The sequence below is a fragment of the Arthrobacter ramosus genome, assembly GCF_039535095.1.
GTDB classification, from domain to species: domain Bacteria; phylum Actinomycetota; class Actinomycetes; order Actinomycetales; family Micrococcaceae; genus Arthrobacter; species Arthrobacter ramosus.
The window spans coordinates 3553789-3611459 of sequence record NZ_BAAAWN010000001.1 but is presented as its reverse complement, the minus strand read 5'-3'; the positions used below and the strand labels follow the sequence as shown (position 1 = coordinate 3611459).

Here is a 57671-nt window from a genome sequence, read left to right as displayed (position 1 = left end):
AGCAACCCAGGGCGCCGAAAGCGTGCTGAGGGAGCGCTACGCGCGGGGCGAAATCGACGAGACCGAGTACCGCCAGCGCTTGGAAGTGCTGCGGGCACATCCGACGAAGTGAGGAACCGACGGATTCTGCTGGATCATTCGTCTGGATAAACCATCAGGCCTTGGAATCACGCGGTTCCAAGGCCTGAGGTGCGGAATGATCCAGCAGAATGTCGCGCGAGGGCCCCAGGAGGTTATTCCAGAAAATTGCGGAATACCTCTTTCACGTATTCCTTGGCTCTACTAGTCTGCTGGGGTGCACAATGAAGCCACCCGCCCTTTCTCCACGTCAGCCAGCTTCCAGATGAACCCACCCGCAGTCATCACAGCCGAAAACCTCACCAAGAGCTACGGCGAGCTCATCGCCGTCGACGGTATCTCGTTCGAGGTTCCGGCGGGGGAGTCCTTCGGCCTGCTTGGGCCGAACGGCGCCGGCAAATCGACCACCATGAAAATGATCGGCGGAGTCTCCCAGCGCACGTCCGGGAAGCTCAGCATCATGGGCCTGGACCCGGAAACCCATGGGCCGGAAGTCCGTGCGCACCTCGGGGTGGTGCCGCAGCAGGACAACCTGGACGAGGAACTGAAGGTCCGCGAAAACCTGATTGTCTATGGCCGCTACTTCGGCCTGCCCTTGAGCTATTTGCGTCCCAAGGCCGACGAACTGCTCGAGTTCGCCCAACTGACAGACAAAGCCAAGTCCAGGGTCGATGCCCTCTCGGGCGGCATGAAACGGCGTCTGACGATTGCGCGCTCGCTCATCAACGAGCCCAAGATCCTGCTCCTGGACGAACCGACTACGGGACTGGACCCGCAGGCCCGCCACATCCTTTGGGACCGGCTGTTCAGGCTCAAGGAACAAGGCGTCACGCTGATCCTCACCACGCACTACATGGACGAGGCCGAGCAGCTTTGTGACCGGCTGATCGTGGTGGACAAGGGCAGGATCATGGCCGAAGGCTCGCCGGCCAGCCTGATCCGCGAGTATTCCACGCGCGAGGTGCTGGAACTCCGCTTCGGTTCGGAACGCAACGCCACCATTGGCGTCGAACTCGCGGGCATCGGCGAACGCGTCGAGACGCTTCCGGACCGGGTGCTCATCTACGCGAACGACGGCGAATCGGCCCTGGAGCAAGTCTCCGCACGTCGGCTCCGTCCCCTGACCTCGCTCGTGCGGCGTTCTTCGCTCGAGGACGTCTTCCTCCGGCTGACCGGGCGGAGCCTCGTTGATTAGCGCCCACTCGCCTGCCGTTTCGGCCACCCGGGCGAAGCGCTGGGGATCCTTCTTCTACGCCGAGCAGGTCCTGCGTGTGATGCGCGGCTACGGCTGGTCCGTCTTCCTGTACAGCGTGGGGCAGCCGGTGGCCTATTTGTTCGCCATGGGCATCGGGCTGGCGAGCCTGGTGGATGCGAACAGCGCCGCGGTGTTCGGTGGCGTGAACTACTTGACCTTCATTGCGCCGGCACTGTTGGTCTCATCCGCGGTCATGACGGCGTCGGGGGACTTTTCGTACCCGATCATGGACGGCTTCAAATGGCGCCGCGTGTTCTATGGCCCGCACGCCTCCCCGCTCGTACCGCAGCAGATCGCCGCGGGCCACATCATGGCCAGTGCCTTGAAGTTCCTCGTGCAATCAGTGGTGTACTTCGCCATCGTGGCCATGTTCGGTGCCTCGCCGAGTCCGTGGGGCTGGGTGTCGGCGATAGTTGCCACGGTGGCCGGTTTGTCCTTCGGGTTGCCGCTCATGGCCTATGCCTCGAGCATCACCAAAGACTCCGGCCAGTTCGCGTTGGTGCAGCGATTCATCGTGGTGCCGCTGTTCCTGTTTTCGGGCACCTTCTTCCCGCTGGACTCGCTGCCGCTTGGAGTGCGCTGGATCGGTTGGATCTCCCCGGTGTGGCACGGAACTCAGCTGGGCCGCGTCTTCACCTATGGACTCGAGGAGAATCCCTTGTTGACCCTGACCCACATCGTGTTCCTTGTGGGCGCAGCCGCTGCAGGTTGGACGCTGACGCGGCGCCAGTTCGTCAGGAGGATGGGGGCATGAGCGTTCTTACCGGAGGCCATAGCGCCACTGACGCTGCCCGTGAACGTACCTTCGGCCCGCTGTACTCCCGCAACGCGCTTGCTGTTGTATCCCGGGGCCTCATGGCAGCGAAAAGCAGCACCTGGTTGATCCTTGTATCCGGGTTCTTCGAGCCGGTGCTGTACCTGATTTCCATGGGCGTGGGACTCGGCCCGATTGTGGGTACCGTGGCGGGACCGGGCGGCCAGGAAATCAGTTATGCGGCCTACATCGCGCCCGCGCTCCTGGCCGTGTCCGCCATGAACGGCGCCGTCTATGACTCCACCTGGAACGTCTTCTTCAAGATGAACTTCGCCAAGCTGTACCAGGGAATGCTCTACACCTCCCTTGGACCATTGGACGTAGCCATCGGGGAGATCTTCCTGGCCCTGCTGCGCGGACTCCTGTATGCCACGGGGTTCACGGCCGTCATGGCAGTCATGGGACTCATCACCACGCCATGGGCCATCCTTGTCATCCCGGCCTCAGTACTGATCGCTTTTGGCTTTGCGAGTTTCGGCATGGGCATCACCAGCTTCATGAAGACTTTCCAACAGATGGACTGGATCAACTTCTTCATGCTGCCCATGTTCCTTTTCAGCGCCACCTTCTACCCGCTGAGCGTCTATCCGCAATACATCCAGTGGCTCATCCAAGCGATGCCGTTGTGGCACGGCGTGGAACTCCTGCGGCAGATCAGCATTGGTTCCTTCAGCCCGGCCACGGCAGTCCATATCGCCTACTACCTCGTGATGATCGCCCTCGGCATCACGCTCACTACCGGAAGGTTGCGCAAGCTCTTCCTGAAATAGCCGGGCAGGCTGTTCGCCGGGGGTGGAAGCGAGCGGTTCGCCGCGCGGAGTTTGCGACAATGGGTGCATGCGATCCCTCGGCGACTCCCCGTCATCTGTCCCCTCGTCCGCTTCCGCCAAGAGCCCGTTCAAGGGCTTCCGCATCGGTGGACTGGGCATGACGGTGGTGCTCATAGCTTTCCTGGTGGCCGTGATCTTCGCGGCCAACCAGAACGACGTCGTCGGCTGGATCGTTGCTGTTGTCTCCTTCGGCTGGCTCGCGCTCGCCGCTTTCGTGGTCTTCAGCATCCAGAAGGCCGCCAAGCGGGCCGGTGAAAAACTGACTGAAGCCCAGAACGCCTTCAACGCGGCAACCGGCCGGGCGCCGTCGTCGTCGAGCGCCGACCACGGTGGCACACGGGTGGTCTCGGAACGGAACGAAGCGGATGAAATCCGGGACCTCAAACTGGACCACTCTTTCAAGATTGTCCAGGTGCAAGTACGCGTGGTGGAGGACGAACGCGCCAAGGGCGACGCCGCCGATCAGGACACCATCGCTCGTGCCTTGGAGACCATCGCCATCACGTCGAGCAATGCCCGGGACATGATCAAGTCCTCCGGCGGCGGAGACGAGCCCGTCTCGGGCACCATCATCGACTAGAGTAGGCGGGGTGAGCTCGGCATTGAAGAAGGACTTCCTTCGCATCGCAACGGTCAACGTCAACGGCATTCGCGCCGCCTACAAGAAGGGCATGGCGGAGTGGCTGGAACCGCGCGACGTCGACATCCTGTGTCTGCAGGAAGTCCGCGCGCCCGATGAGGTGGTTCAGCAACTCATCGGCGAAGGCTGGTACATTCTGCACGCCGAAGCCGAGGCAAAGGGACGCGCCGGCGTTGCGATTGCCTCCCGGCAGGAACCCGTTGCCACCCGCGTGGGTATCGGCGACGACTACTTCGCCACCACTGGGCGCTGGGTCGAGGCAGATTACGTCGTTCGGGACGGCGGCGGCAAGGACGCTACCCTGACGGTCGTCAGCGCTTACGTGCACTCCGGCGAAGTGGACACGCCCAAGCAGGTGGACAAGTACCGCTTCCTGGACGTCATGACCACGAGGCTTCCGGAACTTGCCAAGCACAGTGAGCATGCCCTGGTAGTCGGCGACCTCAACGTGGGCCACACCGAGCTCGACATCAAGAATTGGAAGGGAAACACCAAGCGTGCCGGTTTCCTTCCTGAGGAGCGCGCGTACTTCGACCGCTTCTTCGGCGACGAGATCGGATGGAGGGATGTCCACAGGGGCCTGGCAGGAAATGTCGATGGCCCCTACACCTGGTGGTCCCAGCGCGGTAAGGCCTTTGACACTGACACAGGCTGGCGCATCGACTACCACATGGCCACTCCTGGACTCGCGGCAGCCGCACTTTCGGCCGTCGTTGACCGGGCGCCGTCGTGGGACACCCGTTTCTCCGACCACGCACCGCTGGTAGTCGACTACCAGCTCTAAGCTTTCGAAAGTTTTCCTCATGACCAGTTCCACCACGACAGAACCCGCTGCAGCTGCAGCCAAGGCAACATCCACCAAACTGGCCGCCGGGGCAAAGCACCGCGTGCTGTCCGGCATGCAGCCCTCCGCTGACTCCCTCCACCTGGGCAACTACCTCGGTGCCTTGGTCAACTGGGTCCGCATGCAGGACGAGTATGACGCCATCTTCTTCATCCCGGATCTGCATGCCATTACGGTGCCGCAGGATCCCGCTGAGCTGGCCCGCCGGACACGTGTCACCGCTGCGCAGTACATCGCCGGCGGCGTAGACGTGGACAAGTGCACCCTGTTCGTCCAGTCCCAGGTTCCTGAGCACGCCCAGCTGGCGTGGGTCCTGGGCTGCATCACCGGCTTCGGCGAGGCCTCGCGCATGATCCAGTTCAAGGACAAGTCGCTGCAGCACGGTTCCGACCACGCGAGCGTCGGGCTCTTCACGTACCCGATCCTGCAGGCCGCCGACATCCTGCTGTACCAGCCACACGGGGTACCCGTAGGCGAAGACCAGCGGCAGCACATTGAACTCAGCCGCGACCTCGCCCAGCGTTTCAACAGCCGCTACGGCGAGACGTTCCAGGTGCCGCAGGCCTTCATCCAGAAGGAAACGGCCAAGATCTACGATCTCCAGAACCCCACGGCCAAGATGTCCAAGTCCGCGGAGTCGCCGGCCGGCCTGATCAACCTGCTGGATGACCCGAAGATCACGGCCAAACGCATTAAGTCGGCAGTCACGGACACCGAGACGGAAATCCGTTTCGACCGTGAGGCAAAGCCCGGGGTGTCCAACCTGCTGAGCATCTACTCGTCCATCAGCGGCCAGCCCGTGGAGAAGATCGTAGCGGACTACGAAGGCAAGATGTACGGCCACCTGAAGGTCGACCTCGCTGAACTCGTTGCAGCCCATCTCGGCCCGATCCGCGACCGCGCCAACGAGTTGCTGGCCGATCCGGCCGAGCTCGACCGGCTCCTCGCCCAAGGGGCGGACAAAGCCCGCGAGATCGCCTCGGCCACTCTGGCCGACGTCTACGCCAAGGTGGGCTTCCTGCCTTACGGCGGAGCACAAGGAATCCGCTAAAGCCATGTGCGCAGCTGGCAAGCTCAGCGTCCAGGTCGGCTCCCTTTCAAGGGGAGCCGGCCGGGCCACTGATGCCCGCCTGGACACGGGCGCACACCAGTCTGGCAGCGCGTGCGGGGACAGCCTCTGCGTGGGGGTCATCCTGGGTTTCCCTCAGGAAGTCGCCCAGGAACTCCAGAAATGGCGCGCTTCCTTCGGTGATCCCATGGCGGACGTGATCCCGGCCCACATCACCCTCGTGACCACCACGCCTGCCCAGGACTGGGAAGCCACCCTCGAGCATGTTCGCGACATCGCCCGTCGACAGACACCGTTCAAGATCACGATTTCCGGCACGGGCTCCTTCCGGCCGGTATCCCCGGTGGTGTTCCTGAAGGTCGAAGACGGTTTCGAGGAGTGTGTGGGCCTGCACGAACAACTGCAGACCGGCCCCCTGGAACGCGATCTTCCTTTCCCCTACCACCCGCACGTGACGGTAGCCCACGACGTCGCTCCCGAAAGCTTGGACGAGGCCGAAACGGTGCTCAAGAACTACAGCGCCACCTTCCCTGTGGTTAGCATGGGACTTTACGAGCACGACGACAACGGCATTTGGCAGCTACGGGAAGAGCTCGACTTTGGCGGCGACGCAGACCAATCACGGAAAAGCACAGCACAACGACCGGCAGCAGGCGGAGAGGCCACCACTGCCGACTGAAGGGGCGCAGCTGAAGCTGCAGCTCATTCACCGTCAGGTCGAATGGGGCAAAGCCCGGCGCTCAGGCAATAGAGGCGCCACAATACCGGCGTTCATCAACCTGGCCCTCGCCCGGCTGAGCAACTTCCGGCCGATGCGCGCCTTCAACCTCTACAACCTGCGCCATGGTCCGCTGTTGAGCGCCGGCATAGGCTTCACCATGTTCTTCTCAATCACAGGCCTGCTGGCCACGGGATTCGCCGTGACCGGCTTGGTCCTCAACGGGCAGCCCCAACTGGTTGATTCAATCGTCTCGAGCGTGGCCACGGCGGCCCCGGGACTCCTGAAAACCAGCGGAGGCAACGGCCTGGTGGACCCGCATGATCTCCTGAATCCCACGGGCCTCGGCTGGACGGCTGCCATCGCCGCCGTCGTCACGGTATTTACCGCGCTCGGCTGGATCGCGGGGATCCGGGAGGGTCTTCGCGGAGTCTCCGGGCTGGAGCCCGTGCAAGAGAACCCACTGCTCATGAAAGCCCGCGACGCCGGTACCCTCCTGCTGCTCGGCGCAGCCTTGGTGGTCAGCGCCGGTGTTTCGCTGGTGTTCGGGACAGCGGCCGGATGGATCATCGAACGGCTCGGGTTGTCCGACGCCGTGGCCGGCCCCGTCACCTGGCTCGTTCGCACTGCCGTTCCACTGGTCCTCAACTGGGCGACGGCGGTCATCATGTTCCGCTTTGCAGGCCGCCTGAAACTTCGCCGCCAAGCGTTCCTGGAAGGAACAGTGCTGGCCGGTATCGGGACCACCATCCTCCAGATCTTCAGCACGGAGTTGCTGGCGAATGCCGGACGGAATCCCATCCTGGCCTCATTCGCCATCATCATCGGGCTTCTCGTCTGGTTCAACCTGGTCAGCCAGGTCTATTTGATCTCCGCGGCTTGGGCGGCCATCAGGGAAGCGGACACGGGCGCCCACGAGCATCCCAAGCCGGCCCTCGGATCACGGCACCCTTCGCCCCATTCTTTCCCGGCGAAAGCATTCCCTGAGAAAGCCAAGTAAGGCCTAGTCGCCGAAGTACTGCCCGGCCCAGGCCGAGATGATCCCTGCAACCCGGGCGGCTTGTCCTTTGCCTGTCAACAGGTGGTCGCTGCCTTCGAGCGAAATGAAGCTGCGCGGGTGCCGTGCCGTTTGGAAGATCTCGCTGGCATTGTCGATGCCCACAGTGTTGTCTGTGGGGGAGTGAAGCACCAGGAGAGGTCGGTGCAGGGTACGGATGCAGTCCCTGAGGTCGGCCTGCTCCACGTCTTCCACAAAGTGCCGGCGAACCTCCATGCGCCTGCCGCCCAGGTTGACCTCTGCGCTGCCTTCGCTGAGAATCGTGCTGACTTCGGCGTCGAACATGTGCTCCACGTGCCTGGGCTCGTACGGGGCGCCGACAGTCGCAACGGCCCGAACCTCGGGGAGGCTGAGGGCGGCAGCCAACACAGCCGCCCCGCCGAAGGAGTGGCCCACGAGCAGGGAGATTTCCTTGCCATCGGCACGCATGAACTCGGCAGCGCGGATGGTGTCTGCCACTTTCACGCTGAACGATCCTGCGGACCATTCGCCGGCGGAGTCGCCCAGTCCAAGGTTGTCGAAGCGAAGCATACCGACGCCGAGATCCGCCAAGCCCTTGCAGATACGCGAGGCGGACGGGCTGTCCTTGCCGAGGGTCAAACCATGGGAGAACACACCCCAGCCCCGGACCGGGCCCTCAGGAACGTCCACGATCCCTGCCAAGAGATCTCCGGTGCTGCCTTCGAAGCTGATCTTCACGGATTTGGACACCCTGTCTGCCTTTCGTTTTGCGGGTTGCCCGGATTTCCCGAGCGACTCTTAAACAACGACGACGGCGGACCCCGCCAAGGGGACGCCGTCGTCGTCGTAATCTAAATTTTGGACTAGATCTTGCGTGCCAGGATGGCCTGCTTGACCTCGGCGATGGCCTGGGTCACCTGGATGCCACGCGGGCAAGCCTCCGAGCAGTTGAAGGTGGTGCGGCAGCGCCACACGCCTTCCTTGTCGTTGAGGATTTCCAAGCGCATGTCACCGGCATCGTCGCGGGAATCGAAGATGAAGCGGTGCGCGTTCACGATGGCGGCCGGGCCGAAGTACTGACCGTCCGTCCAGAACACCGGGCAGGACGACGTGCAGGCAGCGCACAGGATGCACTTGGTGGTGTCGTCGAACCGTTCACGGTCCTCGACCGACTGCAGGCGTTCCTTGGTGGGCTCGTGGCCCTTGTTGATCAGGAACGGCATGACCTCGCGGAAGGACTGGAAGAACGGCTCCATGTCCACGATCAGGTCCTTCTCCACCGGGAGGCCCTTGATCGGCTCAACGGTGATGGGCTTGGAGGTGTCCAGGTCCTTCAGCAGGGTCTTGCATGCGAGGCGGTTTCGGCCGTTGATGCGCATGGCGTCGGAGCCACAAACGCCGTGTGCACAGGAACGGCGGAAGGACAGCGAGCCATCGATTTCCCACTTGATCTTGTGCAGGGCGTCCAGCACGCGGTCGGTGCCGTACATCGTCAGCTGGTGGTCTTCCCATACGGGCTCTTCCGAGACCTCGGGGTTGTAGCGTCGCACTCGCAGCGTGATGTTGAAGGTGGGAATTTCCCCGCCTCCACCAATGTGCGCGGGCAGCTCGATCTTGGATGCTGGCTCAGCAAGTTCAGCAGACATCTTAGTACTTCCTCACCATCGGCTCGTAGCGCGTAAAGACAACAGGCTTGGTGCCGAGTCGGATGCCCGCGATTGCTTCCGCAGATCCGTCCGCTGGGGCGTGCTCATCCTTATACGCCATGGAGTGCTTCATGAATTTTTCGTCGTCGCGCTCCGGGAAGTCCTCCCGGAAGTGGCCTCCACGCGACTCCTCGCGGTGCAGGGCAGCAACTGTCATGACTTTGGCCAGTTCCAGCAGGAAGCCCAGTTCCACCGCTTCGAGCAGGTCAAGGTTGAAACGCTTTCCCTTGTCCTGGACGCTGATGCGCTGGTAGCGCTCTTCGAGGGACGCGATGTCCGTGAGCACCTGGTTCAGGGTGTCCGCAGTACGGAACACCTGCATGTTGGCATCCATGGTGTCCTGCAGTTCCTTGCGGATCGCGGCAACCCTTTCGCCGCCATCGGAAGTGCGGACGTGGTTCAGCAGATCCAACGTGTATGCCTCCGGGTCTTCCGGGAGCTCCACGAAGTCAGCAGTCTTGGCGTATTCGGCGGCGGCAATGCCCGCACGCTTGCCAAAGACGTTGATGTCCAGCAGCGAGTTGGTACCCAAACGGTTGGAGCCGTGGACGGAGACACAAGCAACTTCGCCGGCCGCGTACAGGCCCGGCACGATGGTGTCGTTGTCCTGCAGGACCTCGGTGGTGATGTTGGTGGGGATGCCGCCCATGGCGTAGTGCGCCGTCGGGAAGACCGGAACCGGTTCCGTGTACGGCTCGACACCGAGGTAAGTGCGTGCGAATTCGGTGATGTCCGGAAGCTTCGCGTCAATGTGGGCCGGTTCAAGGTGCGTCAGGTCGAGGAGGACGTAGTCCTTGTTCGGGCCGCAGCCGCGTCCCTCACGGACTTCGTTTGCCATGGAACGGGCCACGATGTCGCGGGGAGCGAGGTCCTTGATGGTCGGGGCATAGCGTTCCATGAAGCGCTCACCCTCGGAGTTGCGAAGGATCGCACCCTCGCCGCGAGCGGCTTCCGAGAGGAGGATGCCCAAGCCTGCGAGACCGGTCGGGTGGAACTGGAAGAATTCCATGTCCTCCAGCGGGATTCCGCGGCGGAAGGCGATACCCATGCCGTCACCGGTCAGGGTGTGGGCGTTGGAGGTGGTCTTGAAGACCTTGCCTGCGCCGCCCGAGGCGAACACCACCGACTTGGCCTGGAAAACGTGCAATTCGCCGGAGGCGAGGTCGTAGGACACGACGCCGGCAACGCGCTTCTGCTTGTACGGCGTTCCGTCTTCGCGGACGGCGTCTTCCTCAACGGTGAGCAGGTCCAGGACGTAGTACTCGTTGTAGAACTCAACGTTGTGCTTGACGCAGTTTTGGTACAGCGTCTGAAGGATCATGTGGCCGGTGCGGTCTGCTGCATAGCAGGCGCGGCGGACCGGAGCCTTGCCGTGGTCACGGGTGTGGCCACCGAAACGGCGCTGGTCAATGCGGCCTTCGGGCGTGCGGTTGAACGGCAAGCCCATCTTCTCCAGGTCCAGCACGGCGTCGATGGCTTCCTTCGCCATGACCTCGGCTGCATCCTGGTCAACCAGGTAGTCGCCACCCTTGATGGTGTCGAATGTGTGCCACTCCCAGTTGTCCTCTTCGACGTTGGCCAGGGCTGCACACATGCCGCCCTGGGCTGCGCCGGTGTGGGAACGGGTGGGGTAGAGCTTGGTCAGTACTGCGGTGCGTGCGCGCTGACCGGATTCGATCGCGGCGCGCATGCCGGCGCCGCCGGCACCGACAATAACGACGTCGTACTTATGGACCTGCATACCAGATGCTCTTTCTCTCTAAGTCAGATGGTCGGCGGAGCCTGCTCCGCGTATTGTGCACAGCCGGACTAGCCGGTGGTGCAGCGGAGCGCTACGGCGCCGGGCAGAACCCGCCGGGCAGCTGAACGCCGTTGGCGACGGGGCACGGGTTGAACGTGAAGATCACCAGTGTGCCGAGAACGACGATGACGACCGTAGCCGCGTAAAGGACCACCTTGAGCCAGAGGCGGGTGGCGTCCTTCTCGGCGTAGTCGTTGATGATGGTGCGGACGCCGTTGGTGCCGTGCAGCATGGCGAGCCACAGCATGGCCAGGTCCCAGAACTGCCAGAACGGGTCGGCCCACTTGCCGGCCACGAAGCCGAAGTCGATGCCGTGGATGCCCTCGCCCACCATGAGGTTCACGAAGAGGTGGCCGAAGATCAGCACTACGAGCACGACGCCGGAGAGCCGCATGAACAGCCACGCGAACATCTCGAAGTTCCCCTTGGAACCGGTGCCGCGACGGTACTGCGGAGAAATTTTTCCACTACCACTACGGGGTGTCTGAATGTCAGTACTCATGGCTTAGTGGCCTCCCAGCGCGAGGGACAAGTGGCGGATGGCGAAGGCCCCGAAGACAACCAGCCACAATGCCAGGACGGTCCACAGCATCTGGCGCTGGTACTTTGCGCCCTTCTTCCAGAAGTCAATGGCGATGACGCGCAGGCCATTGAAGGCGTGGAAAACGATCGCTGCGACGAGGCCCGTCTCGCCCAGGGCCATGAGGGGGTTCTTGTAGGCGCCGATAACGGCGGTGTAGGCCTCCGGGGACACACGCACCAATGAGGTGTCCAGGACATGGACCAACAAGAAGAAAAAGATCACAACACCGGTAATGCGATGTCCAACCCAGGACCACATGCCTTCACGGCCGCGGTACAAGGTGCCAGCTGGTTTTGTCGGCACTGAATAAACCTTCCTGCAACACAGCGGCGCTTGCACGGGATCCATGCGGGGGGAACGCCAGCCGCGAGAGCACTCGTAGCTCAGCCTAAATCTAGGCTTCGCTCACAGCTTATTCAATTTAGGCGCCCCTTCTTGTAACGAGAGTGCGGGTGTTCGCCTGAATTCCGGCCTTTTCACGGCGAGGGTGAGACGAAGACCACAAAGTGGGACTTGCGCGGGTGTCCGATAAGGTGTTGCGGTGAGTATAGAAAACGCTGCAAGCCTCGAATCGCCATTGCGCCACTTCCACGCGGTTATTCCGGCAGGCGGAGTAGGCACGCGCCTATGGCCGCTTTCGCGTGCTGCTGCGCCCAAATTCCTGCATGACCTCACGGGTTCGGGAAGCACCCTTCTGCGCGCTACGTACGACCGTCTCGAGCCATTGGCCGGCAACCGCGTGCTGGTGGTTACGGGTGTGGCGCACCGGGTTGCTGTCTGCCGCCAGCTTCCCGAAGTGGGCGACGACGAATTGGTCCTCGAAAGCGAACCGAAGGACTCGGGTGCCGCGATCGGTCTCGCCGCCGCCATCCTTTACCGTCGCGACCCGGACACCATCATGGGTTCCTTCGCCGCCGACCATGTCATCAGCCCGGACAACCTCTTCCAGGAAACGGTCCGCGAGGCCATCCACACTGCGGCAGCCGGAAAAATCGTCACCATCGGCATCAAACCCACGCACCCATCGACCGGGTTCGGTTACATCCGCACCGGCGACTTGCTCAATATTGACGACGCACCGAACGCGCACGCTGTTGTCGAATTCGTCGAGAAGCCGAGCGAGGACATCGCGAAGAAGTACCTCGAGACGGGCGACTACGTTTGGAATGCCGGCATGTTCGTCGCCCCCGTTGCACTCATGCTCAAGCACCTGGAGGCAAACCAGCCGGTCTTGTTTGCCGGGCTGCAGGAAATCGCCGACGCCTGGGACACCCCGGAACGCGATGAAGTGACCGCTCGGGTGTGGCCCACGCTGCCGAAGATTGCCATTGACTACGCCGTGGCGGAACCCGCCGCAGCGGCGGGGGATGTCGCCGTCGTGCCCGGTACTTTCCGCTGGGACGACGTCGGAGACTTCGCCGCGATCGGTCGCCTCAACAATGCCGGCGACGTCGATGAGGTGACGGTCCTCGGCGAAGGCGCCCGTGTCTTCACTGAGAACGCCAGCGGCGTGGTCGTCTCCGATACCAAGCGCGTGATCGCCCTTATCGGGATCAAGGACGTCGTGATCGTCGATACACCGGACGCGCTGCTTGTCACCACGAAGGAGCACGCCCAGCGGGTCAAGGGTGCGGTGGACGCACTCAAGGCTAGCGGGGACACCGACGTTCTCTAGGGGCCTCCAGCGGCGCTGTCCGTAACCAAGAGACCCCTTTCGCTATTCGGGGGGCGCGGATGACTAGAGTTGTGAGGTGCGCAATTTCACTACCGAAACCGAGCCGACCCCTGTGGTGAAGCCATGGCTTGACGATCTCTTGCCGGAACTCATTGAATTCCGGAGGGACCTGCATGCGCACCCCGAACTTTCCTTCAAGGAATTTCGCACCACGGACAAGTTGGTTGAACGGCTCGAAGCGGCAGGACTTGAACCCCGTCGGCTGGAAGGGTCGGGGCTGACGGTCGACGTCGGCGCGGGGCCCATCGCCACCGCCCTGCGCGGAGACATCGACGCCCTCCCGATCATCGAAGAGACGGGTCTTCCGTTCGCGTCGAAGAACCACGGTGTCACCCACGCGTGCGGGCATGACGTCCACACCACGAGCATGCTCGGCATTGCCTTGGTGCTGCACGCCATGCACCAGGAATCCCCTTTGGGCGGCACGGTGCGCATCATCTTCCAGCCGGCAGAGGAAACCATGCCCGGCGGTGCCCTGTCCTGCATCGAGCAGGGCGTGCTCCAGGGTGTCCCGCGGATTCTGGCGCTGCACTGCGATCCGCGGATCAACGTCGGCAAGATCGGCACGCGCATCGGCGCCATCACCTCGGCCTCGGACACCATCAAAATCGAATTGACCGGACGTGGCGGCCATACTTCCCGTCCGCATTTGACCGAAGACCTGGTCTTCGCGCTGGCCCAAATCGCCGTCAATGTCCCGGCCGTTCTGTCCCGTCGCGTGGATGTGCGCAGTGGCGTTTCGGTCGTGTGGGGCCAGATCGCGGCAGGTTCCGCACCCAACGCCATCCCAGCCAACGGCTACATGGCCGGCACCATGCGTTGCCTCGACAGGGACGCTTGGCATAGCGCAGGGGAGCTGCTCGACGACGTCGTCCAGCAAGTTGCCGCGCCGTACGGGGTGGACGTGCACCTCGAACACACCCGCGGTGTCCCTCCCGTGGTCAACTCGGAACACGAGACTGCCCTCATCGAGGCAGCGGCCCGTGCGGAACTCGGCGAGCACGCCGTCGTCCTGACGCCCCAGTCCATGGGTGGCGAGGACTTTGCCTGGTTCCTGGCCGACCTGCCGGGTGCCATGATGCGGCTCGGGACCCATACGCCCGGCGGCGAGGAATACGATCTTCACCGCGGTGACTTCATTGTGGACGAGCGTGCCCTCGGCTTCGCGATCCAGGTCCTGGCCGCCGCCGCGCTGCGGACCATCCGGGATCTCTAAAACTGCGACGCTCGCTCACTAATGTGGGTCCGGCGGCGGACGCTCGCTCACCAATATGGGTCCGACGAAGGACGCTCGCTCACTTTTGGTCGAAAGGCTGCGGATCCTTCTGCAGATCATCTGCAGGAGGATCCCGTCGTGTGGGCTTGTTTGTGAGCGGGCGTTGCGGGGGGTGGGCTTGTTTGTGAGCGGGCGTTGCGGGGGGTGGGGTTGTTTGTGAGCGGGCGTTGCGGGGGGTGGGCTTGTTTGTGAGCGGGCGTTGCGGGGGGTGGGCTTGTTTGTGAGCGGGCGTTGCGGGGGGTGGGCTTGTTTGTGAGCGGGCGTTGCGGGGGGTGGGCTTGTTTGTGAGCGGGCGTTGTTGGAGCCAATTGAGTTGTGCACAATTTAATTGTGAGCTATCGTTATGGCTATGAGTGAAGCCCCACGCCTCGACCGCCAGGTCTGTTTCGCGCTGTATTCCGCCTCGAAGGCGGCGACGGCGGTCTACCGGCCGGTGCTGGAGGAGCTTGGACTGACGTATCCGCAATACCTCGTGATGCTGGTGCTCTGGGAAAACGAGCCGCGAAGCGTCCGGGAACTGGGGACTGAGCTGGGACTCGATTCGGGCACCCTGTCGCCGCTGCTCAAGAGGCTTGAAGCGTTGGGCTTCGTGGAGCGCCGGCGTTCAGCCGAGGACGAGCGTCGCGTCGAGATCCACCTGAGCGACGCCGGGCGGGCCCTCAGTGCCCGGGCGGGGGCTGTTCCGCAACGCCTCGCCGACGCCGCCGGCTTGAGCGCAGCCGAGCTTGCGCAGCTTCACGACACCCTGGGCCGGCTCACCGCCGCCCTCCATTCAGCCATCTGATCGTCCATCCCAACACGTCCATCCCATCAAAGGAAAAGGAACCACAGTGAAGACTTTGTACACAGCCGAGGCGCTTGCCTCCGGTGAAGGCCGCGAAGGCAACGCACGCACCAGTGACGGCAAGCTGGACGTAGCACTCGCCAGCCCGGTGGAACTGGGCGGAAACGGCCAGGGCACCAACCCCGAGCAGCTCTTCGCCGCCGGTTACGCGGCGTGCTTCCACTCGGCACTCAGGCTGGTGGGACGCAAGGCCCGCGTGGATCTCAGTGATTCCGCCGTCGCAGCCAAGATCCATTTCGGTGCCTTGGAGGGCAGCGAGGGATACGGGCTCGCCGCGGAGCTTGAGATCGCGCTGCCTGCCCTCGACCGGGAAACCGCCGAGCAGCTCGTGGCCAAGGCCCACCAGATCTGCCCCTACTCCAACGCGACCCGCGGGAACATCGCCGTCGACATCAAGCTTGTGGAGGTGGCCGCATGAGCGCCGCTGTTCCCAAGAGCACCCGCGAAATCCAGCTGACATCCCGCCCGCAGGGACGCCCTGTCCAGGAGAACTTCCGGCTGGCCGAGACCGAGCTGCCGGAGCTGCAGGAGGGCCAGATCCTGGTCCGCAACGAGTTCATGTCGGTCGATCCCTACATGCGCGGCCGCATGAATGACGTGAAGTCCTATTCGGCACCTTTCCGGCTCGACGCAGCGCTCGACGGCGGTGCGGTGGGTGAGGTGATCGCGTCCCGTTCCGAGGCGCTCAAGGTGGGTGACGTCGTCGTGCACCAGTTCGGCTGGCGCGAATATTCCGTGGTGGATGCGGCAAAGGCGACGCCGGTTCCGGCCGGCCTGGCGCCGACGTCGGCGTTCCTCGGTGCGCTCGGCATGACGGGCCTGACAGCGTATGCCGGGCTGCTCAAGGTGGCCGAGTTCAAAGCCGGGGACGTCGTCTTCGTTTCCGGTGCCGCAGGCGCAGTGGGTTCGATTGTCGGCCAGGTCGCCAAGGCCATGGGCGCCTCCAAGGTGATCGGCAGCGCCGGTTCCCCGGAGAAGGTGGCGCGCTTGCTGGAACTCGGCTTCGACGCGGCCTTCGACTACCACGACGGTCCGGTGGCGAAGCAACTCCGTGAGGCGGCGGGGGAGCGCGGCATCGACGTCTACTTTGACAACGTCGGCGGCGAACACCTCGAGGCTGCCCTCGCAGTCCTCACAGTGGGTGGCCGCGTGGCAATGTGCGGTGCCATTTCCCAGTACAACTCCACAGAGCCCACACCCGGCCCGCGGAACCTGGCCTTGGCGATCGGAAAACAACTGACCATCCGTGGCTTCCTCGTAAGCGGCCAGCGCCAGCACGCCGCTGAGTTCGCCGAGAAGATGGCCGGATGGCTGGCGGACGGAACGGTCCGCTACGACGAGACGATCCTCGACGGGCTGGAAAACGCGCCGCAGGCCTTCATCGATCTCCTGGATGGAGCTAACACCGGCAAGATGTTGGTCCGCCTGCACTGAGTATGATCCTGCACTGAGTACCGGCCCCGGCGGGCGGGCATCCTAGGACCGTTGGCTGGGAGTTCCACTACTGCTTGGTAACAAAAGCTCAACAATCTTCGGGTTGTTGGGCTTTTGTGTTACCCGGGTGTGTTCAATCCCACTAAAGTTGTGCCATCAGTGCGCCCCTGGCGCAGTGCTGCGAAGCATCAGTGAAAACAGAATTTCAGACTCGAGTTTTCGAAACGGACACTCATTGACCAACTGTCGTAGCATCAATCACTTTCTTCCTGGAGGAAAATTGAAGCAATCACTGCGTGCCACACTAAAGCGCGGTTCATTTGCAGGCGTCGCAACTGCGGGCGCCGCTGCACTTTTGCTGGCAGGCTGCGGTAGCGCACCGTCTGCTTCGAGCTCGGGCAGCGCCACCAAGTCGGACTACACCGCATGCATGGTGTCCGACTCCGGCGGCTTCGATGACAAGTCGTTCAACCAGTCAGGCTATGAAGGCCTCCAGGCGGCAGCCAAGGACCTGAACATCCAGGAGAAGCACGTCCAGTCCAAGGCCGACACGGACTACGACCCCAACCTTCGTTCCATGGTCCAGCAAGGCTGCAAGCTGACGGTTACGGTCGGCTTCCTGCTGGGCGACGCCACGAAGAACATAGCGACGGCGAACCCGAACAGCCACTTCGCCATCATCGACTACTCGGACCCCACCTTCCCGAAGAACGTCAAGCCGATTGTCTATAACACTGCCCAGGCCGCGTTCCTGGCCGGGTACCTCGCCGCCGGCACTTCCAAGACCGGCAAGGTTGCGACCTTCGGTGGTCTCAACATCCCCACCGTGAGCATCTTCATGGACGGCTTCTCTGACGGCGTGAAGTACTACAACCAGAAGAAGGGCAAGTCCGTCCAGCTTCTTGGCTGGGACAAGGACAAGCAGGACGGAACGTTCGTCGGCGACTTCAAGCAGGTCGACAAGGGCAAGGTCCTCACCCAGGGATTCCTGGACCAAGGGGCCGACGTCGTCCTTCCCGTCGCTGGTCCGGTCGGAGCAGGCGCAGGAAGTGCGATCCTTGACGCCAAGGCAAAGGGCACGGACGCAAAGCTGATCTGGGTCGACTCGGATGGCTACCTGACCGCACCCGCCTACAAGTCGGTCATCCTGACTTCGGTCCAGAAGACCATGGCGACCGCCGTCGAAACGGTCATCAAAGCCGACAAGGACGGCAAGTTCGACCCCAGCCCCTACGTTGGCACGCTCGACAACGGGGGTGTGGCGCTTGCCCCGTTCCACGATCTCGACTCCGCAGTGCCGGCTGACATGAAGAGCGATCTTGACCAGTTGAAGAAGGACATCATCTCCGGCGCAGTCAAGGTCGAATCGAAGTCCAGCCCCAAGTAATAATCCGGGCTAAACCGCGTCGCGCTGCCCTTCAGCCGAGTTTTGGCAGAAGGGCAGCGCGTTCTGCGTTGCCTTCAATTTGCTCTTCGACACTCCTTGGCCGAGCACTATGCTGGGACCACGGTGATGACGAGGAGCCATCCTTTATAGATGGGTTGGAGTTTTGAAACTCGAACTGAAAGGGATCACGAAGCGCTTCGGATCCCTCGTAGCCAATGACCACATCGATCTCGTGGTTGAACCCGGCCAAGTCCATTGCCTGTTGGGCGAAAACGGTGCCGGAAAATCCACCCTGATGAATGTCCTTTACGGACTCTACGATCCCAGCGAGGGCGAAATCCTGGTCGACGGCAAGCCGGTCGTCTTCAAGGGTCCCGGCGATGCCATGGCGGCAGGGATCGGCATGGTCCACCAACACTTCATGCTGATTCCGGTATTCACCGTCGCCGAAAATGTCGCCTTGGGAAACGAAGCCACCAAGGCTGCCGGTTTCCTGAACCTGGATGAAACCCGCCGCAGGATCTCCGAGATTTCCAAGCAATACGGATTCCACGTCGACCCCGATGCCCTCGTGGAAGACCTGCCCGTGGGCGTGCAGCAACGGGTCGAGATCATCAAGGCACTCGTTCGCGACGCCGAAGTCCTGATTCTCGATGAACCGACCGCGGTTCTCACTCCGCAGGAAACCGATGAGCTCCTGGATATCATCCGGCAGCTCAAGGCCGCCGGAAAATCAATTGTCTTCATTTCGCACAAGCTGCGTGAGGTCAAGGAAATTTCGGACATCATCACGGTGATCCGGCGCGGGAAAGTAGTGGGCTCGGCCGATCCCTCGGCGTCCCCGACGGAACTCGCCTCGGCGATGGTGGGCCGGGCGGTCAGCCTGACCCTGGAAAAGAAACCGGCCCAACCGGGTGAGGCGACTTTCAAGGTCCGGGACCTGACCGTTGTTGACCACAACGGCCAGCACGTCGTGGACGGGCTGAGCTTCGACATCGCCAAGGGTGAAGTGCTCGCCATCGCCGGTGTCCAAGGCAACGGCCAGACGGAACTCACGGAAGCCATCCTCGGCGTTCAGCAGCACGTCACCGGGTCCATCATCCTCGACGACGTCGAACTGCTCGGCAAGAGCGTCAAGCAGGTCCTGTCCGCCGGCGTCGGGTTCGTCCCTGAGGACCGCAAGATCGACGGTCTGGTGGGAACGTTCTCCATTTCCGAGAACATGATCCTGGACCTGTACGACAAGCCGCCTTTTGCCCAAGGCATCGGCATGAAACCGGCCTTGATCGCTTCCCACGCGGAGAAGAAGGTCGAGGAGTTCGATGTACGGACGCCGTCGATCGATGTCGCCGTGGGTACGCTCTCCGGAGGCAACCAGCAAAAGGTGGTCCTGGCCAGGGAGCTGTCCAGGCCATTAAGGCTCTTCATCGCATCGCAGCCCACCCGAGGCCTCGACGTCGGTTCCATCGAATTCGTGCACAAGCGGGTCATTGCCGAACGGGACAACGGAACTCCGGTGATGATCGTGTCCACGGAGCTCGACGAAGTGCTCGAGCTCGCTGACAGGATCGCCGTTCTCTACCGCGGAAAGCTGGTGGGGATCGTTCCCGCCGGTACCTCCCGTGACGTGCTGGGCTTGATGATGGCCGGCGTTCCGGAACATGAGGCAGAACTGACTGCGCACAAGACCCTCGAGGGAGGAACACATGTCTGAGTCCAACACCCCTCGACAAGAAAACGAGGTCGAGCCGGAGCGCCCGGAAACATTGGACGACGAGGTCGTCCTGGATGTCGCACTGGACACGGCAGACGGTGCAATGGCCCCGTCAGTAATTCCGGCTACCCGCCAAGGCGGACAGATCCCGCACGCCGCCGGTGGTTCGGTCTTCCGCCAGATCGTGACCGGAAACGCCATGGTGTCGGTGTTGTCCGTGCTCCTCGCGATTGTGCTCGGCGGAATCCTGATGGCCGTGACCAACCCCAAAGTGGCCGAAACAGCAGGCTATTTCTTCGCGCAGCCGGGGGACATGCTCACCGAGGTCTTCAGGCCCTACGTGGCACTGGTCCAAGGCTCGATATTCAACTGGGCCGGGGCCGACGCCGCAGCCCAGCTGTACCCGATCACTGAAACCCTGACGGTCTCCACGCCCCTGATCCTGGCAGGACTCGGCGTGGCCCTGGCCTTCCGTGCGGGACTGTTCAATATCGGTGCGCAAGGGCAAATCATCTTTGGCGCGCTGTTCGGCGCCTACGTCGGCTTTACCTGGCACTTGCCATTCCTGGTTCACTTGCTGCTTGTCATCGTTGCCGGATTCGTCGGCGGCGCGGTGTGGGGCGGCGTCGTCGGCCTCCTCAAAGCCCGGACCGGCGCGCATGAGGTCATCGTGACCATCATGCTGAACTACATCGCGAACTTCCTGCTCCTGTTCCTCCTGACCACTCCGGCTTTCCAGCGCAAGGGCTCGACCAACCCGATCTCGCCTTTCCTGGACCAGTCGGCACTGTTCCCGGAGTTGCTCGGCCCCCAGTTCAGGCTCCACGCCGGATTCCTCCTTGCTGTGCTGGCAACGGTTTTCGTCTGGTGGCTCCTGAAGCGCTCCACGCTCGGCTTTGAATTCCGGGCCGTGGGCGCCAACCAGAGCGCGGCACGCACCGCTGGAATCAACGTTCCCCGCGCCGTGATCCTGGTGATGGCGATTGCGGGTGCGCTTGCAGGCCTGGCCGGCATTGCACAGGTATCCGGAACGGAGAAATACCTCTCCGGAGGCGTCGCGGCTTCCATCGGATTCGATGCCATCACTGTCGCCTTGCTGGGCCGTTCGACGCCCTGGGGAACCTTCTTCGCCGGCCTCCTGTTCGGCGCGTTCCGTGCGGGAGGCGTCGCGATGCAGGCTGAAACCCAGACCCCCATCGACATCGTCTTGGTCATCCAGTCCTTGATCGTCCTGTTCATTGCGGCACCGCCACTGGTGCGCGCGATCTTCGGACTGAACCCGCGGAAAAAGAAGAAGGCCACTGGCGGCCCCGGCTCCGGAACCATCCCCTCCGGAAAAATCGAGAGCGGAGCTGCAACAGCATGAGCACCACGACAACTCAGCCCGGCGGTGGCACACCCGCCGGTAACGCCCCGGCGAGCCCCGGAAAAACGGGTGCCACCGAGCTGGTGAGCTGGAAGGCCGGCATCGGACTGTCCCTGCTCGCAATCCTGGGAACCGTGCTGTTCGGGTTCATGTCCAATTCGAAGTCGGCAGGCTTCGGCATTGCCGAGGCGGCCAATGAAGCGGCCTCAAGTGTTGCGGCGTTGGTCACGTTCGTCCTGGCCCTTCTGCTTTCCGTCGGTCTCGGATACCTCTGGTTCGTCCGCCGTCGTTCAAGCCTCACGTCGGGTTCAGGCCTCGCATCTGGGTCAGGCACAGTGCCGGGTTGGTTGCCTCCATCCACCGTCGCCGCCGTCGTGGTCCTCGGCCTTGCCGCGCTGGGAGTGGCAAAGGTTTCCAAGATCACGCTCCCTTCCGCGGCCATCGGCTGGATCGCTGCAGTGATTCTCCTGGCCCTGGCCGGCTACACGGTGTACCTGACCCAGGCGAAGAAAGCCGCACCTCGCTGGGTGGGCGGTACCTTCGCCGCCGTGTTCCTCATCGGGTTCATGGTCTGGATCGTCGCTGGCGGAAATGGCGATGAGCCGTCGATCTCCCTCGCCGGACTGATCGCGGGATCCGTCACCTTGGCCGTGCCGCTGGTCTTCGGATCCCTTTCCGGCGTCCTGTGCGAACGCGTCGGTGTGGTCAACATTGCCATTGAAGGGCAGCTCCTGCTGGGAGCATTCTCCGCAGCCGTTGTTGCCACCGTGACGCACAATGTCTACGCCGGGCTGGTCGCGGCGGCCGTCGCTGGAACGCTTGTTTCCCTGGTCCTGGCCGTCGTCAGCATCAAGTACCTCGTCAACCAGATCATCGTCGGCGTCGTGCTCAACGTCCTCATCAGTGGCCTGACGAGCTTCCTCTTTTCCACGCTGCTGACGGCTGACCCGGATGGACTCAACAAGCCGGGGCGCTTACCTCCGGTGGACATTCCCTTCCTGTCCGATATCCCCGTCATCGGCCCCATCCTGTTCCACCAGTCCCTCGTGGGCTATTTGATGTACATCGCCGTGATCGTCGTTTACCTCGGCCTTTTCCACACGAAGTGGGGACTGCGCGTGCGGGCCGTCGGCGAGCACCCGCAAGCGGCCGACACCGTGGGCATCAACGTCAACCGGACCCGTTTCTGGAACGTGCTCATGGGCGGTGCGATCGCGGGCATTGGCGGCTCGTTCTTCACGCTGGTATCCGTGGATGCCTTCAGCAAGGACATGTCCGGTGGTCGCGGGTATATCGCCCTGGCGGCGTTGATCTTCGGGCGCTGGAACCCGATCGGCGCCTTCCTGGCCGCGTTGCTGTTCGGCTTCGCGGACAACCTCCAGAGCGTCATCACCATCATCGGATCGCCTGTGCCGAGCCAGTTCATGGCCATGCTGCCTTACGCCTTGACGGTCTTCGCCGTCGCTGGATTGGTGGGCAGGTCCCGGCCGCCGGCGGCAAGCGGCATACCGTACGTCAAGGGCTGACCGTGGCGTTCACGGATGCCGAAGTGGACTGGGCGGCCCTCGAGGCCGCCGCGGTCGCGGCCATGGGGAAGGCCTACGCTCCGTATTCGAAGTTCCCGGTGGGGGCCGCCGCCCTCACCGAGGACGGCAGGATCGTCAGCGGATGCAACGTCGAGAACGCCAGCTATGGACTCACCCTGTGCGCCGAGTGCGCCTTGGTGGGAGACCTCCATATGGGTGGCGGCGGAAGATTGCGGGCGTTCTATTGCGTCGACTCGAAGGGCAATGTCCTCATGCCGTGTGGCCGGTGCAGGCAATTGCTGTATGAATTCCGGGCACCCGGCATGCAGCTCATGACAACGCAGGGCATCAAGACCATGGACCAAGTGCTGCCAGATGCCTTCGGTCCCGACAACCTGGAGGAGAACCGGTGACACAGACTGAAGCGTTTGATGCCGTACAGATCATCAGCATCAAGCGGGACAAGGGCACCCTGAGCCCGGAGCAGATCGACTGGACCATCGATGCCTATACCCGCGGCGTCATTGCCGACGAGCAGATGGCGGCCCTGAACATGGCGATCCTGCTCAACGGGATGGACCGTGCCGAGATCTCGCGCTGGACCGAAGCGATGATCGCCTCGGGCGAGCGGATGGACTTCTCCAGCCTTCGGCGTCCCGACGGCGGCGTGAAGGCCACCACCGACAAACACTCCACCGGGGGCGTCGGGGACAAAATCACCCTTCCGCTTGCGCCGTTGGTGGCGGTTTTCGGGGTGGCGGTTCCCCAGCTTTCCGGCAGGGGACTGGGCCACACGGGCGGCACGCTCGACAAGCTCGAAGCAATTCCCGGTTGGCGGGCGAACCTGAGCAACGAGGAAATCCTGGCCCAGCTGCAGGACGTGGGTGCAGTCATCTGCGCCGCCGGCACGGGTTTGGCACCGGCGGACAAGAAGCTCTATGCCCTGCGCGACGTTACGGGCACCGTGGAAGCCATTCCGCTGATCGCCTCGTCCATCATGAGCAAGAAGATCGCCGAAGGCACGGGCTCCCTGGTGCTCGACGTAAAGGTGGGCTCCGGGGCGTTCATGAAGGACGAAGTCCGTGCCCGCGAGCTGGCCGAAACCATGGTGGCCTTGGGCAAGGATGCGGGCGTCAACACGGTGGCCCTCCTGACCAACATGAGCACGCCGCTGGGCCTGACTGCGGGCAATGCCATCGAGGTGGAGGAATCGATGGAGGTGCTTGCGGGCGGCGGTCCGGAAGACGTCGTCGAGCTGACCGTCAGGCTCGCCGAAGAGATGCTCGCCTGCGCCGGAGTACACGACGCCGACCCCGTGGCCGCCCTCAAGGACGGCCGCGCGATGGACCTCTGGAACCGCATGATCGAAGCCCAAGGCGGCGATCCGCGTGCCGCCCTGCCAGTGGCCAAGGAATCCGAGGTCATCCCGGCTCCGGCCGACGGCGTCCTGGTGGAGCTCGACGCTCTGTCCGTGGGTGTGGCTGCGTGGCGCCTCGGCGCCGGTCGTGCCCGCAAGGAAGACATCGTCCAGGCAGGTGCAGGGGTGCGGATGCATGCCAAACCGGGCGCCCTGGTCCGGGCGGGAGAGCCACTCATGACCCTCCTGACCGACACCCCGGAAAAGTTCGAAAGGGCCAAGGAAGCCTTGGAAGGCGCCGTGCTCATCGCGCCGGAAGGCTCACGGCCGGCGCAACGGCTCATCATCGACCGGATCTCCTAGGCTGGTCTCCCGGGCATTTTGGGATGCCCGGGAGACAATCCCTGCGGCCATTCGTTAGGAAGACCGTGCAAGCCATCAACGACTTCATCCTCGCCGCGGCCGGGCAGCCTTGGGTTTTGCTTCTGGTTTTTGCCTGCTGCGTGATCGACGGTTTCTTCCCGCCCGTTCCCAGCGAGTCGATGGTGGTGGGACTCGCTGCAGTCTCCGTGACCGCAGGGATGCCCAACACGTGGCTGCTGATGCTGGCGGGGGCCCTTGGGGCTTTCACAGGCGACAACATCGCCTACTTGATCGGCCGGAAAGTAGGTGTCCGCCGCTGGCGGTGGATGCAGTCCCAAAGGATGCAGGGTGCGTTCCGCTGGGCCGGGAGGGAACTTCGACGCCGGGCCGCGTCACTGATCATGGTGGCCCGGTTCATCCCCATCGGCCGTGTGGCGGTCAACCTCACAGCCGGAGCAACCCACTTCCCGCACGGCATGTTTGTGGCGCTCACGGCCATGTCTGCCGTTCTGTGGGCCAGTTATTCGGTGGCCATCGGTGTGTTCTTCGGCCAATGGTTCGAGCACAACCACCTGCTCGGAGCGATTATCGCGATCGGCGCGGCCGTCGTCCTCGGAATCATCGTGGACCGGATCATCAGCAAAGTCCGCGGGGCCACGCCTTCCACCGAAGAGGACGAAGAAACCGGTGAGCCCGAAGAGGAATCCGTCGTGTAGCACGGATTGAAGATCCCTCCACGGGGGGATGCTTCCATTCCAGCTTTCGAGCTAGCCTTAAATTGTGTCCCACCCCGGCCGGGGCGTAGCGAACGACGCCCGGGCCGTGGGACACTGGATAGCGATCTATGTCACGCGACCGTGTGACTTTCCTTGAGGAGCAATGCCTGCGTGGAATTCATGAACCACATGCTCGAGCATGCCGCCGGGCAACCGTGGATCTACCCGGTGCTCCTGGTTTTCTTTTTCATCGACGGCTTTGCCACCATCCTTCCAAGTGAGACCGCGATCGTAGGGCTCTCTGCCCTTGCCATGCACCGAGGCGAGCCGAACCTGTGGCTCCTCGGCGCTACGGCGCTCGTCGGGGCGATGGCCGGCGACAACATGGCGTACATGCTGGGCCGCAAGATCGGCCTGGACCGCTGGAAATGGATGCGCAAGCCGAAGGTCCAGAAGATGTTCGCCTGGGCACACTACGAGCTGGACAAGCGCGGCGCAGTGCTTATCTTCACAGCCCGGTACATACCGTGGGGCCGGGTAGCGGTGAACTACGTCGCCGGACAGACTGGCTTCCGCCACAAGACCTTCTTCTTCCTGGATGCCTTCGCGTGCTTCACGTGGGTAGCTTATTCGATCGGCATTGGATCGCTGGCCGGCCACTGGGTGCACAACAACCCGCTCCTCGGCGTGGGGATTGCCGTGGCATTCGCTGTGGTACTCGGCGTCATCGTGGACCACACGTTGCGTTGGTGGCACAAGCACCTTGAAAAGAAGGACGGGGAAAAGGAGGACGGCGAGAAGAAGGAAGCAGCTTCCGCGGAAGCAGCCGCAGCAGACACGGGGACCGCGGTTAACGCCGCGGCCGGCGTCGAGCGCTCAAACCCTGCTGGCTAAGCTTCTTCAGTCCCCCTAGAGTTGAGACGTGACTGACCCCATTGTTGACGCCGCCCCTGCCCTTGACTTCGACCTGAAGAGCCTGCCGAAAGTTTCCCTTCACGACCATCTGGACGGGGGACTGCGCCCGGCCACCATCATCGAGCTGGCGGAGGCCGTCGGCCACACCCTGCCTTCCACGGATCCCGTAGCACTGCGCCAGTGGTTCCGTGAGTCCGCGGACTCCGGTTCTTTGGTCCGCTACCTCGAAACCTTTGACCACACGATTGCTGTCATGCAGACCAAGGAAGGCCTGGCGCGCGTCGCCAAGGAGTTCGTTGAGGACCTGGCTGACGACGGCGTCGTGTACGGCGAGATCCGTTGGGCGCCCGAACAGCACCTGCAGAAGGGCCTCACCCTCGATGAGGTTGTGGACGCGGTCCAGGAAGGGCTCGACGCCGGTGTGGACGCCGTTGAGGAGTCCGGCGGCCAGATCCAGGTGGGCCAGCTCATCACGGCGATGCGCCATGCGGACCGCGGCCAGGAAATTGCCGAGCTCGCCGTACGCCACCGCTACAACGGAGCTATCGGCTTCGACATCGCCGGAGCCGAAGACGGCTTCCTGCCTTCCCGTTTCAAGGACGCTTTCACCTACCTGGCCGAGCACAACTTCCCGGCTACGGTGCACGCCGGCGAAGCCGCGGGTCTGGAAAGCATCCAGTCCGCCCTTGTGGACGGCCGCGCACTGCGCTTGGGCCACGGCGTGCGTATCGCCGAGGACATCACCGTTGAGTTCGAAGATGCCGAGGGCGAAGAGGCCGACGACGACGCCGAGGACACCATTGGCATGGTCACCTTGGGTGAGGTGGCCGGCTGGGTCCGCGATCGCGGAATCGCGCTGGAAATCTGCCCCTCGTCCAACCTGCAGACCGGCGCAATCGCGAACTTCGGCGAAGGCATCGAGAACCACCCGCTGGACATGCTTTACCAGTTGGGCTTCAACGTCACCATCAACACGGACAACCGGCTCATGAGCGGCGTGACGCTCACGGACGAGTTCGAGCTTCTCGTGGAGACCTTCGACTACGATCTCGACGACCTCCTCGAACTGACCCTCAACGCCGCCGAGTCGTCGTTCCTGCCGCTGGACGAAAAAGAAGCCTTGGTGGAGTACATCAACGACGCCTACGCCAACCTTGGCTGAGGAGTCCACTGGCGGGACAGCCTCTGTAAGTCCCGTCGCGGCGCTCGTTGGGCCCACGGCGGCAGGGGTCCCCGGCCGAGCTGGCGAGGTTGGGGAGCTGCTGGGGAAGATTGCCTCTTTGCGCGAGCACTGTCCGTGGATGGGGGCGCTGACTCACGAATCCCTCGTCGAGTACCTGATCGAGGAAGCGTACGAGGTGGTCGACTCGATCGAGGCCGGCGCCTCCGGTTCCGACACTGCCGACGAACTCCGCGGCGAGCTGGGCGACGTGCTGCTCCAAGTGGTGCTCCACGCCCGGCTCGCCGAGGAGCAAGGACAGTTCACCTTCGACGACGTCGCGCGCACCATCACGGAGAAGATGGTGCGGCGCAACCCGCACGTCTTCAAGCCGGACGGATCCTTGCAGGAATCCTTCCCGGCCACCGTGGAGGAGATCGTCGAAAAGTGGGACGCCGTGAAGAAGGCCGAAAGACCCGGGCGTTCGGATCCCTTCGAAGGAATACCACCACACCTTCCTGCCCTCGCCCTGGCGCAAAAGTCCCTTGACCGTGCCGAGCGCGCAGAGCGCGCGGGCGGCCCGGAACGCGGCGGCAGTCCAGTGGCGGCGGTGGAGGTTCCCGGCTCCGAAGCTGCGCTTGGAGACTTGCTGCTCGCCGTCGTCGCGGGCTCGCGGGAGAAGGGGTTCGACGCCGAACGGGCCTTGCGCGGCGCCGTCCGCCGCTACCAAGGCCGCGACGGCGAAGCCACAAAACGTGAGGGATCCGACGCTGTTCCGTAACCTTGGCCGGTCTCGACTAGGCTAGTGGCGACGAGGACGTCGAGAATTTCCCTCAAGATTCCCAGTAAATCGCTTCACCATAAGGAGCAGTCCATGGCGCTTATCGATGCCATCCACGCCCGCGAGATCCTTGATTCCCGCGGAAACCCGACAGTAGAAGTTGAAGTTCTGCTTTCCGATGGCCAGATCGGCCGCGCGGCAGTTCCCTCCGGTGCTTCCACCGGCGAGCACGAAGCCGTTGAACTGCGCGACGGCGACAAGGGCCGTTACCTCGGCAAGGGCGTCCAGAAGGCCGTTGACGCGGTCATCGACGAAATCGCCCCGGCCCTGATCGGCTTCGACGCGACGGACCAGCGCAGCATCGACCAGGCCATGATCGACCTCGACGGCACCCCGAACAAGGCCAAGCTCGGCGCGAATGCCATCCTCGGCGTTTCCCTCGCCGTGGCCAACGCAGCCGCCGCCTCCGCCGACCTGCCGCTGTACAAGTACCTGGGTGGCCCTAACGCCCACGTCCTGCCCGTCCCGCTGATGAACATCCTCAACGGTGGCTCCCACGCCGACTCCGACGTCGACATCCAGGAATTCATGATCGCCCCGATCGGCGCCGAGACCTTCTCCGAAGGCCTGCGCTGGGGCGTTGAGGTCTACCACAACCTCAAGTCCGTCCTGCAGGCCAAGGGCCTCTCGACCGGCCTCGGCGACGAAGGCGGCTTCGCGCCGAACCTGCCGTCGAACCGTGCTGCGCTGGACCTGATCCAGGAAGCCATCAGGAACGCCGGCTACACCCCGGGCAAGGACATCGCGCTCGCCCTGGACGTCGCCTCCTCCGAGTTCTACAAGGACGGCGCCTACCAGTTCGAAGGCAAGGCACTCTCGGCCACTGAGATGAGCGCCTACTACGCCGAACTCGTTGCAGACTACCCGCTGGTCTCCATCGAAGACCCGCTGGACGAAAACGACTGGGAAGGCTGGAAGACCCTCACCGACGCGATCGGCGACAAGGTCCAGCTGGTTGGCGACGACCTCTTCGTCACCAACCCGATCCGCCTGCAGCAGGGCATCGACTCTGCCACGGCCAACTCCCTGCTCGTCAAGGTCAACCAGATCGGTTCCCTGACCGAAACGCTGGACGCCGTTTCCCTGGCCCAGCGCTCCGGTTACACCACCATCACCTCGCACCGCTCCGGCGAAACCGAGGACACCACCATTGCTGACATCGCCGTTGCCACGAACGCGGGCCAGATCAAGACCGGTGCCCCTGCCCGCTCCGAGCGCGTCGCCAAGTACAACCAGCTGCTACGAATCGAAGAAGAGCTCGACGACGCCGCGCGCTACGCCGGCCGCAGCGCTTTCCCGCGTTTCAAGGGCTAGTATCCGCTGAAACAGCTGACCGGTGGCTATGGTGGAAAGACCATAGCCACCGGTTCTGTTTAACGAAATGTGCGAGCACTTCGGCAAACCGCAGGCTCCGTGAGGCACGCAGAGCGCAGCAACCCGCCAGGCAAGCACCAGGCATTACAGGAGTGTCATGGCCACCCGCCGCCCCAAGGTCCCCCGGGCAGACGCCCTCGGTCGCTCGCCCCAAAAGAACCCCGACGGCGGCCACGTTATCCGTGCCGACTTCGGCGAGTCCCGCAAGGCAAGCGCCGGCCAGCAGGAGACCCCGGTTCCCGCAGGGTCCAGACAGGCGTCCAATGCCAAAGCCGAAGGCGGCACCCAAAGCAAGGGCCAGTCCGGACCCAAGGCTGGTTCTGCGGCGAAACCTGGACGTTCGCTTCCGGGCGGGCCGGGAAACACCCCGGTTGTCGGCAAGGCATCGAACAAAACGTCCGGTGCCGGGTCCGCCCACCTCGACAAGGACCACAGCGCGCGCCCCGTGCCTGCGAAGGCGTTCTCCGGCCGCATGCTTGCCCTCGCCGTGGTGATGATAGCCATCACCATCATGCTCGCGCCCACAGTCAAGATCTGGTTGGAGAAAAAGGCGGAAATCTCCGGCCTGGAAGCCGACATTGCCAGCAAACAGGCCGAGCAGGCCAGCCTCCAAAAGCAGATCACGCGGTGGCAGGATCCCAACTATGTGAAACAACAGGCCCGGGACCGCATTAACATGGTTATGCCGGGTGAAGCAGGCTACTGGGTGTTTGGTGGAGGCGTTCCCGCCGGAACACCGGGCGGAAGCACCAGCTCAGGAGCTTCCGGAAGCCCGTCCAATCTGCCATGGGTGGATGGCCTGTGGGAATCCATCAGGCGCTCGGCAACAGACTAGACGCGGTGCCCGCCGCCGTCGCGCCCTGATGGGCGCGGCCAAACAGGGCAGGAAGGATGGCAGCGCCAGTGGAAGACAACTCGGCACCTGCATCGCAGGAGTCCCGCAAGCCATCAGCACACGATCTCGAAATCCTCAGCCGCCAGCTCGGACGGCCGGTGCGTGACGTCGTCGAAATCCCGGCGCGCTGCGTGTGCGGCAACCCGCTGGTCGCCGCGACGGCTCCGCGTCTGAACAATGGCACCCCGTTTCCCACGACGTTCTACTTGACGCACCCCGTCATCACCGCCGCCGTGTCGCGGCTGGAGGCCGGCGGGCTCATGAATGAGATGAACGAACGGCTCACGGCTGACGAGCCTTTGGCTGCGGCTTACAGGAGCGCCCACGAAGCCTATCTGCAGGCGCGTGACGAGATTGCCGGACGGGCCGGCACCGGGGACGTCCCCGAGATCGCAGGCGTCTCTGCCGGCGGCATGCCCACCCGCGTCAAGTGCCTCCACGTGCTGGTCGGCCATTCCCTGGCCGCCGGTCCCGGCGTCAATCCGCTCGGTGACGAGGCCATCCGGGCGATCAGCGAATGGTGGACCGCGGACCGCTGCTATTGCGACGGCGCGTGGGACAGTGCGGGGGAGGCCCCGTCCCGGGACCTCAGCCGCCACGGACCGCAGGGCCTGCCGGACATCGTGGGCCGTCCCGCCCCGGTCCGCAAATCCAAGTCCTCCCACGCAACAGAGCCATCAGGGGAACCAGCCGCAGGGGAGCTCAACGTATGAACCGGGTAGCTGCCATCGATTGCGGCACCAATTCGATTCGGCTCCTGATTGCTGATTCAAACGGTGCAGGCGCAGGGTCTCCCTTGCGGGACGTTGTCCGCGAGATGCGCGTGGTGCGCCTCGGCCAAGGGGTTGACGCCACCGGCGAGCTTGCCCCCGAGGCGCTCGAACGCACCTTTGCGGCAACCGCCGACTACGCCGAGTTGATCCGCCATCATGGCGCCGGGGGCGTCCGTTTCGTGGCGACCTCTGCCAGCCGGGACGCCCGCAACCGGGACGTCTTTGTTGACGGGATCCGGGACCTGCTGGGCGTCGAACCGGAGGTCATCTCCGGCGACGAAGAAGCCGCCCTGTCCTTCGCCGGTGCAAGCAGCGTGCTGCCTTCGCGCGGCAAGGACCCGGTCCTTGTGGTGGACCTTGGCGGCGGAAGCACCGAGTTCGTCCTCGGAGACTCCGACGGCGTGATTGCCGCCAAATCCGTCGACATCGGCTGCGTGCGGCTGACCGAACGGCACCTCCGCAACGACCCGCCGACGCCGGAGCAGATCGCCGCCGCGGAAGCCGACGTCGACGCAGCCATTGATCTCGTCGCCCGCACGGTCCCGCTGGGCCGGGCCACCGCCGTCGTGGGCGTTGCCGGCTCCGTCACCACCATCACGGCGCACGCTTTGGGCCTTGGCGAGTACGATCCCGCACTCATCCACGGTGCCAGCCTGGACCTGGAGACCATCAGCGACGCGGCCACGAGCCTGTTGGAAATGAGCCGCGAGGAGCGTGCCCGGCTGCCCTACATGCACCCCGGACGCGTTGACGTCATCGGAGCCGGAGCCCTCGTATGGCGCCGTATCCTCCAGCGCTTGGCTGAGCTGGGAGAGGGCTCCATCACTGGGGCTATCTCCAGCGAGCACGACATCCTCGACGGCATCGCGCTGAGTATTCGTTAACGATGGGTATTCGCTGATGACATCGCCACACGGTTGGCGCCGCCGGACAGCATCGGCCGCGCTGGCCGCCATGCTGGCCGGGGGAAGCCTTGCAGGGGCCCTGCTCACTGCCCCTTCGGCGTTCGCCGACTCTTGGCGGGACAAGGAATACTGGCTCAACGAGTACGGCATTTCCGCAGCCTGGCAGGTATCAAAGGGCGCGGGGGTGAAAGTCGCGATCATCGACAGCGGGGTGGACGGGCAACACCCCGACCTCAAGGGTGCGGTGGTCGGCGGAACCGACGCTTCCGGTGCGGGCGATCCGAACGGACAGAAGAGCATCGGGGCCAAACCCGAGCACGGGACCCTCGTCGCAACTCTCCTGGCAGGGCGCGGACACGCTTCGGCCAGTCCATCGACCGCTCCCTCGTCTCCGTCGCCGACGTCGTCTTCGTCGCCCGGTTCCAGTGTTGGCCCGGACGGAATCGTCGGCGTCGCCCCCGAGGCCGAGATCTTGTCCGTCTCCGCTTGGCTCGGTTCGCCGAATCCCGCGGGCAAGACGGACCAGGAACAGATTCCCGAAGCTGTTCGATGGGCAGTGGACAACGGCGCCAAGGTCATCAATATTTCCCTCGGCAGCACCTCGCCTGATTGGCCCCAAAGCTGGGACGCGGCGTTCCTCTATGCCGAACAAAAGGACGTGGTGATCGTGGCTGCGGCAGGCAACCGGATCGGCGGAAACGTCCAGGTGGGCGCGCCCGCCACGATTCCGGGGGTACTGACCGTGGCAGGACTCGACCGGAACCGTACGGCCAGCGTCGATGCCTCTTCGCAGGGAATCAGCATCGGCGTCTCGGCACCGGCGGAAAAGCTGGTGGGTGGCCTGCCCGGGGGGAGCTATGAAGATTGGGCCGGCACGTCCGGCTCCGCGCCGATCGTCTCCGGCGTCGCGGCGCTTATCCGCTCGAAATGGCCGGATATGAGCGCCAAACAGGTCATCAACAGGATTGTGTCGACGGCCGTGGATGCAGGGGCGCCCGGCAAGGACCCCATCTATGGCTACGGCATCCTCAACGCCGAGGCGGCCCTGAAAGCCGATGTGCCCGAGGTGGCGAGCAATCCGGTGGGATCCATTGCTGAATGGATCCGGGTGCATCGGCGCGGGGACCTCAGCAGCCCCACGCCTCAGTCAACGTCGAAGCCGAGCATCCCCGCAGCCACCTTGGCGGATCCCACAGTTCCTGCGGCGAAGGCGCCCTCGCAGGCCGACACTGCGGTTCCGGCCGCGGTGGTCATCGGCTTTGGTTCGCTTTTCGTGGCGATCGTTGCGGGCGCCTCCGTCCAATTGAGGCGCTCCTACCGGGCCTCCCCGGAACTGCCCGACGAACCCGCGACCGGCGTGGTGGACGTCGTGGATCCGAGCGGCCCGAAATAGCCTCCGGCGCTGGTGCGTAGCTTCGGGAAATAGTTAGTGAAGATTTTCACAAGGTGCTGTACTCTATTCTTATGGCAACCACCCCTGAGCTCATTGACCGTCCCCGTGTTCTCGTTGTCGGCGGCGGATACGTCGGCCTGTACGTAGCACTCAAGCTGCAGAAGAAGATCGCGAACGCCGGCGGCATCGTCACCGTCGTTGATCCCCTTCCCTACATGACCTACCAGCCCTTCCTCCCCGAAGTGGCCGGCGGCAACATCGAGGCACGCCACGCCGTCATCTCGCACCGCCAGCACCTCAAGCAGACGGAACTCATCCAGGGCCGCGTCACCAGCATCGACCACCAGAACCGCACCGCCGTTGTTGCTCCGGCCGACGGTGGAGAGCCTTTCGAGATCCCGTACTTCGACGTCGTGGTTGCCGCCGGCGCCATTACCCGCACCTTCCCCATCAAGGGCCTCGCTGACGAAGGCATTGGCCTGAAGACCATCGAAGAAGCGGTCGCCCTGCGAAACAAGGTCCTTGAACGCATCGAGCTCGCCTCTACGATGACGAACGCCGCCGAGCGCGCGAAGGCCCTGACCTTCGTGGTCGTGGGTGGCGGTTTCGCCGGTATCGAGTGCATCACCGAGATGGAAGACCTCGCCCGCGCTGCCGTCAAGAACAACTCGCGCGTCCGCCAGGAAGAAGTCCGCTTCGTTCTTGTCGAAGCCATGGGCCGCATCATGCCCGAGGTCACCGCAGCCCAGGCCGAGTGGGTTGTTGAACACCTGCGCAGCCGCGGCATCGAGGTCCTGCTCAACACCTCCCTCGACAACGCAGAGGGCAGCCTTAAGCTCATCAACCTGCCGGACAAGACCCCTGCCCAGGAGTTCGAAGCCGACACCCTCGTGTGGACGGCCGGCGTGCAGGCCAACCCGATGATCCGCTCCACCGATTTCCCGCTCGAGCCGCGCGGACGTGTCCGTGTCCTCCCGGACCTGCGCATTGCAGGCGACGAAGGCATCATCGACAACGCCTGGGCGGCCGGCGATATCGCTGCCGTTCCGGACCTCACCGGCAGCGGCCTGCCGGACGGCACCTGCGTTCCCAATGCCCAGCACGCACTGCGCCAGGCCAAGCGGCTCGCCAAGAACCTGTGGGCCTCCCGCTGGGACAAGCCCATGGCCGACTACAAGCACAAGAACCTCGGTGCGGTTGCCGGCTTCGGCGAATGGAAGGGCGTTGCCAACATCAACATCCTGGGCCGTATCGGCCTCAAGGGCGGACTCGCATGGCTGGCCCACCGCGGCTACCACGGCTTGGCCATCCCCACCGGTGAGCGCAAGGTCCGCGTGATCTTCAACTGGCTCCTGGGCATGACCATGGGCCGCGACACCACCCAGCTCCTGGACCTCGACAACCCGCGCGGAGCCTTCGTGGCCGCGGCCACCCCGGCTCCCAAGCCGGCCGCCGCACCCGCGCCGGCCGCCGAGCCCGCTGAGGCCAAGGCTCCGGTCACGGCTGACGCCAAGTAGCGAACGCCAAGTAGTACCGCCGACGGCGGCCGTCTCCCACGCGGGAGGCGGCCGCCGTCGTCGTTTAACGGCTGGTCCTAGACTTGCAGCATGGCTGGCGAAAGCGATCTGACGACTCTCCTGAGATCCATGCACCCCGTGCTTCGAGACGGCGACTACGTGTACGCATTGTGGCCGCACGGTAAACCGCTTGAAGGCAATATCGAAGCCGCTGTCCGCGAAGCGGAAGGCCTCACCGTGGTGCTGCGCCGAGAGGAAGCCGGGCGCCTGGGACTGTCCTACGATTTCGTGGCGGCGTGGATCACTCTTCAAATCCACTCCGCGCTCGAAGCTGTGGGGCTCACCGCGGCAGTCAGCTCGGCCCTCACGGCAGCCGGTATCAGCTGCAACGTCCTGGCCGGATTCCATCACGACCACCTGTTGGTTCCCTCCGCCGAACGCGGGCACGCCATGGAAGTGCTCGGACTGCTGGGCCAAGGCGTAGTGCTTCGAACGGAGAGGCCGGCCGACCGCGAGTCCGTACTGGCGCTCACGGCTGCCGCCTTTTCCACCAGCCCGGTCACCGGGCTGCCCGTCGACGGAGTCCCGGCCGAAGCGACGCTGCTGCGTGAACTCTTCGACTGCGATGAGTACCTGCCGGAGTTCAGCATCGTGGCCGAGATTGCCGGTGAGGTCGTAGGCCACGTCATCAGTACCCGCGGCTGGATCGGGGAGCTCCGGCTTTTGGGGCTGGGCCCCATCAGCGTCCAGCCGCACTTGCAGCGGCGCGGCATCGGATCTGCGCTCTTGCGGGAAACCGCGCGACGGGCCGACGATGCGGGCGAACCTGGCATCGCCCTGCTGGGCAGTACCGGGTACTACCCGCGCTTCGGATTTCTACCCGCCCGAAAGCTGGGCGTGATGGCCCCCGACGCCGGGTGGGGAGACCATTTCCAGCTGTTGCCCCTCAAGGCATGGCCCGACGGCGTCGGCGGAACCTTTCGTTATGCCGCGCCGTTCCACGGGCTCTGAGACCAAGGAGGGGAGTGCACTGGGTTACCATTATCCGGGCGCCCCAGTAGCCCAATTGGCAGAGGCAGCGGACTTAAAATCCGCGTGTTGTGGGTTCGAGTCCCACCTGGGGCACGCACGCGAGATGCGAACCGTGCCGCCCCCCGTGTTGCGCCAGCTTGTGCCGTGACAGGAATTTAACCCCGCGTTCATACGAAGGGTTGTCCGGGCAGGGGGGTGATCCACCGTTATTAGATCCTGACCTGCATATATGTGTTCCAGGACACATATTTGGTAGTACTCTCATGGAACATGTTCGAAGTGAAAGTGACTTCGGGCGAATGACCACGAATCAGACGCACCGCGGAGGCTATTTATGTACAGGAAGAAAGTCATTTCGGCGATTGCAGCAGCAGCCACCCTTGGCATGCTAGTGGCGGGCTGTGCGAATCAGACTGCCCCTAGCGGCACAGAGACCTCGGGTGGCGGCGGCAGGATCAATATCCCTGCGATTTCCAAAGTCGACGTTCCTGCCGGAGCTGTTTTGCCTGCAGGCGATGGCAAAGGAACATGCCCGTCAACCACCACCCTTGCCTATGCCGGTGCCGAGACAGGACCCAACGCCCAGCTGGGTATCAACATCTTCAACGGCATCCAGCTGGCCATCAACCAGCACAACACCGCGAACCCCGGCTGCCAGGTCCAGTTCAAGAAATTCGATACTGAAGGCGATCCGAACAAGGCCACTGGCCCGGTAACGCAGATCGTGTCCGAGTCGGACATCATCGGAGTGGTGGGCTTGCCCTTCTCGGGAGAATCCAAGGCCACCGGCAACATCTTCGAGCAGAAGGGCTTGGTGCACATCACGCCCTCCGCAACCAACCCGAGCCTGACGAAGAACGGCTGGACCACCTTCTTCCGCGCCCTCGGCAATGACGCCGTCCAGGGTCCGGCGGCGGCGAAGTTCCTCACGGACAAGCTGCAAGCAAAGAAGGTCTACCTCGTCCAGGACGACTCTGACTATGGCATCGGTCTGGGAACCACAACGTCCGCGGCCCTTGGCTCCGCGATGGTGGGGTCCGACAAGGTCGTCACTGGCCAGAAGGACTTCTCGGCCGTGATTTCCAAGATCATGAACGCCAAGGCAGACACCGTCTACTACGCCGGCTACTACGCAGAAGGTGCTCCCTTCGACCAGCAGCTGGTTGGAAAGGGATTCACCGGCTCCTTCGTGGGTCCGGATGGCGTGAAGGATGACCAGTTCATCAAGCAGGCCGGCGACGCGTCGTCGAACTCATACTTCACCTGCCCGTGCATCCCCGGCGAGCTGATCCCGAGCTTCGAGTCCGAGTACAAGAAGCTGGCCAACGCTGAGCCCGGAACCTACTCCATTGAAGGTTACGACGCTGCCACGGTCCTGCTCTCAGGTATCGACAAGGGCAAGCAGTCCCGCGCGGACCTTCTCTCCTGGGTCAAGTCCTACGATGCAGACGGTCTGTCGAAGCACTACAAGTGGGATGCAACCGGCGAACTGGCAACGCCTGATGTTTACGGCTACAAAGTTGAGAACGGCAAGATCGTTCCCATCGGCGTCATCGGAAAATAACACCGAGCCCAGATGAATGCTGGGGGTTAGCATCCATGCCGACCCCCAGCATTTCTTTTGATTACATCAGGAAGTGCCATGATCAGTGAAGTAATTCCCAACCTGCTCCACTCGGTTCCCGTGGACGACACGTGGATCACCTTCGACGTAAACTCGTTCACCCAAAACTTCTGGAGTTCCACCTTTGACGGGTTGACCTTCGGGGCAATTTATGCGTTGGTTGCCCTCGGTTACACCCTTGTCTACGGCGTTCTCAACCTCATCAACTTTGCCCACTCCGAAGTGTTCATCACGGGCTGTTACGGAGTGTTCTTTACCCTCAGCGCCCTGAATTTCGGTCCCTCTGCTCCGAGGCTGGGTTTTTGGGCCATCGTGGGAAACCTTGTCCTCGCCCTCGTCGTCGCGATTATCGCCTCAGCCTTGATGGCAGTGATCGTGGAACGGGTGGCTTATAAACCCTTGCGGCAGCGCAAGGCGCCCCGCCTGGCATTCTTGATTACCGCCATCGGTGTTTCCTTCGCCATTCAGTACACCATTTACTGGTGGCGCGGACCGAGCCCGGAGGCTGCGCTCACGATGTTCCGGCCGCTCGCTATTTTCGACGTCTTCGGGACCATCGTCGATTCGCAGCAGGTGGTTATTGTCGTCGCTGCGATTATCCTCATGATCGCCACTGATCAGTTCATTAGGCGGTCCCGCACCGGCCGAGGCATCCGTGCCGTGGCGCAGGACCCGGATACCGCAACTTTGATGGGTGTCAACAAGGAAAAGATCATCGTGACCACCTTTATAATCGGCGGGATCCTGGCCGGAGCAGCTGCCTTGTTCTACGTCATGAAAATCCCGTCCGGCGTGCAATACAACGGCGGATTCATCCTCGGCGTCAAAGCCTTCGCGGCCGCTGTCCTCGGAGGCATCGGCAATGTGCGCGGTGCTTTGCTGGGCGGCCTGCTGATCGGTTTGATTGGCAACTACGGCCAGGTGCTCCTGGGTAGTTCCCAATGGACGGACGTTGTCGCGTTCGTGGTCCTGGTGTTGGTATTGATTGTGCGACCCGAAGGTGTCTTGGGTAGCTCGCTTGGAAAGAGTAAGGCATGAGCACAACAGACGGCCCCACGCTTATTCCCGATGATGCTTCAGCGCAGGAGATTGCCGACCGCGAAGCCAAGATGCGGCAGCGCAAAGGCTGGTTCCCGGGACTAAGTGACAAATGGAATGCGCTCCCGCGCCAAACCCAATGGTTGATCCTGATCGTCGTCGTTGTCATTGCGTACTTGCTTCCCATCCTCAATCCGCCGCTGATCACGACGGAACCGGGCAACAATTGGCAAATTGCACTCGCGCAAATGTCCGTCTATGCCCTCGTGGCTGTGGGCTTGAACGTGGTGGTCGGCTATGCGGGCCTCCTTGACTTGGGCTACGTGGCATTCTTTGCCCTGGGTTCATACACGGCAGCAATGTTTACCAGCCCGGATTCTCCGTATGTGCACATTCCCTACTTGTGGACGCTGCCGCTGGCTATGGCGGTCGCCATGTTCTTTGGCGTGGTCCTGGGTGTGCCTACTCTTCGCCTCCGCGGCGACTACCTGGCTATTGTCACGCTGGGCTTCGGCGAGATCGTGCGCATTTTGGCCACCATTATTCCGGCGATGAAAGGCCAAGTTGGTTTCCAGAATGTCGGCCACCCTCCGGGAACGGATTCAAGCGGCCAGCCAATCTTCCTGAACTCGAGCGGAACTCCGTGGTACTGGTTGACGCTGACCATCATCATTCTGGTGCTCTTGGCCGCCGGAAACCTGGAGCGCAGCCGCGTGGGACGCGCGTGGATTGCCATCCGTGAAGATGAAGACGCCGCGGAAATCATGGGCGTCCCGACGTTCAAGTACAAGGTGTGGGCCTTCGCGATTGGTGCTTCCGTGGGCGGACTGTCGGGTGCATTGTTCGCCGGCCAGGTGGGTTTTGTGAACAACCAGAAATTCGACATCGCCACCTCAATCCTGTTCGTCGCTGCTGTTGTCATGGGCGGCACGGGAAACAAGGTTGGTGCGATTCTTGGCGGTGCGTTGGTGGCATATATTCCGCTCCGCTTTACCGCGATTGCGGAGTTCAAGTATTTGATCTTTGGTGCGGCGCTGGTGGTCATCATGATTTTCCGCCCCGGCGGTCTCCTGCCGGCACGCCAGAGCCTCCTCGCGTACGGACGCTTGGCTTACAACAAGCTCAAGGGCGCCGTAGGCGACATCCCTCCTTCGGGCAAAGTCGTTTTGGAACCGGGAAAGGGGGCTGACAATGAGTGAAGCAATTGAACCGGATATTGATGTGGAAGCACTCAAGGAACAGGGTGTGGACCTTGACGTCGCCGGGAAGGTAGCGCCTGAGAGGGACATTGTCACCAAGGTGGGCGAAGCCTTGGTCCAGGTCCAAGACCTGACGATTAAGTTCGGTGGCCTGACGGCTTTGGACAATGTCACTTTCGATATCAACCGAGGCGAAATCCTCGGCTTGATCGGTCCTAACGGTGCCGGCAAAACCACGTGTTTCAACGCCATGACAGGCGTGTACAAGCCGACGTCCGGAAAGGTCTTATTGGAAGGCCAATTGCTCAACGGACTGCCGCAGCACCGGATCACCAGGCGAGGCTTGGCCAGGACCTTCCAGAACATCCGCCTTTTTGGTGAGATGACAGCTTTGGAAAACGTGGTTGTTGGTCTCGATGCACGCCACCGCACGAGTGTCGGCGGGGCACTCCTGCGTCTGCCCACCCATGTCCGGGAAGAGAAAACCGCGATTGATCGCGGCATGGCATTGCTTGAGTTCGTCGGCATCGCTGATCATGCCCATTTCTTGTCGCGGCACCTTCCTTATGGGTACCAGCGTCGCCTGGAAATCGCCCGGGCACTGGCCACAGACCCTAAGGTCCTGTGCCTGGATGAGCCTGCGGCCGGGTTCAATCCCGCGGAAAAAGAAGAACTCATGGCCCTGATCCGGACCATCCGTGACGACGGCTACACGGTCCTGCTCATTGAGCACGACATGAAGTTGGTCATGGGCGTGACCGACCGGATCGTGGTCCTGGAGTTCGGGAAAAAGATCGCGGATGACTTGCCCAAGATTATCCGCGACGACCCGAAAGTTATTTCCGCCTATCTCGGGGAGCCTGAAGATGACCTTGCTTGAGCTGAAGAACGTTTCCGTCCACTACGGCCGGATCCAAGCCATTTCGGACATGTCATTCAGCGTGGATGAGGGCGAAATCGTCTCGCTCATCGGTGCCAATGGTGCCGGCAAAACCACCACCATGAGGACCATCTCCGGATTGCTGACTCCCTCGGCTGGCTCCATCACCTTCGCCGGGCAGGACATCACCAGGATGAAAGCGCACATCCGCGTCGTCCAAGGAATTTCGCAAGCCCCTGAGGGACGCGGAATCTTCCCTGGCATGACGGTAGAGGAGAACCTTGACATGGGTTCCTACGGCCGCAAGGACCGGACCAAGGTGGCAGACGATTTGGAGCGCGTCTTCGACTTGTTTCCACGGTTGAAGGAGCGCATCAAGCAGTTTGGCGGCACCATGAGCGGTGGGGAACAACAGATGCTCGCGATTGGCCGGGCGCTGATGTCCAACCCCAAGCTGTTGCTGTTGGATGAACCTTCCATGGGGCTTGCTCCGCAGTTCATCCGCCAGATCTTCAAGATTGTCACCGAGATCAACAACCAAGGCACCACGGTGCTTCTGGTGGAGCAAAACGCCAACCAGGCCCTCGCCCGTGCTCACCGTGCTTTTGTCCTGGAAACCGGGTCAATTACGCACAGGGGAACCGGCAAGGAACTGCTCGCCAACCCGGCGGTCAAGGAAGCGTACCTCGGCGTCGGATAGCCGCATGTGCCGGCACCCTCACAACAAACAGGGTGCCGGCATCAGCGGCGGTGGAACTTTCGGTGCGGACTAAGCGTGGGAATTGGTAGCGTGAACTATCACTTCGCACCCACGGCAAGAAGGACACCCACCATGGCACTCGGCGGCAACCCGATCTTCAACGGAAAGAATTTCCGTGGAGCCACACAGGCTCCGCCTGTTCCCAGCTACTCCCACGGCCAGAACCAGTACGGCCAGCCCCAGTACGGCCAGCCCCAGTACGGCCAGCCCGCCTGGGCGGCACAGCCGCAGATGACCAGCGATCAGCTGCAGCAGATGTACAACCAGCCCGCAGCCGGTCCGGCCGAGACCGGCCGTATGACTTTCGACGACGTCATCGTCAAGACGGCGGCCTGCCTTGCGGTGCTGTTGCTTGGCGCAGCCGTCACGTTGTTCGTGGCTCCCGGCACGGCAAGTCTCCTCATGATTGTCGGCGCGTTGGGCGGCTTCGCCCTGGGCATGGTCAACTCCTTCAAGAAGCAGCCGTCCCCGGCACTGATCCTGACTTACGCCGGCCTTGAGGGCTTGTTCCTCGGAGGCCTGACCCGCCTCCTGGATGGCATGTTCCCGGGCGTTGGCCTGCAGGCAGTCATCGGCACCCTTGCCGTCTTCGGCGTAACGTTGGCTCTCTTCAAGAGCGGCAAGGTGCGCGCCACACCCAAGGCAATTCGCTTCTTCATGATCGCCACGCTCGGCTACCTCGTCTTCGCAGTCATCAACATGGTCCTGGTGTGGACCGGCGCCGTCCAGTCGCCGTTCGGCCTGAGCAGCAGCGTGCACATCTTCGGCATCCCGTTGGGCGTTTTCATCGGCATCCTGGCTATCGGCCTGGCCGCGTTCTCCCTCGTCATGGACTTCACGAGCATCGAACAGGGTGTCCGGCAGGGTGCTCCGGAGAAATACTCCTGGACGGCCGCTTTCGGCCTGACCGTCACACTCGTGTGGCTCTACGTGGAGATCATCCGCCTGCTGGCGATCCTGCGCGGCGACGACTAACGCGGGGAGGTCTTCGAGCGGCTTACGACAGCCGTTCGAAGACCACCGCCATGCCCTGTCCGCCACCGACGCAGAGGGTCGCCAGTCCCAGGGTGCCATCCCGTTCGCGGAGGCCATTGAGCAAGGTGGTGGTCATTCGGGCGCCTGTCATGCCAAACGGGTGGCCAAGGGCGATGGCGCCGCCATGAACGTTGAGCTTCTCGGGATCGATGCCTAGCTCGCGGGCGCTCGCCACCACCTGGACGGCGAAGGCTTCGTTGAGTTCCACGAGGTCAATGTCTGCCATGCTCAGCCCCGCCAAGGCCAGGGCCCGGCGGGACGATTCCACGGGTCCCATGCCCATGAGCTCCGGGGAAAGTGCGCTGACGCCTGTGGAGACGATGCGTGCCAGCGGTTCGAGGCCAAGCTCCCGGGCCCTGAAATCGCTCATGACCACGACGGCGGCGGCGCCATCGTTGAGCGGGCATGCATTCCCCGCGGTCACGGTCCCTTCCTTGCGGAAGACCGGCTCCAAGGCGCTGACGGCTTCAAGGGTGACGCCGGCACGGGGTGAATCGTCGCGCTCCACCACGGTGCCGTCCTTGCGGGTGTACGGCGTGATCTCCCGGGCGTAGAAACCGGAGGCAATGGCCGCCTCGGCGCGGTTCTGGCTCCGGACCGCCCACAGATCCTGCTCCGCCCGGCTGATTCCGTGGCTCGTGGCGACGTTCTCGGCTGTCTGTCCCATCGCGATGTAGACGTCCGGCATCCGTCCGCCCATGCGGGGATCCGTCCACGGCGTGTTGGACGCGGCCCGGGCCGCCGTGCGGGCACGCGCCGCTTCAAACAGGGGGTTATGCAGGCTGGTGTCCGTTTCCCCTGCCCCGACCCAGCTCTGGTAACGGGACACCGACTCAACCCCCGCCGAGACGAAGGCATGGCCTTCCCCGGAGCTGATCGCGTGGAACGCCATCCGCAGGGTCTGCAGGCTCGAGGCGCAGAAGCGGTTGATCGTGGCCGCGGGGACATTGTCCTGGCCTGCCAGGACGGTCACAACCCGGGCCATGTTCGAACCGGCTTCGCCACTGGGCTCGGCGCAGCCAAGGTAGAGGTCATCGAGGCCACGGCCATCGAGTGCTCCCGGATCGAATGCCGGAATTTTTGCCAGCGCAGCAGTCACCATCGCCGCCGCGAGGTCGTCAGGACGTTCGTCCTTGAGGGACCCCTTGAAGGCCCGTCCAATGGGGCTTCTGGCGGTGGAAACGATGACGGCCTCAGTCATGCCCCCAGCTTACGCCGGGGCCCGCTCGCCGAAGGCGGCGAACGGACTGGAGTCAGGCGAGGCGTGTGGCCCCGGCGGCCGGAGTCACGGTGAAGATGTCCGGCGTCGTGAAACCGGCCGCCGCGAAGGCGCGTACGACGGCGTCGCGCACGTCCTGCTCATGGCCCACCGGGGTGAGGGCGATAGCTGAGCCGCCGAAACCGCCTCCTGTCATCCGGGCACCGATGGCGCCGTGGGCGCGGGAGGTTTCCACCGCGAGATCGAGTTCCGGGCACGAGATCTCGAAGTCATCGCGCATGGACGCATGGCTCGCATCCAGGAGCCTGCCGATGTGGGCGGGTCCGTCCGTCGTGAGCCGTTCCACGGTCTGCAACACGCGGTCGTTCTCCGTGACGATGTGCCGCACGCGTCGGAAAGTCGTGCTGTCCAGGAGGCCGCTGGCTTCCTCCAGATCGCCGATGCCAACGTCGCGAAGGGCCGGGACTCCCAGTACCTGGGCGCCCAATTCGCAGGAAACCCTACGGGAGGCATAGCCGCCGTCCGCATGCGAATGCGAGACCTTGGTGTCGATGACCAGCAGCACGAGCCCGGCTTCCTGGGCGTCGAAGGGGACGAGCTGTACGCTCTGGTCGCGGCAGTCCAGGAAGACTGCATGGCCCTTTGACCCGCGAAGTGACGCTGACTGGTCCATGATTCCGGTGGGGGCGCCCACGAAGTCGTTTTCGGCCCTCTGCGTTGCGAGGACCATGTCTTCGGCGCCGAGTCCCGCGCCAGTCAGCTCGTTGAGGGCCGAGATGACTGCGCATTCGATGGCGTGCGAGGAGGACAGTCCCGCGCCAAGGGGGACATCCGAATCCATGAGGAGATCGAAGCCCGGGACAAGGATGCCGCGCTGTTGCAAGGCCCAGGCCACGCCGAGCGGATACTTCGTCCAGCCCTTGGCCGCTTCCGGAACCAACATGTCCACGTCGGCTTCGACGAGGCCCTGCTCGCCGAAGGTGGACAGCAGCCGGACGCGTGAATCATGGCGGATCCGGACTGCAACCTTCGCGGTCTTGTCGATCGCGAAAGGCAACACGAAACCCTCGTTGTAATCGGTATGCTCGCCGATCAGGTTAACGCGTCCCGGTGCCTGCCATACGCCGTCGGGGGCTGAACCGAAGGTCGACTCGAAAAGCCCGGACAGGGCGCTCACGGCGGGGGCGTCGGGAGTGGAGGTCATGCTGGTGCCCCTTCGGGAATAGCGCGCTGCGAATGGCTGGCGACGGCGCGCAGCCGTTCTGCCACGGATTCGGGCGTGGTGTCGTTGATGAAGGCTCCCATGGCCGCCTCGGAACCGGCAAGGTACTTGAGCTTGTCGGCGGCACGGCGCGGGGAGGTGAGTTGCAGGTGCAGGTGGCCGGACGGCCTCAAGGCAGCATCGAGGGGTGCCTGGTGCCACGCGGAAATGTACGGCGTCGGAGTTGGATACAAGGCGTCCATGCGCTTGAGCAACTCAAGGTAGACATGGGCCAGTTCGTCACGTTCTTCGCCGCTCAAGGCAGCGAGGTCGGGAACTTGGCGATGCGGGACCAGGTGCACCTCCAGCGGCCAGCGGGCGGCGAACGGCACGTAGGCACTGAAGTGCTCGCCTTCGAGTACCATCCGGCTCCCGTCCTGCCGTTCGGCCTTGAGGATCGAGGACGTCAGCGATTCCCGGCCCTTGGAGTTGTCGAAGTGCCGGCTGGCAGCGGCGCCAAGGCTTGCCGCCCGCGGGGTGACGTAGGGGTAGGCATAGATCTGTCCGTGCGGGTGGTGGAGCGTTACCCCAATGTCCGCACCCCGGTTTTCGAACGGAAACACCTGCTGGATTCCAGGGAGCGCGCTAAGCGCCTCGGTCCTGTGCGCCCACGCCTCAATGACCGTGCGCGCCCTGGTTTCGCCAAGCTCGGCAAAGGATCCGGTGTGGCTGGGGGTGAACGAGACAACTTCGCAGCGGCCGTAGGCGGGGCCTGCCGTTCCCCAAGCAGGGGTGCCTGGAATCGTCCCGACCGCCGGGCCCAGTGAGGGGAAACGGTTCTCGAAAACCACGACGTCGTAGTCCGGCGCGGGAATTTCCGACGGGTTCGCGGGCGTGGTCGGGCAGATCGGGCATTGGTCCGCGGGCGGCAGATGGGTGCGGCCTTGGCGGTGTGCCGCGACGGCGACCCATTCGCCGCTCAGCGCGTCGTAGCGCAGCTCGCCCGGATCAGCCCGGGGCGGCAGCTCACGGTGATCCGTCAGCGAGCCGGGATCGCGCTCCGGCGAGCCGGCGTCGTCGAAATAGATCAGCTCCCGGCCATCGGCGAGACGTGTGCTGGTAAGGCGAGTCATGGATTTATGGTGTCACAGAGTGCTCAAAAAGGCAAAATAACTAACAAAATTGAACATTGGCGATGGAATCAAGCAACACGCGGGATGCAGTACGGTGGTGCCATGCCTCCCACAACACCGTTTTCCGCGCCGGGCGAAGAGACTGTATCCCGACGCTTTGCCAGCGGACGCCAATTCGAGATCCGCCGCGGCGACGCACTCGCCGTGGTCACCGAGCTCGCCGCAGGTTTGCGGCTGTTCAGCCGCGACCGCGTCCAGCTCACCGAGAGCTACGGCGACGGGCAACTTCCGCCCGGCGCTACCGGAATTACCCTGGCTCCGTGGGCAAACCGGATCGAGGACGGGATCTGGTATCTCGACGGCAAGAAGCAGCAACTGGACATCACGGAGGTGTCCCGCAACAACGCGAGCCACGGGCTCTTGCGCAACTCGTCCTACGCCCTCGTTGCGGAAGACCAATTCTCCGTGACCCTCGAAGCCGTGATCTTCCCGCAGCATGGCTACCCCTTCCTGGCCCGGCACCAGGTACGTTACGAGATCGACGCCGGGCTCGCACTGCGGGTCTCCCAGAGCTTCATCAATGATTCGGCGGCACCCGCGCCCTTCGTGCTTGGGGCGCACCCATACTTGCGCGTGGGGGACGTTCCGCCGGAGGAGATGGTCCTGACTGTCCACGCAGGCACGCGGCTCGTGGCCGACGAGCGGCTGATTCCGCGGAGTTCGGTGGCCGTCGACGGTGATTTTGATTTTGGCGGCGGCCGGAGCGTGGGCGGCCTGGATGTCGATGTGGCGTTCACGGATCTGGAGTTCGACGGCGGGATCGCCCGCCAGACGCTGTCGGCGCCGGATGGCCGGAGCGTCTCCCTGGAGCAGGACGAAAACTGCGCCTACGTCCACGTTTTCGTCACGGATACTTTTCCGGGCCGCTCGAAGGCCGTTGCGATCGAGCCCATGACCGGTCCGGCGAACGCCTTCAACTCGGGGAAGGGCCTCCGGTGGCTTGAACCAGGGGAGACCTTCACCATGAGGTGGGGAATCGTGGGCGCGCTGTAGATGCGTTTCCCATCCGGCACTCCCTGCGGAATTATGGGTGAATGACGCCAGCCCAGGACGCCACGCCATCAAGTGACCCCGTTTCGACCGTGCCCAGGCCGGTGTCCGAGCATCACATTGCGCAGGACATCCCGTATGGAGTGCGGATCGCTGCCGCCTGGGCCTGGCGGGTGGGCCTCATATTGGTGGTCGTTGGAGCCCTTATTTGGCTGTTGGGGAAGGTCAGCTTCCTGATCATCTCGCTCATGGTCGCCTCCCTTCTTGCCGGCTTGCTCTATCCGGTCACGGGGTGGCTCAGGAAGCTCAGGATGCCGCATGGGGCGGCCGTTGCCATCACGGTGGTGGGGTTCCTCGGGGTCATTGCGGGAGCCCTGGCGTTGGTGGGCAGGCAGCTCGCTGTGGGATTCGGCGAGCTGTGGCAGGAAGCGCTTACTGGCGTCCAGCAAATCCAGGCGTGGCTCGCTGACGGACCGCTGCATCTCACTGCGGACCAGATCGACACTTACATCCAGAGCGCCGCCTCGGCCCTGCAGAACAACAGCAGCAGCATCCTCAGTGGTGCCCTGTCGTTCGGTAGTACCGCCGGGCATTTTGCCGCGGGCATGGTCCTGGCCCTCTTCATCCTGATCTTCTTCCTTCTGGAGGGATCCAGGATCTGGCGGTTCATCGTCGGGCTCCTGCCCAGGACTGCACGCGCGGCGGCCGACGGCGCCGGCCGGCGCGGTTGGTCGTCCATGGTCAGCTACGTGCGCATCCAGATGTTCGTCGCGTTCGTGGACGCTGTGGGGATCGGCGTCGGCGCAGCGATTATCCAGGTTCCCCTCGCCCTGCCGCTGGGTGTCCTGGTGTTCATCGGTTCATTCATCCCTGTGGTCGGTGCCCTCGTGACGGGAGCCATCGCCGTGCTCCTGGCCTTGGTGGCCAATGGTCCCGTCAACGCGCTCGTCATGCTGGTCATCGTGCTGTTCGTGCAACAGCTCGAAAGCCATATCCTCCAGCCGCTCATCATGGGCAAAGCAGTATCGTTGCACCCTGTCGCCGTGATCTTGTCGGTCGCAGGCGGTTCCTACCTGGCCGGAATCCCGGGAGCGCTCTTTGCCGTCCCGCTCCTCGCCGTAGCAAATACGGCGGTTCGCTATATTGCAGCGCGGACGTGGGAACATGATGAAGGACTGATGACGGCGTACGCCGGCGCAGGGATTGCACCACCGGACTCCGATGAGGAACCCACCATCAAGGAGATCCGCCGTCCCGGCACCAATGCGGGCGCACGGTCCAACAGCGGCGAAGGTGCCGCAGGTCAGCACGCGGCTGCGGAACGGACATTCCCCAAGGATGCCGCAGAGCACACCAACAAAGGAGACTAACCCGTGAATACCCTCGATACCCTGCCCGTCACCCTGGACGATGTCCTTAAGGCGCGGGAGCTGCTCGAGGGCATTATTACCAAGACCCCCATCGAGTCCTCGCGGGCTCTCGGAGCGATGGTAGGCGGAGAGGTCTTCTTCAAATGCGAGAACCTCCAGCGGGCAGGTTCCTTCAAGGTCCGTGGTGCCTACGTGCGCATGGCGCGCCTGTCTCCCGAGGAAAAGAAGCGCGGCGTGGTCGCGGCTTCGGCAGGCAACCATGCACAAGGCGTTGCGGTGGCGGCGAAAAGCCTGGGAATCAAGGCGCGGATCTACATGCCGCTCGGTGTAGCGCTTCCGAAGCTTGCTGCGACCCGCAGCCACGGCGCCGAAGTTGTCCTGCACGGACACAACGTCGATGAGGCCCTGGCCGAGGCGCAGCGCTACGCGGACGAAACAGGTGCCGTCTTTGTCCACCCCTTCGACAACGTCGACGTCGTGGCGGGCCAGGGCACCGTCGGGCTCGAAATCCTGGATCAAGTCCCCAACGTCGACACCATCCTCATGGGAGTTGGCGGCGGCGGCCTGCTCGCCGGCGTCGCAGTGGCCGTCAAGGCAAGGGCCAGGGAACTGGGCCGGGAGATCCGGATCATCGGCGTACAGGCTGAGAACGCGGCCGCCTACCCGCCGTCGCTCGCCGCCGATGCCTTGGTGCCGCTCAAGAAGGTTTCCACCATGGCGGATGGCATCGCCGTCGGGCGCCCCGGCCAGCTGCCGTTCAGCATCATCCGCGAACTCGTGGACGACGTCGTGACCGTGAGCGAAGACTCCTTGGCACGGGCGCTCATCTTCCTGCTGGAGCGCGCCAAGATGGTGGTCGAGCCGGCCGGTGCTGTCGGCGTCGCGGCCCTCATGGACGGCAAGATCGAAAACCCGGGGACCACCGCCGTCATCCTTTCCGGCGGCAACATCGACCCCATGCTGATGCTCAAGGTGATCCAGCGCGGCCTCTCGGCGGCGGGACGGTACATGACCGTGCGCATGATGCTGGATGACCGGCCTGGTTCCTTGGCCACGATCGCCCGCATCATCGCCGAAAACGATGCCAATGTGACCGGCTTGGACCACACCCGGGTGGGCGGCGCGATCAGCATGGGCGACGTCTCCATCACCGTCAACCTGGAAACCAAAGGCCACGAGCACAGTGAGCAGGTCCTGGCAGCCCTTCGCGCCGAGGGCTTCCACCCGATCGTGGTGCACTGACGGGCTTCTGACCATGGCGCTTCACGGCAACGGGGACGGGCGGATACCGGCCAAGGATTCACTGGCCGTGCGCGCCAGGGGCGGATTGCTGTTCATGGGTGGCTTCGTGGCGCTGTTGGCTGTGATCGAACTGGTCAACACCCTGATGTCGCACAGCCTCAACGTCATCTCCGGGCTGCGGCCGCGGAGCGTGGACGGGGTTTTCGACATCCTGACGTTCCCCTTGCTCCATGCCAATTTCGGCCATCTCCTGTCCAATGCGCTGCCGTTGGTAATCTTCGGATTCCTGGTGTTCCTGTCCGGTCTCCGGGTGTTCCTGACGGCTCTTGCGTTTAGCTGGCTAGGCTCAGGCCTTGCGGTGTGGCTCATTGGCGGGGGAGGGGTGACAGTGGGCGCTTCGGGCTTGGTTTTCGGGCTCTTCGCGTTCCTGCTGGTGCGCGGCTTCTTCAACCGCAGCTGGTGGCAAATCCTGCTGTCCGTGGTGCTTTTCCTGGCGTATGGCAGCATCTTGTTCGGCTTGCTGCCCATGGTGATGGGGATCGTCTCCTGGCAGGCGCACCTTGGCGGGGCCGTCGGGGGAGTGGTGGCCGCAGTGCTGCTGCGCCCGCGTCCCCGCGCCGTAGCCCAGCCCAACTAACGCCGTAGCCCGGCCCAACTGACTCGCAGTTGTTGTCGTTAAGAGGCCTCTAAACGACAACAAATGCGAGTTACTTGGGGAACAGAAACGCCGGCCCGCCCCGCAAAGGGGTGGGCCGGCGTCGTTGTTTCGCGGAACTATCAGCCAGCGAACGGCTTGGCGGAAACAATCTCCACCGGAATTTCCTTGCCATTGGGGGCGACGTAGCTGATCTTGTCGCCTTCCTTGTGGCCCATGATCGCCACGCCCAGCGGAGACTTCTCACTGAAGACGTTGAGATCGGAATCGCCGGCGATTTCGCGGGATCCGAGCAGGAAGGTCTCTTCGTCACCGGCGATACGAGCGACGACGAGCATGCCCTGCTCGACGATTCCGTCGTCGGCCGGAGCTTCGCCGACCTGGGCATCGCGCAGGAGCGCGGTCAGCTGGCGGATGCGGGCCTCGATCTTGCCCTGCTCTTCCTTCGCGGCGTGGTAACCGCCGTTTTCCTTGAGGTCGCCTTCCTGACGGGCGGCTTCGATCTTCTGCACGATCTCCGCACGGCCGGGGCCGGAAAGGTGGTCCAGCTCTGCCTTCAGGCGGTCAAATGCGTCCTGGGTAAGCCAAGCTGCAGGCGCGCTGTTGGTGGTCGACACGGACTTCTCCTTATGGATCTGACAAGCAAAGACCCCGCCGGTGCAGGCCACTCGTGGAACTCAGCAACCAACTCAGCGGGGTTAAGGTATTGATCCAGTGTAGTCAATCCTGTGGACAAACCCAAGCTCACTGAGTCGCGGGTCACACCTTTGCTATTTGTTGCTGTCGACTATCCAGCAGTTGTCCACGACGGCGGACACGGCCTCGGACTCGGTGCGAAGGATGGTTCTTTGGGCGGTTGTCTGGCCGCCGTCGGCGCCGGCTTTGGGGGCATTCGGGCCGATCTCGACGACTTTCCAGCCGACCACAGCGAATTTGGAGTCCAAGGCTTTGACCGCGCATTTTGCCGCGGCATCGGGGTTCTTGGTGACCTGGAAATCGACCGACAGCTGGGTGGCGTCGGTGGCGCTGTAGCCGATGTCCTTGAAGGACACAGACGACTGCGAGGAAGACGTGGTGACCCAAAACAAGAACCCGATGGCCACAAGGAGGACGGCAATGACGATGTTCCGTTTGGTTTTCCCTCCGAAGGCGCGCTTTTGGCTGCCGTAGCGATTGGCTAGGCTGGTAGTTGCCGGCAGCGCCGTGCCCGATGGGTCTTCCGAAGTCACCCACCCAGTTTAGTGGGCTTCCGGCGCCTCCCCGCACACAGCGGAGTCGCACGCGTTAGAAATGCCTGATCAGTTCACAGCCATCAGCAAGCCCAGAACAGCATTACCCGGAAAGAGGAACCGTACCGGATGAGCACATCCACCAGCCCCGACACGCAGCTCCGGCTGCTCACCGTCCACGCACACCCGGACGACGAGTCAAGCAAGGGCGCGGCAACCATGGCGATGTATGCGGCTTCCGGCGTGGAGGTCATGGTGGCTACGTGCACTGACGGTTCCCGCGGGGACATCCAGAACCCGGCCATGGAGTCGGCTCCGCACCCGAAGCGGGACATGGCAGGCGCGCGCCGCTTGGAAATGAAGCAAGCTGCCGCGGTCCTGGGAATCAAGCAGCGGTGGCTGGGATTCGTAGATTCCGGACTGCCCGACGGCGATCCGTTGCCACCCCTGCCTAGCGGCTGCTTTGCGCTTCAGCCCCTTGAGCGGGCGGCGGCACCGCTCGTCCGCCTGGTCCGCGACTTCAAGCCGCACGTCATAGTGAGCTACGACGAAAACGGCGGCTACCCGCACCCGGACCACATCATGGCCCACAAGGTTGCCGTTGAAGCTTTCCACGCTGCCGGTGACCCGGAGCGCTACCCGGGGACAGGCGAAAGCTGGGCACCGAGCAAGCTGTACTACGACCGCGCCTTCAGCCCCGACCGTTTCCGTGCCTTGCATTTCGCACTCGAAGAGGCGGGCCTGCAATCGCCTTATGCCGAACGCCTGGCTTCCTGGCTCGAAGCCGATGCGGAAGGCCATACTCCGCCGAGGCCGATGCACCAGACCACCACGCAAGTGGATTGCGGTGACTACTTCGAGGCCCGTGACGACGCACTCAGGGCGCACCGGACGCAGATTGATCCGCTCGGCTTCTTCTTCGCGGTATCCCCGGACATGCAGCGCAGGGCCTGGCCGTGGGAGGACTACACCCTGGTCGACTCCCGCATCCCGGCCGAACTGCCGGAAAAGGACCTGTTCGCAGGGCTAAGATAGGATCGCCGGCGATTTCTATCAAGCGTAGAAGTCGCCAACCGGCTGGAAACTCCCATAGAAGGTTTGAACCGTGCACCACTTTCTCATCGCCCTGGCCACGACCCCGTCGCCAACCCCGACCCCGTCGCTGCGTCCCGGCTTGTCGGAAGACCAGGTGACCCCGGGGACCTGGGGTTTCGTCCTGACTGCCTTCATCGTGGTGCTCACGACCTTTCTGATCGTTGACATGGTCCGCCGGATCCGGCGGGTCCGCTATCGCGCCCAGGTTGAGGAAGCCCTTGTCGGCGAGACCGACGGCGCTGAGACTGACGGCGCTGAGACTGACAGCGATAGGACCGGCGGCGTCGTCTCGGGCAAGCCGGGCGTTGAAGAGTCCGACGGCGATGCCGGCTCCGCAGCCCGCTGACCCGGGCACCACCCGGTAATGGCCGGGGGCATCCAACGCCCTCGGCTTGGAACCGTCCGCCTATCTCCGCCAGCATGCGAACAATCCGGTGCACTGGCGGCCGTTCGGCGATGAGGCCTTTGCGTTCGCGGCGGCCCGCGATGTTCCCGTTTTTCTCTCTATCGGCTATGCCGCGTGCCACTGGTGCCACGTGACCGATAGGTCCCGAGATTACAGGCGACTGAACCCGTCTCGCCCGTGACCTAGGCATTTTTCGTGCTTTTGACGGTCGTGCTAGGACGCTTGAGGACATCGATTCTGCGCCCTAATGCATTACCTTGTTGCATCACGGAGTGATCGACGTTGACCGTCCAAACCTTGACTCGGCGCGTGTCAGGTACCTGGGTCTCGTGATGGGCCGGGTTTGCCACGAAGAAGTGTCAGTGGGTGCCGACAGTCTCATCTTTGAGTTCGGGTCTGCCCCGGCTTCCGTTGACTCCGGAAACCGCACCGATCGCATCGCTGAATGAAGCGTTCTTTTGCTTCATTGCGCAATCCACAAGGTGATGCAATTATTGATGCATGGCTACTCTCGAACGTCCGACTCGGAAGAACTTCTCACTCACGGCACAGGACCTTAAGAACCTGGAGCTCCTGAAGACGTCCCCTGCCCATCGTTCGGCGCTCGGGGAACTTGCCGGTGAGCAGCTGGCGGAATCCAGCAGTGAGGCTGCCGTAATGCATGCCGTGTGGGAAGCCGGAGTGCGTTCCGTCCGCGAACAGATCGAGGCAGATGGTTATGCCGCCATTGCCCAGGAACAGGATCTTGCCGAGCGCAAGAGCGTCTCTCGCCGTCGTCGTCCGCACTGGGCTGACGAAGCATGAGCCCTACGTATCTGCGGGGGCAGGTCATTCGTGCGGAGGTGGGGTTGGATGAGCCCAAGCTCTTCGTTGTTGTCTCCAACAACAGGCGTAACGCCCAGTTGGGTTCAGTACTGGCCGCCCGTCTGACCACGTCACATAAACCAGCGATTCCCTCTATCGTCAAGCTCAACGAGACGGAGGCCATGAACGGGTACGTGGTCTGCGACGACATTGAGAACATCTACGATGATGAAGTCCTCGGCGTCGTCTCGTCCTTCTCCCCGCAGACGATGACTCTGGTGAATCAGGGACTGCTGGCCGCTCTGGGAATGCTCTGATCAAGCCCTAATCGTGAAGCGGCGCTTCCCCACCGTGGAAGACATCGCAGAGGTCTTGTCGCGAAGCTCTCCACGGCGCGGGGGCTACTTCGCGCAAGGAGGCCTCAGGCACTACAGATTGGTAGTTGCCGGTGTAGCGTGTAGGGCGGACGACCGAGCGTATTGGGGTCGTCTGCCACGTCAATGCTGGAACGTTCGCGGAGTGATCGGCCTCGTCGCGAGGCCACCGGCGCTGGCTCACCTTCTGACCAGAACTTGCCAGCCCCACCTGTTGAGGCGCTCAGAGCTCACCATACTGGCCAGCCTGCGGGGGTTTCACATGCTCTTTCCCTCACCCCCGGGAGCAGGGAAGAGTATGCGAGTCCTACGGTTCTCCTGGGCAGCCTGCCGCTTGCCTGTCTGTTGCCCGCGCTTCCTGGTTGCGATCTGAGTCCAAACGCTCGCAACATCACAGGATTATCTGTAGTGCACGATCACTGACTTTGATGCAACTGTCATTGGCGAACGGTGATGGATGATGCAATTGCCACCGGTAAAAAGCGGTGGAGTGGATGATGCAATTGCCACCGGTAAAAAGTGGTGGAGTGGTTGTTGCATCAGGAGTTGCATCACCAGGTCACTGGGCCCCTGCCGCGGGTCTGAGCGATGATGGAAATTGTGAACCGACTTGCCAGCGCCTACAGCCGCTATCTCCTGCAGCACAAGGACAATCCGGTGGATTGGTTTCCCTTCGGGGATGAGGCTTTTGCTGAAGCAATGCGTCGTGACGTACCAGTGTTCTTGAGCATTGGCTACGCTGCGTGCCATTGGTGCCACGTCATGGCCCACGAGTCCTTCGAAGACCAGGACACCGCCGACTACCTGAACGCCCACTTCGTGGCCGTCAAGGTAGACCGCGAAGAACGCCCCGACGTGGACTCGATCTACATGGCAGCCACCCAGGCGATCAGCGGCGAGGGCGGCTGGCCCATGTCCGTCTTCCTGACGCCCGATGGCTTGGCCTTCCATGCAGGCACCTATTTCCCGCCAACGCCACAGCCCGGAAGGCCGTCCTTCCGCCAGGTGCTTGAGGCGGTCCGCGAGGCGTGGCTGGAACGCCGGGACGCCGTCGAGCAGAACGCACGGGGGCTCGCCGCCGGCATGGCCAATGCCCAGATCGCCTCGACGGTGTTCCTCGACAGACCATCCGAAAGCCTGGACAGAAGCCTGCTGTCGGAAGCCGTGCGTCTTCTCGCCCGTTCGGAAGACCCCGACGGCGGCGGCTTCGGCGCCGCTCCCAAGTTCCCGCCGTCGGCCGTTCTTGAATTCCTGATGCGGCACGCTGCCGTGCCGTCGGATACCTCGGACGCCGCCCGAGACATGGCGGGCCGCACTCTCGCCGCCATGGCCCGTTCCGCGCTGTGTGACCAGCTCGACGGCGGCTTCGCCCGGTATTCCGTGACCGCGGATTGGTCCGTTCCGCATTTCGAGAAGATGCTCTACGACAATGCCCAGCTCCTCCGCGCCTACGTCCACTGGGTCCGGCTCCAGGGCGACTGGGTCCTGCCGGCCGGCGAGGCCGCGAGCGTGGCGTCGCGGGTGGCGGACTGGATGCTGGATTCGCTCGGCGTGGGCGGTCCCGCAAACCCGGGCGGGCTCGCTTCCTCCCTTGACGCCGATACCGTGGTGGACGGAGTGCATCACGAAGGTGCGTCCTATCTCTGGACTCCTGGGAGCCTCGAGGCCGTGCTTGGCCCGGAGGACGGCGCGGCCGTGGCCCGGCTGATGAACGTGGGGCCGTCCGGGACGGTCTCGGAGCTTGGATCTCCGCTCCATCCCGGTCGCCGTCTGTCCGGTGCGGAATCGCGGTTGTGGAACCGTGTCATGCCCGCCTTGCGCGCCGCACGCTCGGGCCGGCCCCAGCCGGCGCGCGACGACAAAGTAGTGGCGGGCTGGAACGGCCTGGCCATCGCGGCGCTTGCCGAAGCCGGTGCGGTCCTGGACAGGCCGGAACTGGTGACTGCCGCGGAAAACGTGGCCGAGTACCTGATGCGCGTGCATTGGCGTCCGGCGTCCGGCCCCGAAACATCCAGTGCCTCAAACGCCGGCACCTCAAGACCCGGCGCGGGGGTGCTGATCAGGGTCTCGCACGACGGCGTTGCGAGAGGGATCAGCGGCCTGTTGGAAGACTACGCGTTCTGCGCGGAAGGCTTCCTGGCTCTCTACGCCGTGACCGGCCAGCGGCGCTGGTACGGGTTCGCGGAGGAGCTGATCAGCGGAGCCTGCGCGCGCTTCGTGGTGGACGGCAGGTTGTCGGACTCCGTGGGGGAGTCGGCCCAGGTTTTCAACGCGCAGGGCCAGCACGCGGGCCTGGACCCCTTCGACAATGCGGCGCCGAGCGGGGCGGCGGCTTTTGCCGGAGTGTTGCTGAGCTACGCGGCGTACTCCGGTTCGCACGAGCACAGGGCCATGGCAAGCAGCATCCTGTCGCTCCTGCCGCCGATAGCCGGGCGGGCGCCTAGGGTGGCGGGATGGCTGCTTGCGACCGGCCAGGCGGCCGTGGCCGGCCCCATAGAGGCCGCCGTCTCCGGCCCTCCAGGCCGGAAGCAGCGGGAACTCCATCGCGCTCTGTTGGCCTCGCCGAGCCCGGGGCTGGTGGTGGCGGTCCAGCTGGGTCTGGCTGGCGAAAAAGCCGCCGACGACGGCGCGCTCCCCGGGTCCCGCGCCACGGAACCGGAGGTGCCGCTGCTTGAGGCCCGCACGGCTGCTGCGGACGGCTCACCACAGGTGTATTTGTGCCGGGGGATGGTGTGTGACCTGCCGCTTGGCTCTGTCGAGGAGCTGGTCCAGCGCCTTGAAGCGATGACGGAGGCCGCCGGCTAGCTCAGCACGGCGATCATGATTGCGGCGAAATGTGCGGCGAAGGCCAGCACCGTGAGTGCGTGGAAGAGTTCATGGAAGCCGAAGTTCAACGGACTGAAGTTGGGCTTCTTGATCCCGTAGAAAACAGCGCCAGCGATGTAAAGGGCCCCTCCCGCACAGATCAGGATCGCGGCCGGAACGTTCGCCGCGAAGAACTCGGGCAAGTAGAACAGCGCCCCGCAGCCCAGCGCGACGTAGATGGGCACGTAGAGCCAACGTGGAGCGCCGGTCCAGAGAATCCGGAACAGCACTCCCAGCAGTGCTCCGGACCAGATCACCCACAGCAGGAGCACGGCCTTCGGGCGCTCCAGCAGCGACCACGCGAGGGGTGTGTAGCTGCCCGCGATCACCAGCATGATGTTGGTGTGGTCCAGGCGCTTGAGGACCATCCTGGTCTTCGGCTCCCAATTGCCGCGGTGGTAGACCGCGGACACGCCGAAGAGCAGCACACCCGTGAAAGCGTAGATGGCGGAGGCGATTTTGCGATCCGTTGTAGGCGCCATCGTCACGAGGACGATCCCTGCCGCGACGGCGAAAGGCGTGGCCACAGCATGTATCCAGCCGCGCCACCTTGGTTTGGTTGTGAGCAGCTCCGACATCGTTAAAGCGTAACCCGCGCCCCGATAAGTTACTGC

Annotated in this window: 57 protein-coding genes, 1 tRNA gene and 1 pseudogene (1 of these 59 running past the window's edge); 48 read left to right on the top strand and 11 right to left on the bottom strand. The window is 63.5% G+C overall.

Annotation, left to right across the window (positions count from 1 at the left end; translation table 11 throughout):
* From ABD742_RS16665 to ABD742_RS16625, 9 genes are all read left to right on the top strand, one after another.
* A protein-coding gene (locus ABD742_RS16665; RefSeq protein ID WP_059388001.1) for an SHOCT domain-containing protein crosses the window boundary here: on the top strand, positions 1-112 show its end. 188 nt of this gene lie to the left of the window's left edge; 112 of the gene's 300 nt are visible here — the last part of the coding sequence; its start codon lies off the left edge, out of view; it ends in the stop codon at positions 110-112.
* Between the two features lie 231 nt (positions 113-343).
* On the top strand, positions 344-1273 hold the full coding sequence (locus tag ABD742_RS16660) for an ABC transporter ATP-binding protein (protein WP_234751341.1): 930 nt from the start codon (positions 344-346) through the stop codon (positions 1271-1273).
* Positions 1266-2087 (top strand): ABC transporter permease, encoded by an 822-nt coding sequence (locus tag ABD742_RS16655; protein ID WP_234751258.1) that lies wholly within the window; start codon positions 1266-1268, stop codon positions 2085-2087. Before ABD742_RS16660 ends, ABD742_RS16655 begins: the two co-directional genes overlap by 8 nt.
* Positions 2084-2917: an ABC transporter permease gene (locus ABD742_RS16650; protein ID WP_234751259.1), complete on the top strand. Its 834-nt coding sequence runs from the start codon at positions 2084-2086 to the stop codon at positions 2915-2917. The genes ABD742_RS16655 and ABD742_RS16650 overlap by 4 nt, the downstream gene beginning before the upstream one ends.
* A 67-nt stretch (positions 2918-2984) precedes the next feature.
* Complete coding sequence (locus tag ABD742_RS16645) at positions 2985-3557, top strand: hypothetical protein (protein WP_234751261.1); 573 nt, start codon at positions 2985-2987, stop codon at positions 3555-3557.
* A 10-nt stretch (positions 3558-3567) separates the two neighbouring features.
* Positions 3568-4401 (top strand): exodeoxyribonuclease III, encoded by an 834-nt coding sequence (locus ABD742_RS16640; protein WP_234751262.1) that lies wholly within the window; start codon positions 3568-3570, stop codon positions 4399-4401.
* Positions 4402-4420: 19 nt separating this feature from the next.
* The gene (gene trpS, locus ABD742_RS16635; RefSeq protein ID WP_234751264.1) at positions 4421-5512 is read left to right on the top strand and encodes a tryptophan--tRNA ligase; all 1092 of its coding nucleotides are present in this window, start codon (positions 4421-4423) and stop codon (positions 5510-5512) included.
* Between the two features lie 4 nt (positions 5513-5516).
* Positions 5517-6209, top strand: a complete 693-nt coding sequence (locus ABD742_RS16630) for a 2'-5' RNA ligase family protein (RefSeq protein WP_234751266.1) — start codon at positions 5517-5519, stop codon at positions 6207-6209.
* Positions 6130-7248: a YihY/virulence factor BrkB family protein gene (locus ABD742_RS16625; RefSeq protein WP_268819148.1), complete on the top strand. Its 1119-nt coding sequence runs from the start codon at positions 6130-6132 to the stop codon at positions 7246-7248. Before ABD742_RS16630 ends, ABD742_RS16625 begins: the two co-directional genes overlap by 80 nt.
* A gap of 3 nt (positions 7249-7251) precedes the next feature.
* Here the strand turns inward: ABD742_RS16625 and ABD742_RS16620 are convergent, their stop codons facing one another.
* From ABD742_RS16620 to sdhC, 5 genes are all read right to left on the bottom strand, one after another.
* The gene (locus tag ABD742_RS16620; RefSeq protein WP_234751268.1) at positions 7252-8016 is read right to left on the bottom strand and encodes an alpha/beta hydrolase family protein; all 765 of its coding nucleotides are present in this window, start codon (positions 8014-8016) and stop codon (positions 7252-7254) included.
* Between the two features lie 113 nt (positions 8017-8129).
* A complete protein-coding gene (locus tag ABD742_RS16615) occupies positions 8130-8912 on the bottom strand; it encodes a succinate dehydrogenase iron-sulfur subunit (RefSeq protein WP_078105990.1) in 783 nt (260 codons plus the stop codon).
* Position 8913: 1 nt separating this feature from the next.
* Positions 8914-10713, bottom strand: coding sequence for a succinate dehydrogenase flavoprotein subunit (sdhA, locus tag ABD742_RS16610; RefSeq protein WP_234751269.1), 1800 nt, complete (start codon positions 10711-10713; stop codon positions 8914-8916).
* 91 nt (positions 10714-10804) lie between these two features.
* The gene (locus ABD742_RS16605) at positions 10805-11275 is read right to left on the bottom strand and encodes a succinate dehydrogenase hydrophobic membrane anchor subunit (RefSeq protein ID WP_234751271.1); all 471 of its coding nucleotides are present in this window, start codon (positions 11273-11275) and stop codon (positions 10805-10807) included.
* Between the two features lie 3 nt (positions 11276-11278).
* Entirely contained in the window at positions 11279-11659 is a 381-nt protein-coding gene (gene sdhC / locus ABD742_RS16600) for a succinate dehydrogenase, cytochrome b556 subunit (protein WP_234751273.1), read from the bottom strand.
* Between the two features lie 238 nt (positions 11660-11897).
* On the opposite strand from sdhC, the gene ABD742_RS16595 reads away from it, so the two are divergent.
* From ABD742_RS16595 to ABD742_RS16455, 29 genes are all read left to right on the top strand, one after another.
* Positions 11898-13031, top strand: coding sequence for a mannose-1-phosphate guanylyltransferase (locus ABD742_RS16595; RefSeq protein ID WP_234751275.1), 1134 nt, complete (start codon positions 11898-11900; stop codon positions 13029-13031).
* 76 nt (positions 13032-13107) lie between these two features.
* A complete protein-coding gene (locus ABD742_RS16590; protein WP_234751277.1) occupies positions 13108-14307 on the top strand; it encodes an amidohydrolase in 1200 nt (399 codons plus the stop codon).
* A gap of 409 nt (positions 14308-14716) precedes the next feature.
* Positions 14717-15151 carry a MarR family winged helix-turn-helix transcriptional regulator gene (locus tag ABD742_RS16585; protein WP_234751279.1) on the top strand — a complete coding sequence of 145 codons (435 nt, stop codon included), beginning with the start codon at positions 14717-14719 and terminating at the stop codon, positions 15149-15151.
* A 46-nt stretch (positions 15152-15197) separates the two neighbouring features.
* Positions 15198-15629, top strand: a complete 432-nt coding sequence (locus ABD742_RS16580; protein WP_234751280.1) for an organic hydroperoxide resistance protein — start codon at positions 15198-15200, stop codon at positions 15627-15629.
* The gene (locus ABD742_RS16575) at positions 15626-16645 is read left to right on the top strand and encodes an NADP-dependent oxidoreductase (protein WP_234751282.1); all 1020 of its coding nucleotides are present in this window, start codon (positions 15626-15628) and stop codon (positions 16643-16645) included. Before ABD742_RS16580 ends, ABD742_RS16575 begins: the two co-directional genes overlap by 4 nt.
* Positions 16646-16925: 280 nt before the next feature.
* Entirely contained in the window at positions 16926-18032 is a 1107-nt protein-coding gene (locus tag ABD742_RS16570; RefSeq protein WP_234751284.1) for a BMP family lipoprotein, read from the top strand.
* A 163-nt stretch (positions 18033-18195) separates the two neighbouring features.
* Positions 18196-19746, top strand: a complete 1551-nt coding sequence (locus ABD742_RS16565; protein WP_234751285.1) for an ABC transporter ATP-binding protein — start codon at positions 18196-18198, stop codon at positions 19744-19746.
* Positions 19739-21112 (top strand): ABC transporter permease, encoded by a 1374-nt coding sequence (locus tag ABD742_RS16560; protein ID WP_372460930.1) that lies wholly within the window; start codon positions 19739-19741, stop codon positions 21110-21112. The genes ABD742_RS16565 and ABD742_RS16560 overlap by 8 nt, the downstream gene beginning before the upstream one ends.
* On the top strand, positions 21109-22638 hold the full coding sequence (locus tag ABD742_RS16555; RefSeq protein ID WP_234751286.1) for an ABC transporter permease: 1530 nt from the start codon (positions 21109-21111) through the stop codon (positions 22636-22638). Before ABD742_RS16560 ends, ABD742_RS16555 begins: the two co-directional genes overlap by 4 nt.
* A 2-nt stretch (positions 22639-22640) precedes the next feature.
* Positions 22641-23051: a cytidine deaminase gene (locus ABD742_RS16550; protein ID WP_308193851.1), complete on the top strand. Its 411-nt coding sequence runs from the start codon at positions 22641-22643 to the stop codon at positions 23049-23051.
* Positions 23048-24358, top strand: coding sequence for a thymidine phosphorylase (locus ABD742_RS16545; protein ID WP_234751287.1), 1311 nt, complete (start codon positions 23048-23050; stop codon positions 24356-24358). The genes ABD742_RS16550 and ABD742_RS16545 overlap by 4 nt, the downstream gene beginning before the upstream one ends.
* A 65-nt stretch (positions 24359-24423) precedes the next feature.
* Positions 24424-25074, top strand: a complete 651-nt coding sequence (locus ABD742_RS16540) for a DedA family protein (RefSeq protein WP_234751289.1) — start codon at positions 24424-24426, stop codon at positions 25072-25074.
* Between the two features lie 189 nt (positions 25075-25263).
* A complete protein-coding gene (locus ABD742_RS16535) occupies positions 25264-25968 on the top strand; it encodes a DedA family protein (RefSeq protein ID WP_234751346.1) in 705 nt (234 codons plus the stop codon).
* Positions 25969-25996: 28 nt separating this feature from the next.
* Positions 25997-27151 (top strand): adenosine deaminase, encoded by a 1155-nt coding sequence (locus ABD742_RS16530; RefSeq protein WP_234751291.1) that lies wholly within the window; start codon positions 25997-25999, stop codon positions 27149-27151.
* A 139-nt stretch (positions 27152-27290) separates the two neighbouring features.
* A complete protein-coding gene (locus ABD742_RS16525; RefSeq protein ID WP_234751293.1) occupies positions 27291-27929 on the top strand; it encodes a MazG nucleotide pyrophosphohydrolase domain-containing protein in 639 nt (212 codons plus the stop codon).
* A gap of 93 nt (positions 27930-28022) precedes the next feature.
* Positions 28023-29303, top strand: a complete 1281-nt coding sequence (gene eno, locus ABD742_RS16520; RefSeq protein WP_234751294.1) for a phosphopyruvate hydratase — start codon at positions 28023-28025, stop codon at positions 29301-29303.
* 157 nt (positions 29304-29460) lie between these two features.
* Complete coding sequence (locus ABD742_RS16515; protein WP_234751295.1) at positions 29461-30198, top strand: FtsB family cell division protein; 738 nt, start codon at positions 29461-29463, stop codon at positions 30196-30198.
* 56 nt (positions 30199-30254) lie between these two features.
* Complete coding sequence (locus ABD742_RS16510) at positions 30255-30971, top strand: DUF501 domain-containing protein (protein WP_234751297.1); 717 nt, start codon at positions 30255-30257, stop codon at positions 30969-30971.
* Positions 30968-31915 carry a Ppx/GppA phosphatase family protein gene (locus tag ABD742_RS16505; RefSeq protein ID WP_234751298.1) on the top strand — a complete coding sequence of 316 codons (948 nt, stop codon included), beginning with the start codon at positions 30968-30970 and terminating at the stop codon, positions 31913-31915. The genes ABD742_RS16510 and ABD742_RS16505 overlap by 4 nt, the downstream gene beginning before the upstream one ends.
* A gap of 16 nt (positions 31916-31931) precedes the next feature.
* Entirely contained in the window at positions 31932-33329 is a 1398-nt protein-coding gene (locus tag ABD742_RS16500) for a S8 family serine peptidase (protein ID WP_234751299.1), read from the top strand.
* 71 nt (positions 33330-33400) lie between these two features.
* Entirely contained in the window at positions 33401-34846 is a 1446-nt protein-coding gene (locus ABD742_RS16495) for an NAD(P)/FAD-dependent oxidoreductase (RefSeq protein ID WP_234751301.1), read from the top strand.
* Between the two features lie 90 nt (positions 34847-34936).
* Complete coding sequence (locus tag ABD742_RS16490; protein WP_234751303.1) at positions 34937-35857, top strand: N-acetyltransferase; 921 nt, start codon at positions 34937-34939, stop codon at positions 35855-35857.
* Between the two features lie 40 nt (positions 35858-35897).
* Positions 35898-35971: transfer RNA gene (locus tag ABD742_RS16485), tRNA-Leu, on the top strand.
* Positions 35972-36212: 241 nt separating this feature from the next.
* On the top strand, positions 36213-37442 hold the full coding sequence (locus tag ABD742_RS16480) for a branched-chain amino acid ABC transporter substrate-binding protein (protein ID WP_234751304.1): 1230 nt from the start codon (positions 36213-36215) through the stop codon (positions 37440-37442).
* A gap of 78 nt (positions 37443-37520) precedes the next feature.
* Entirely contained in the window at positions 37521-38540 is a 1020-nt protein-coding gene (locus tag ABD742_RS16475; RefSeq protein WP_234751305.1) for a branched-chain amino acid ABC transporter permease, read from the top strand.
* A complete protein-coding gene (locus ABD742_RS16470; RefSeq protein ID WP_234751306.1) occupies positions 38537-39739 on the top strand; it encodes a branched-chain amino acid ABC transporter permease in 1203 nt (400 codons plus the stop codon). Before ABD742_RS16475 ends, ABD742_RS16470 begins: the two co-directional genes overlap by 4 nt.
* Entirely contained in the window at positions 39732-40619 is an 888-nt protein-coding gene (locus ABD742_RS16465) for an ABC transporter ATP-binding protein (RefSeq protein ID WP_234751307.1), read from the top strand. The genes ABD742_RS16470 and ABD742_RS16465 overlap by 8 nt, the downstream gene beginning before the upstream one ends.
* On the top strand, positions 40606-41319 hold the full coding sequence (locus ABD742_RS16460; RefSeq protein WP_234751308.1) for an ABC transporter ATP-binding protein: 714 nt from the start codon (positions 40606-40608) through the stop codon (positions 41317-41319). Before ABD742_RS16465 ends, ABD742_RS16460 begins: the two co-directional genes overlap by 14 nt.
* Before the next feature lie 132 nt (positions 41320-41451).
* The gene (locus ABD742_RS16455) at positions 41452-42354 is read left to right on the top strand and encodes a Bax inhibitor-1/YccA family protein (RefSeq protein ID WP_234751310.1); all 903 of its coding nucleotides are present in this window, start codon (positions 41452-41454) and stop codon (positions 42352-42354) included.
* A 22-nt stretch (positions 42355-42376) separates the two neighbouring features.
* Here the strand turns inward: ABD742_RS16455 and ABD742_RS16450 are convergent, their stop codons facing one another.
* Genes ABD742_RS16450 through galT form a run of 3 tightly spaced genes read right to left on the bottom strand, consistent with a single transcriptional unit; the run spans position 42377 to position 45967 of the window.
* On the bottom strand, positions 42377-43615 hold the full coding sequence (locus ABD742_RS16450; RefSeq protein ID WP_234751311.1) for an acetyl-CoA C-acetyltransferase: 1239 nt from the start codon (positions 43613-43615) through the stop codon (positions 42377-42379).
* A 52-nt stretch (positions 43616-43667) separates the two neighbouring features.
* Positions 43668-44837, bottom strand: a complete 1170-nt coding sequence (galK, locus tag ABD742_RS16445; protein WP_234751312.1) for a galactokinase — start codon at positions 44835-44837, stop codon at positions 43668-43670.
* The gene (gene galT, locus ABD742_RS16440; RefSeq protein WP_234751313.1) at positions 44834-45967 is read right to left on the bottom strand and encodes a galactose-1-phosphate uridylyltransferase; all 1134 of its coding nucleotides are present in this window, start codon (positions 45965-45967) and stop codon (positions 44834-44836) included. The genes galK and galT overlap by 4 nt, the downstream gene beginning before the upstream one ends.
* Before the next feature lie 102 nt (positions 45968-46069).
* Between galT and ABD742_RS16435 the strand changes: the two genes are divergently transcribed.
* The 4 genes from ABD742_RS16435 to ABD742_RS16420 are packed head-to-tail and all read left to right on the top strand — an operon-like array spanning position 46070 to position 50266.
* Positions 46070-47020, top strand: a complete 951-nt coding sequence (locus tag ABD742_RS16435; RefSeq protein ID WP_234751314.1) for an aldose 1-epimerase family protein — start codon at positions 46070-46072, stop codon at positions 47018-47020.
* 41 nt (positions 47021-47061) lie between these two features.
* A complete protein-coding gene (locus tag ABD742_RS16430; protein WP_234751315.1) occupies positions 47062-48387 on the top strand; it encodes an AI-2E family transporter in 1326 nt (441 codons plus the stop codon).
* Between the two features lie 3 nt (positions 48388-48390).
* Positions 48391-49629 (top strand): threonine ammonia-lyase, encoded by a 1239-nt coding sequence (ilvA, locus tag ABD742_RS16425; protein WP_234751316.1) that lies wholly within the window; start codon positions 48391-48393, stop codon positions 49627-49629.
* 13 nt (positions 49630-49642) lie between these two features.
* A complete protein-coding gene (locus ABD742_RS16420; RefSeq protein WP_234751317.1) occupies positions 49643-50266 on the top strand; it encodes a rhomboid family intramembrane serine protease in 624 nt (207 codons plus the stop codon).
* Positions 50267-50406: 140 nt separating this feature from the next.
* On the opposite strand, the gene greA is transcribed toward ABD742_RS16420, so the two are convergent.
* Together greA and ABD742_RS16410 are read right to left on the bottom strand one after the other, a co-directional pair.
* Positions 50407-50901, bottom strand: coding sequence for a transcription elongation factor GreA (greA, locus tag ABD742_RS16415; protein ID WP_234751319.1), 495 nt, complete (start codon positions 50899-50901; stop codon positions 50407-50409).
* A 153-nt stretch (positions 50902-51054) separates the two neighbouring features.
* Positions 51055-51513, bottom strand: a complete 459-nt coding sequence (locus ABD742_RS16410; RefSeq protein ID WP_234751320.1) for a DUF4307 domain-containing protein — start codon at positions 51511-51513, stop codon at positions 51055-51057.
* A 129-nt stretch (positions 51514-51642) separates the two neighbouring features.
* On the opposite strand from ABD742_RS16410, the gene mca reads away from it, so the two are divergent.
* The 6 genes and pseudogenes from mca to ABD742_RS16380 all read left to right on the top strand — a co-directional run bounded on the left by mca (position 51643) and on the right by ABD742_RS16380 (position 56997).
* Positions 51643-52548 (top strand): mycothiol conjugate amidase Mca, encoded by a 906-nt coding sequence (gene mca, locus ABD742_RS16405; protein WP_234751321.1) that lies wholly within the window; start codon positions 51643-51645, stop codon positions 52546-52548.
* A gap of 70 nt (positions 52549-52618) precedes the next feature.
* Positions 52619-52954 carry a hypothetical protein gene (locus tag ABD742_RS16400; protein ID WP_234751322.1) on the top strand — a complete coding sequence of 112 codons (336 nt, stop codon included), beginning with the start codon at positions 52619-52621 and terminating at the stop codon, positions 52952-52954.
* Positions 52955-53000: 46 nt separating this feature from the next.
* Positions 53001-53147 (top strand): annotated as a pseudogene (locus ABD742_RS16395) (DUF255 domain-containing protein); the annotation flags it as partial.
* A gap of 368 nt (positions 53148-53515) precedes the next feature.
* Positions 53516-53818 (top strand): hypothetical protein, encoded by a 303-nt coding sequence (locus tag ABD742_RS16390; protein WP_234751323.1) that lies wholly within the window; start codon positions 53516-53518, stop codon positions 53816-53818.
* On the top strand, positions 53815-54135 hold the full coding sequence (locus ABD742_RS16385) for a type II toxin-antitoxin system PemK/MazF family toxin (protein WP_234751324.1): 321 nt from the start codon (positions 53815-53817) through the stop codon (positions 54133-54135). The genes ABD742_RS16390 and ABD742_RS16385 overlap by 4 nt, the downstream gene beginning before the upstream one ends.
* A 648-nt stretch (positions 54136-54783) precedes the next feature.
* Entirely contained in the window at positions 54784-56997 is a 2214-nt protein-coding gene (locus tag ABD742_RS16380) for a thioredoxin domain-containing protein (RefSeq protein ID WP_234751348.1), read from the top strand.
* On the opposite strand, the gene trhA is transcribed toward ABD742_RS16380, so the two are convergent.
* Entirely contained in the window at positions 56994-57635 is a 642-nt protein-coding gene (trhA, locus tag ABD742_RS16375; protein WP_234751326.1) for a PAQR family membrane homeostasis protein TrhA, read from the bottom strand. The genes ABD742_RS16380 and trhA overlap by 4 nt on opposite strands.
* Positions 57636-57671: the final 36 nt, after the last annotated feature.

Bases quoted from the DNA above. Each gene is read 5' to 3' on its own strand.
- ABD742_RS16660 (WP_234751341.1), top strand. From the start codon at position 344: ATGAACCCACCCGCAGTCATCACAGCCGAAAACCTCACCAAGAGCTAC.
- ABD742_RS16650 (WP_234751259.1), top strand. From the start codon at position 2,084: ATGAGCGTTCTTACCGGAGGCCATAGCGCCACTGACGCTGCCCGTGAA.
- ABD742_RS16645 (WP_234751261.1), top strand. From the start codon at position 2,985: ATGCGATCCCTCGGCGACTCCCCGTCATCTGTCCCCTCGTCCGCTTCC.
- trpS (WP_234751264.1), top strand. From the start codon at position 4,421: ATGACCAGTTCCACCACGACAGAACCCGCTGCAGCTGCAGCCAAGGCA.
- ABD742_RS16630 (WP_234751266.1), top strand. From the start codon at position 5,517: ATGTGCGCAGCTGGCAAGCTCAGCGTCCAGGTCGGCTCCCTTTCAAGG.
- ABD742_RS16615 (WP_078105990.1), bottom strand. From the start codon at position 8,912: ATGTCTGCTGAACTTGCTGAGCCAGCATCCAAGATCGAGCTGCCCGCG.
- sdhA (WP_234751269.1), bottom strand. From the start codon at position 10,713: ATGCAGGTCCATAAGTACGACGTCGTTATTGTCGGTGCCGGCGGCGCC.
- ABD742_RS16605 (WP_234751271.1), bottom strand. From the start codon at position 11,275: ATGAGTACTGACATTCAGACACCCCGTAGTGGTAGTGGAAAAATTTCT.
- ABD742_RS16585 (WP_234751279.1), top strand. From the start codon at position 14,717: ATGAGTGAAGCCCCACGCCTCGACCGCCAGGTCTGTTTCGCGCTGTAT.
- ABD742_RS16575 (WP_234751282.1), top strand. From the start codon at position 15,626: ATGAGCGCCGCTGTTCCCAAGAGCACCCGCGAAATCCAGCTGACATCC.
- ABD742_RS16560 (WP_372460930.1), top strand. From the start codon at position 19,739: ATGTCTGAGTCCAACACCCCTCGACAAGAAAACGAGGTCGAGCCGGAG.
- ABD742_RS16555 (WP_234751286.1), top strand. From the start codon at position 21,109: ATGAGCACCACGACAACTCAGCCCGGCGGTGGCACACCCGCCGGTAAC.
- ABD742_RS16535 (WP_234751346.1), top strand. From the start codon at position 25,264: ATGCTCGAGCATGCCGCCGGGCAACCGTGGATCTACCCGGTGCTCCTG.
- ABD742_RS16525 (WP_234751293.1), top strand. From the start codon at position 27,291: ATGGGGGCGCTGACTCACGAATCCCTCGTCGAGTACCTGATCGAGGAA.
- eno (WP_234751294.1), top strand. From the start codon at position 28,023: ATGGCGCTTATCGATGCCATCCACGCCCGCGAGATCCTTGATTCCCGC.
- ABD742_RS16515 (WP_234751295.1), top strand. From the start codon at position 29,461: ATGGCCACCCGCCGCCCCAAGGTCCCCCGGGCAGACGCCCTCGGTCGC.
- ABD742_RS16510 (WP_234751297.1), top strand. From the start codon at position 30,255: ATGGCAGCGCCAGTGGAAGACAACTCGGCACCTGCATCGCAGGAGTCC.
- ABD742_RS16505 (WP_234751298.1), top strand. From the start codon at position 30,968: ATGAACCGGGTAGCTGCCATCGATTGCGGCACCAATTCGATTCGGCTC.
- ABD742_RS16500 (WP_234751299.1), top strand. From the start codon at position 31,932: ATGACATCGCCACACGGTTGGCGCCGCCGGACAGCATCGGCCGCGCTG.
- ABD742_RS16495 (WP_234751301.1), top strand. From the start codon at position 33,401: ATGGCAACCACCCCTGAGCTCATTGACCGTCCCCGTGTTCTCGTTGTC.
- ABD742_RS16490 (WP_234751303.1), top strand. From the start codon at position 34,937: ATGGCTGGCGAAAGCGATCTGACGACTCTCCTGAGATCCATGCACCCC.
- ABD742_RS16480 (WP_234751304.1), top strand. From the start codon at position 36,213: ATGTACAGGAAGAAAGTCATTTCGGCGATTGCAGCAGCAGCCACCCTT.
- ABD742_RS16475 (WP_234751305.1), top strand. From the start codon at position 37,521: ATGATCAGTGAAGTAATTCCCAACCTGCTCCACTCGGTTCCCGTGGAC.
- ABD742_RS16470 (WP_234751306.1), top strand. From the start codon at position 38,537: ATGAGCACAACAGACGGCCCCACGCTTATTCCCGATGATGCTTCAGCG.
- ABD742_RS16465 (WP_234751307.1), top strand. From the start codon at position 39,732: ATGAGTGAAGCAATTGAACCGGATATTGATGTGGAAGCACTCAAGGAA.
- ABD742_RS16460 (WP_234751308.1), top strand. From the start codon at position 40,606: ATGACCTTGCTTGAGCTGAAGAACGTTTCCGTCCACTACGGCCGGATC.
- ABD742_RS16455 (WP_234751310.1), top strand. From the start codon at position 41,452: ATGGCACTCGGCGGCAACCCGATCTTCAACGGAAAGAATTTCCGTGGA.
- ABD742_RS16450 (WP_234751311.1), bottom strand. From the start codon at position 43,615: ATGACTGAGGCCGTCATCGTTTCCACCGCCAGAAGCCCCATTGGACGG.
- galK (WP_234751312.1), bottom strand. From the start codon at position 44,837: ATGACCTCCACTCCCGACGCCCCCGCCGTGAGCGCCCTGTCCGGGCTT.
- galT (WP_234751313.1), bottom strand. From the start codon at position 45,967: ATGACTCGCCTTACCAGCACACGTCTCGCCGATGGCCGGGAGCTGATC.
- ABD742_RS16435 (WP_234751314.1), top strand. From the start codon at position 46,070: ATGCCTCCCACAACACCGTTTTCCGCGCCGGGCGAAGAGACTGTATCC.
- ABD742_RS16430 (WP_234751315.1), top strand. From the start codon at position 47,062: ATGACGCCAGCCCAGGACGCCACGCCATCAAGTGACCCCGTTTCGACC.
- ABD742_RS16420 (WP_234751317.1), top strand. From the start codon at position 49,643: ATGGCGCTTCACGGCAACGGGGACGGGCGGATACCGGCCAAGGATTCA.
- mca (WP_234751321.1), top strand. From the start codon at position 51,643: ATGAGCACATCCACCAGCCCCGACACGCAGCTCCGGCTGCTCACCGTC.
- ABD742_RS16390 (WP_234751323.1), top strand. From the start codon at position 53,516: ATGGCTACTCTCGAACGTCCGACTCGGAAGAACTTCTCACTCACGGCA.
- ABD742_RS16385 (WP_234751324.1), top strand. From the start codon at position 53,815: ATGAGCCCTACGTATCTGCGGGGGCAGGTCATTCGTGCGGAGGTGGGG.
- ABD742_RS16380 (WP_234751348.1), top strand. From the start codon at position 54,784: ATGGAAATTGTGAACCGACTTGCCAGCGCCTACAGCCGCTATCTCCTG.
- trhA (WP_234751326.1), bottom strand. From the start codon at position 57,635: ATGTCGGAGCTGCTCACAACCAAACCAAGGTGGCGCGGCTGGATACAT.